A 57,671-nucleotide genomic window follows, 5' to 3' on the forward strand; every position below is an offset into this window, starting at 1 on the left:
TCCGTTGAAGAAAGTTATACGAAGGTATCGGTCAGGAACTTGGCCGGGGAATTCAGTGCACTTGTTGCAGGGCGGCTTCGACACAATCCAGTAACTGTTCGGCCGCGAACGGCTTGGGCAGGCAAGCGATCACCCCGGGCATGCTCGACGTGATGCGCGGCTTCTCGCCCGGGTAGGCGGTGATGAAGATCACCGGGATGTGCAGGCCACGGGTGCGCAATGCCTCGTAGAGCTCCACGCCACACATGCCGGGCATCTGGATATCGGAGATCAGACAGTGGGCTTGTGCCGGACCGTCGGAGTCGAGGAACTCGCGGCCCCCGTCATAGGTGCGCGCCTGGTAGCCGGAGGCGCGTAGAAGGCCTTCCAGGGCGGTGCGAAGGGATTCGTCGTCATCGACAACTGCAATGACGGCCCTATTGCGGATTTCAGTCTGTTGGATCATTTGGGGCACTCGTGGCGGCGCCTGCCGTACTTGCAAGATACGCTGTCGCCCGAGTCGGAGAAGTATACCTAGGTATAAGTGAACAAAACCTAAGTGTAGAAATTCTGACTGGAAGTCTGCTGCTCATGATATTTGCTGCGGAAAGTTCGAGAGGAAAATACGCAAGTATAAGTTCGCGCGCCCGAGGGATGCTTTCATTGACCCCATGAACTAAAGACTCGCCCGCTTTGCCTGAATACGCTGGAAATACATCGCAGACCCCGACTGTTTATTCGGTTGCGACGAGGCGTTGTTCGAATCCGACTTTACCAGGTGGGTGGGAAAAATGAACAGAAACGATCTACGGCATGCCGACATCAATCTGTTGGTTGTCTTCGAAACCATGATGCGTGAACGCAACGTCACCCGGGCGGGCGAACGCCTGTTCTTGTGTCAGGCCACCGTCAGCAGCGCGCTTGGGCGGCTTCGGTCCATGTTCAATGATCCGCTGTTCATCCGCACCGGGCGGGTGATGGAGCCCACGGCCCGAGCGGAGGAAATCCACGCGCGACTGGCGCCTGCGCTCGAAGGTATTGCCCTTGCCCTGAGTTGCAGCCAGGCGTTCGATCCGCGCACCAGCGAAGCATCCTTCCATGTCGGGCTCTCCGACGATGTCGAGTACGCGCTGCTGCCAAGGTTGATGAAGCACCTGCGCATTGAGGCGCCCAACGTCACGCTGGTGGTGCATCGGGTGGATCAGTGGCAGCTGCCGCAGTTGCTGGTCAGCGGTGACATTTCCGTGGGCATCAGTCTGGCCCGGGATCTGCCGGCGAATTCCCGTTGCCGCAGTTTGCGACCCATGCAGTCGATGTTGCTGCGTGCCGACGCAGCGGCCGGACCGGTAACTCTGGACGAATTCTGCGAGCGCCCGCATGTGGTGGTCTCCACGCAGGGCAATGTGAGCGACAATGTCGACCGCATCCTGGCTCGCCATGGTCGCCGGCGCCGTGTGGTTCTGGCGGTCCCCCAATTCAGCGCTTTGCCAGCGTTGCTGGACAGCAGCGACATGCTAGCCATCGTGCCTGACTACGTCGCCCAGGAGATGGTCCGCCTGGAAGGGCTGCGTGCCGATTACGCGCCGCTGCCCCTGTCGAGCCCGGATCTGTCCATGGCCTGGCGTGGCACCAGCCATGCGGACCCGCGCGAGCGCTGGCTGCGCTCCTGCTTCGCACGCTACCTGGCGCAGCAGCCGGAACGCCCGGTGGTGCTGGCCGTGGCCTGAGGATGGGGCTTCAGCCTTCACGGGTAAAGCGGCTGCGGTAGTCGCGCGGCGAAATCGACAGGTGACGCTGGAAGGTGGTGCGCAGCCTTTCCTCGTCGGCGAATCCGCAGGCGCGGGCGATCTGCTCGATGTTGCGCGGCGAGGTCTCCAGCAGACGCTTCGCCGCCTCCAGGCGCAACAGTTCGATGGCCTTGGCGGGCGTGCGCCCGGTGTGCAGCTTGTAGACTCGGGAGAAGTTGCGCAGGCTCATCTTCGCCTGTTCCGCCAGGCGCTCCACGGTCAGCTCCGGGTCGCTCAGGTTCTCGGCCAGCCACACGTGCAAATCGTCGAATACCGAACTGTCCTGCGCTTGCATCTGCAACAGCGTGCTGTATTGCGCCTGTCCACCCGGACGCTTGAGGTATACCACCAGCTCGCGGGCCGCCTGCATGCTGACCTCGCGGCCGCAGTCCGCCTCCACCAAGGCCAGTGCCAGATCGATGCCGGCGGTCACGCCCGCCGAGGTCCACACCGCGCCCTGCTGGATGAAGATCGCGTCGGCGTCCACCTCCAGGGCGGGGAAGCTCTGTCGCAGCGCGTCGCACATGGCCCAATGGGTGGCGGCGCGGCAGCCGTCGAGCAGGCCGGCCTTGGCCAGCAGAAAGGCGCCGCTGCAAACCGAGGCCACGCGGCGTGCGGTGGGCGCTTCGCGATGTAGCCACGCCACCAGCCCGACGTGGCTGTCCAGGGTTTGGCAGATATCGGGAGCACCGGGAACGACGAGGGTATCGATTGCTGCGAGATCGAGCTCGCCAAGCGTACAGGTGTCCACCGCCAGACCCTCGACGGTGCTCACCAGGCCGCCATCGAGACTCGCCGTGCGCAACCGGTAGCCGGGCAACCCGCGCTGGGAGAGCGCCTTGCTGGCCGCCCAGAACACCGTCTGTGCGCCACTGAGATCGAGCAGGCCCATCTTCGGGTAGGCGACGAACACCACCTCGCGCTGGCCCGGCCAGGGCTGGTGGTGTGTCGAGTGGTGCATGGTGGGGGAGTTCGTCATTAAATCCTGCCTGTTCGAACGGTGGCTGAAATAGGGTCCGCACGGGGAGTTTTCAAGCGCGCAAGCTGGCCGTTTTTCAGGGTGTTCTGGCCTAACGGCGGCTCGCGTCGGCGTGCTAGTTTTGTTCGCAGCGCAAACCTTTGCGCCACCGCGCGCGTGCTGACGCCGACTCCCGAAACGCCGGCCAGATTGAGGATGACCGTTTGGCTGGCGCATTGTCGCGGGTGTCATCATGGACTATCTTTTTTGACCTGCACACCGCGCATGATGCGGTCCCGCTAAGGAGGCAAGATGACTTCGTGGTCGTATTCCAACCCGCCGCAAAGCCCGCGGGCTCCCAAGGAGCCGGTGGTCTATGTGGTCGATGACGATGAGTCCATGCGTCTTGCGCTCGATGGGTTGCTGCGCTCGATCGGCCTGCAGGTTCAGACCTTCGAATCCTCCCGGGACTTCCTCACTTTTGCCAAGCGCGACGTGCCCGGTTGCCTGATCCTCGATGTGCGCCTGCGCGGCGAAAGCGGCCTGGCATTCCAGGAACAGATGGAGAAGAGCGGCGTTCGCATTCCCATAGTGTTCATGACGGGCCATGGCGATATCGCAATGACGGTCAAGGCCATGAAGGCCGGCGCGGTGGACTTCCTGGCCAAACCGTTCCGTGATCAGGACATGCTTGACGCCGTCGCCAGTGCCCTGGCGCGTGACAGCGAACGCCTGCTTGCCGAGCAGTCAGGCGCGGCCCTGCGCACCGCCTTCGAGGCGCTGACCCAAAGAGAGCGCGAGGTCATGCGCTTCGTGGTGGCGGGGTTGATGAACAAGCAGATCGCAGCGGAGCTCAACCTGAGCGAAGTGACCGTGAAGGTCCACCGCGGCCAGGTGATGAAGAAGCTGGGCGCGCGTTCGGTTGCCAACCTCGTGCGCATGGCCGAGACGCTGGGCGTCGAACCTTCGCGCCGGGCAACCTGAGCGGGTCGCGCGGCCAATTGCCAAACACGCCGCAGGCCACAATTGCGAGCGGCAGCAGAAACCTCATAGACGGTGCCGTGCCGATGGCGAGCAGACAGCAGATCTTGTGGGACGATGGCGAGCGGGTGTTCTCCCGCGTTCGACGCTTGGGGCAGAGCGATGGCAGTGAGTTGCTGGTGCAGCCGTCCGCTGAACAACCGCTACCCGCGACCCTCGACCGACTGTCTCACGAATACAGCCTCAGGGATGACCTGGATAGCGCCTGGGCCCTGCGGCCACAGGCGCTGACGCGCGAAAGCGGTCAGACGCGCCTGTTGCTCGACGACCCTGGCGGCGAACCGCTGTCGCACCTGTTGCAGGCCCCTCTGGAGGTAGAGCCCTGTCTGCTCCTGGCCATCAGCATCGCCGAGGCGCTGCGCCAGTTGCACCAGCGTGGTCTGGTGCACAAGGATCTCAAGCCCAATCACATCCTGGTCAATTGCCGCGACGGCCAGACACGGCTGACCGGTTTCGGCCTGACTTCCCGGTTGCCACGCGAACGACAGGCGCCCGAGCCGCCGGAGACTATCGCCGGCACCCTGGCGTACATGGCGCCCGAGCAGACCGGACGGATGAATCGCTCCATCGACTCGCGCAGCGATCTCTATGCCTTCGGCATCACCCTCTACCAGATGCTCACCGGCGTCCTGCCGTTCAGCGCCAACGACCCGATGGAGTGGGTGCACTGCCACATCGCGCGCAAGCCTCTGCCACCCTGCGAGCGGGTGTCCGGTGTGCCGGTCATGCTTTCGCAAGTCGTCATGAAACTGTTGGCCAAGACTGCCGAAGAGCGTTACCAGAGTGCCGCCGGGGTCGAACATGACCTTCGCCGGTGCGTGGTCGACTGGCAGCGCGACGGGCGCATCGAAGCCTTTTCGCTGGACGAGCAGGGCACTCCTGACAGGTTGCTGGTTCCCGAGAAACTCTACGGTCGCGAGCGCGAGGTGCAGACCCTGGTCGAGGCCTTCTCGCGCATCGTCAATAGCAGCGCCCCGGAGCTGGTGCTGGTGTCTGGGTACTCCGGAATCGGCAAGTCCTCGGTGGTCAACGAACTGCACAAGATACTGGTGCCGCCACGCGGGCTGTTCGCGTCCGGCAAGTTTGACCAGTACAAGCGCGACATCCCCTACTCGACGCTGGTACAGGCCTTCCAGAGCCTGGTCCGCACGCTGCTGGGCAAGAGCGACGAGGTGCTGGCTGACTGGCGCAGTGCATTGCTGGAGGCGCTGGACCCCAACGCCCGGCTGATGACCGACCTGATTCCGGAACTGAAGCTGATCATCGGCGAACCGGCGCCGGTGCAGGAGCTGGAGCCGCAACAGGCGCAGCGGCGTTTCCTGCTGGTGTTTCGCCGATTCATCGGCGTCTTCGCCCGCGCGGATCACCCCCTGGCGCTGTTCCTCGATGACCTGCAATGGTTGGATGCGGCGACCCTCGACCTGCTCGAAGACCTGCTGACCCATTCGGAACTGCGCCACCTGATGCTGGTGGGCGCGTACCGAGACAACGAGGTGGATGCCAGCCATCCGCTGACCCGCAAGCTCCAGTCCATTCGCCATGCCGGCGTGCGCGTCGATGAGATCAAGTTGGTACCGCTGGCCAGGGCGCACATTGAACAGCTGATCGCCGAGGCGCTGCATTGTCCTCTACCTGGCATCGTGACCCTGGCCCGGCTGGTGCAGGACAAGACCGCCGGCAACCCGTTCTTCGTCATCCAGTTTCTTCAGGCCCTGGCCGAGGAAGCGCTGCTGAGCTACGACCATACGGTGCGCCGGTGGCGCTGGGAGCCGGAGCGTATCCACGCCAAGGGGTACACCGACAACGTCGTCGATCTCATGGTCGGCAAGCTCGCGCGCCTGCCAGCGCAGACCCGGCAGGCGCTTGAGCAACTGGCGTGTCTGGGCAACGTGGCGCAGATCGACACCCTGGCTACTGTGCTGGACCTGACGCCGGTTCGGGTCCATGCGGTGCTGTGGGCGGCGGTGCGCCAGGAGTTGGTCGAGCGACTGGAGGGCGCCTGTGCGTTCGCCCATGATCGCATCCATGAAGCCGCCTATTCGCTGATCGCCGAAACTTCCCGTGCCGAGGCGCACTTGCGGATCGGCCGGATCCTGGCTGCGCAGACGCCAACGGAGCGGCGCGAGGAAGCCATCTTCGAGATTGTCGGCCAGCTCAACCGTGGCGCCGGTCTGATCAACGCGCGCGGTGAGCGAGAGCAGTTGGCCGAGTTCAACCTGCTGGCCGGCCAGCGCGCGAAGGCTTCCACTGCCTATGCCTCAGCGCTGGCTTACCTGAGAGCCGGCGCGGAGTTGCTCGACGAGGATTGCTGGGAGCGCCGCCACGAACTGCGCTTCGCCCTGGAACTCAATCGCGCGGAGTGCGAATTCCTTACCGGTCAACTGGCGCTGGCCGACGAGCGCCTCACCGCGTTGGCGGAGCGCGCCACGACCACGGTGCATCGCGCGGCGGTGGCCTGTCTGCAAATGGACGTCTGCCTGCTGCTCGATCGCAGTGACCGCGCGGTAGGTGTGTGCCTGGCATATTTGCGCCAGGTCGGTATCGGTTGGTCATCCCACCCGGACGACGAGGAGGTGCGCCGCGAGTACGAGCAGATCTGGACTCAGCTGGGCGAACGCAGCATCGAGCAGCTCATCGATCTGCCGCTGATGGAAGACGCAGCCTCGCTGGTCACCCTCGACGCCTTGAGCAAGCTTTTCGCACCGGCATTGCAGACAGACGCCAACCTGGCCTGCCTGACCATATGCAAGGCGGTCAGCCTGAGTATGGAGCGCGGCAATTGCGACGCTTCCTGCGTGCTTTATGCCAACGTCGGGCGGGTGGCCGGTCGGCGCTTCGGCGACTATCAGGCGGGCTACCGATTCGGCCGTCTGGGCTGCGAATTGGTCGACCGGCGTGGCCTCAAACGCTTCGAGGCGAGCACCTACCTGTGTTTCTCGATGTTCGTTGCACGCTGGATGAGACCGGTGCGCGAGTGCCGGGAATTGCTGGATCGCGCCTTCGTCGCGGCCAACAGGGTCGGCGATCTGCCTTATGGCGCCTTTGCCGGTAATGGCCTCATCTCCGACCTCCTGTTCATCGGCGAACCGCTGCAGGAAGTACAGGGCGAAGCCGAGCACGGCCTGGCCTACGCGCAGAAGGTGCACTTCGGTCTGGTCATTGACTTCATCAGCACCCAGCTGGCGTTGATCCGCATGCTGCGGGGACAGACGCCGGTCTTTGGCTGCTTTGACGATGGCCGGTTCGATGAAGCGCGCTTCGAGGCGCACCTGAGCAGCACGTCGGACCTGGCACTGGCAGCGTGCAAGTACTGGGTGCGCAAACTGCAGGCACGTTACCTGGCCGGCGACTACGCGGTGGCGGCAGACTGCGCGGCGCAGGCCAAGGCGCTGATGTGGATCGTTTCGTCATTCTTCGAGGAAGCCGAGTATCACTTCTACGCGGCACTCACGTTGGCAGCCCGTTTTGATCCCGGCTCCACCGGGGAACCGGCTGCGCAACTGCAGGCTCTGGCCGGGCACCATGGCCTGCTGCAAGTCTGGGCGCAGCAGTGCGCGGAAACCTTCGCATGCCGGGTTGCACTGGTGGGCGCCGAAATCGCACGCGTCGAGGGTCGTCTGGTCGAGGCGCAAATGCTCTACGAGCAGTCCATTCAGTTGGCGCAGGATAGCGGCTTCGTCCATCTCGAAGCGCTGGCCAACGAGCTCGCGGCGCGCTTCTACGGTGCGCGAGGCCTCGGCAAGATCGCCCGGCTGTACCTGCAGGATGCTCGCTACGGCTACCTGCGCTGGGGCGCCGACGGCAAGGTCCGGCAGTTGGAGAGGCTCCACCGGCACCTGCGCAACGAAGATGTGGCACCCGGCCCGACCACCACCATCGCCACGGCGGTGGAGCACCTGGACCTGGCCACAGTGCTCAAGGTTTCCCAGGCAGCCTCGGGAGAGATCGTCCTCGAAAAATTGATCGACATGGTCATGCGCACGGCCATCGAGCAGGCCGGCGCGGAGCGTGGCTTGCTGATTCTCGCCGAGGCCGGCGAACTGCGCATCGCGGCGGAAGCCGACACCAGTAATGGCATCACACAGCTGCGCGACGGGCCGGTGAATGCGACCGCGCTGGCGGAGTCGGTGCTCTACCAGGTGCTGCGAACCGGGGAGAACCTGTGCCTGGAGGACGCCTCGGCCGATCCCGCGTTCGCTGCGGACCTCTACATCCACCAGCGCGGGGCGCGGTCGATCCTGTGCCTGCCGCTGATGAATCAGGCCAAGCTCACCGGCGCGCTCTACCTGGAGAACAACCTCACGGCCGGCGCGTTCAGCCCGGCGCGAATCGCCGTTCTGCGGCTGCTGGCGTCGCAGGCGGCAATCTCGCTGGAGAACGCGCGCCTGTACCGCGATGTGGCCGAACGCGAGGCGAAGATCCGCCGACTGGTGGACGCCAATATCATCGGCATCATCGTCTGGAGTGCCGATGGCGAGATCATCGAGGCCAACGATGCCTTCCTGCGTATGGTCGGCTACGAGCGCGACGACCTGGTTTCCGGGCGTGTACGCTGGCACGACATGACCCCGCCGCAGAGGCGCGCGGAAAGCGAAGAGGCCCTCGCCACGGCCGTGCGCACCGGTCGTGCGCAACCCTTCGAGAAGGAATACATCCGCAAGGACGGCAGCCGCCTGCCGGTGATCGTCGGCCTGGCTGCCTTCGAGGCCAGCTTGCAGGAAGGGGTCGCCTTCGTACTCGACCTGACCGAACGCAAGCAGGCCGAGGAGCAGGTCCGCAACGGCGAGCGGCGCTACCGCGAAGTGCAGGCGGAACTGGCCCATGCCAACCGTGTGGCCACCATGGGGCAACTGGCGGCCTCTATCGCCCACGAAGTGAACCAGCCGATCGCCGCCACCGTGACCAATGCCAACGCTGCCTTGCGCTGGCTGGGCGCGCAACCGCCGGAACTGGGTGAGGTGGGCCAGGTGCTGGGGCGCATCATCAAGGATGCCAATCGTGCGGCGGACGTGCTGGGGCGCATCCGCGAGCTGATCCGCAAGACACCGCCGCAGAAGCAGGCGGTGGACGTCAACGCGGCTGTGCGCGAGATGGTCGAGTTCACCCGCGGCGAAGCCGTCAAGCATGGCGCTGTGGTGCGCACACGACTCGCCGACGGCTTGCCGCAGGTGAATGCGGACCGGGTAGAGCTGCAGCAAGTGCTGCTCAACCTGATCATCAATGCATTCGAGGCCATGGGCGGCGTGCCCGATGGGGAGCGTCACCTGCTTATCAGCACCGAACACGAGCCGGACGGTATGCGGGTGACGGTCGGCGACAGCGGGCCAGGGTTCGTCGCGGAGAGTGCTGAGCAGGTCTTCGCGCCGTTCTACACCACCAAGGCCACCGGCCTGGGCATGGGCTTGTCGATCTGCCGCTCGATCATCGATACCCACGGCGGTCGCCTGTGGGCCAACGCGAACCTGCCGCGTGGTGCGCTGGTGCAATTCACGCTGCCGGCATATCTCGCAACGGACATCTGAATTCCAGCACGGCGCTTGACCTTGAGTGCCGATGTCTGTCGCCTGGAGGATATCGACGACCTGTGCCAGTGCATTGGCGAGCGATTCGGCGAAAAGGTCCAGAGCAACAGCCTCCGGACCTTTTAGCCTGCAACTGCACGGCGTTACGACGGCCGACCCATCATCCCTGGATGAACGCCAGCAGATCCGCATTGATAGTTTCGGCATGGGTGGTGCACATGCCATGGGGCAGGCCGGGGTAGGTTTTTAGCGTTCCGTGCTTGAGCAGCTTGATGGTCAGCCGCGCCGAGTCGTCGATGGGGACGATCTGATCGTCTTCACCATGCAGGACCAGGGTTGGCACCTCGATCATCTTCAGATCCTCGGTGAAGTCGGTTTCCGAAAAGGCCTTGATGCAGTCGTATTGCGCCTTGGCGCCGCCATTCATGCCCTGGCGCCACCAGTTGTCGATCACCGCCTCGGATACCTCGGCGCCCGGCCGGTTGAAACCGTAGAAGGGGCCGGCGGCCACGTCCCGGTAGAACTTCGCGCGGCTCGCCGCAAGCGCCTCGCGGAAGCCGTCGAACACTGTCAGTGGCAGGCCGCCCGGGTTCTTTTCCGTACGCAGCATGATAGGCGGTACGGCACCGATCAGCACCGCCTTGGCGACGCGACCACCGCCACCATGGCGCGCGACGTAGCGGGCTGCCTCGCCGCCACCGGTGGAGTGGCCGATGTGCACGGCGCCCTTGAGGTCCAGGTGGGCGGCCAGCTCCGCAAAGTCGGCGGCATAGGTGTCCATTTCATTGCCCACCGCGGACTGGCTGGAGCGCCCATGACCACGCCGGTCATGGGCGATCACGCGATAGCCCTTGCTGAGGAAGAACAGCATCTGGTTATCCCAGTCGTCGCCGGACAGCGGCCAGCCGTGATGGAACACGATGGGTTGGCCGGTGCCCCAGTCCTTGTAGAAAAGACGCGTGCCGTCCTTGAGCGTGAAGTATCCCGAGCTCTGATCCCGACGGCGTGAACCGCCACTCGCCGGCGCTTGGGCTTTGCTCGATTGACCCGCCAGGGCAGGCACGGCCACTGCCAGTGCGGCAGCCGCCACACCGGCGTTCATCAGGGCGCGGCGGGTGGTTCCTTTGGTTTCGTCGGTCATGGTGAATGCTCTCGTCTGGGTACCGCTCTTGCGGCGAATGAGGGGCGGTACGACCGGTCTCGCGAAGTGCGCAAGGCTTTTCGCAATGAGGCCGAAGTACCGGTCCGCAAACCCTATTCCCAGGCAATAGCCCGCACCATCGTCCATGGGTATCGCGCAACCATACTTAGGTTTCACGGATGGCTTGGAAGGTTGCACCATGGGATTGCTGTCGAGACCATCTCCCCAGCTGCGGGGAGCAAGGCAGGGCCCGGAAACCCGCTGGAGCATCTGCTTGTTTCGCTCATTTTTGCGCCCATTGCCGTATCCGATAGCGATAGAAAAAGCTGACTGACACGCCGTCCTTACGCAGGGAGATTCGACCGGCCAGATTGCCATCCTCCCGGAGGATGCGGCCGGCATCGTTGGTGGTCAGCGGCTTGAGTTCTTTGAGGGGGATTTTGGCCATGAAATGGACTCCCCCTCCAATCTCGCAGCTACCTCCACAAAAGGAAGCTGCTTTTCGGTCACTTGCCTATCGGTGTGTTCTTTTCACTACGCAGTTCAACGCTCGGTACGCTGGTAATAGCGCCAGAACAGTAATGCATAGACGATGTCACCCGATGCCGCCACCGGCAATGGCCACGGGATGCTGCCCGCCAGCCAGTGGCCATAAACCACCACAACGAACAGTACTTTCAGGATTACCCCGAGCAGGATATAGGGACGATACTGCAGCGGATCGCGGGCGATCATCCAATAGGCCCAGCCGAATACGATAACCAGGCACGTGGTGAGTTGAATGAAGAGGGTTGAGGTGGGGGTAATTTGCAGCCCCAACAGTGCAGCTACCGGTATCAGGGCTACGAGTAATGGAAGGCCCGCGAGTACGTTGAAACAAGCGGCAGAAATAAAAAGCTTGCGGGTATAACTGTCGGTCATGGGGTTGTTCCTGAGAGGTGGTGACGTCTCGCATCACGCAGAGACATCCTGTAGCTCTTGGGTCTCAGCCAAGCAGCTTGAGTAATGCCGGATAGCTATTGGGGAACAGCCTGCTCATCCAGAACAAGGTGCTCGACTTGTTCCCTGTGATAATGCGTTTGGTTCCCTTGCGCAGCCCCCTGATGATGTCGCCGGCACAATCCTCCGGCGGCGTCAGGAGCATCTTGTCTGCCAGTGCCGTGAACCTTTCTTCTGTTTTGCCGGCGGCTTTACAGCGTCGTCCGGACTTCTCGATATTGGTTCGAATTCCACCAGGGTGCACACACACGGCGCGTACACCGCTATCTTCGAGTTCCGACCATAATGCTTCGGTCAGACCACGTACGGCGAACTTCGACATGTTGTAAGCGCTTTGCATCGGGAAACCCACCAGGCCAAATACGCTGGAAATGTTGACGATGCAGCCTTCTCGCTGGGCCTGCATCATCGGCAGGAACGCTTTGGTACCGTACAACACACCCCACAGGTTGATACCGAGTTGCCACTCGTACTCATCGATGGAGGTGTTGGCAACTGTCCCGATGACTGCGGCGCCTGCGTTATTGATGACGAAGTGCGCCGTGCCAAAATCGCGCTTCACCTCGTCGGCATGAGCCTGGAAGGCGTCCCAGGACGATACGTCCAGGATGTAAGCTTTCGCGTTGCTGGCGTCAGGCAATAGCTTCATGGTTCTGTCGAGACCCACCTGGTTGATGTCTGACAGGGCGACATGTGCACCCGCTTGCACCATCTGGATAGCCAGCTCTCGACCAATGCCTGATCCGGCGCCAGTGATGACGACCACTTTGTTTTGGAACATGTTTTTTATCCTTCTTGTTTTGATTGGTTTCGCCACTGCAGATTTTTCTGGCAAGCACTATTTGCTGAGAATGTGGATCGCGACGGCTGCCTCCTCAATACCCTGCAAGCCGCCACCGTTCTCCTGGATTGCATGGCGTGCGCCATGTACCTGGCGTGCGCCAGCCTCTCCGCGCAGTTGCGTCACCAGTTCGTAGAGCTGGCCAATCCCGGTAGCACCGAGCGGATGACCTTTCGATTCCAGGCCACCTGAGGTATTGACCGGGATGCGCCCACCCAGGGTGAATTCGCCACGTTCAGCCGCAGGGCCGCCCTGACCGAACGGGACCAGGCCCAGGTTTTCGACCTGAATGATTTCACCCATCGCCGAGGCGTCATGGACTTCGGCGACGTGCATGTCTTGTGGCCCCAGGCCCGCCAGGTCATAGGCCAGGTTGGCTGCCAGGTGACCGACATTCAGTTCCGGCTGATCGAACCGGCGATGGCTGAAGCTGCGGATGACACTGGCCGCTACCTTGATGCAGCGGCTCTTGTCGGCACCGATGCGTGCGAGTCCTTCCTCGGTGCACAGGATGGCGGCGGCTGCACCGTCCGACAGTGGTGCGCACATTGGCAGGGTGAGCGGGTAGGTGATCGGAGGGGCGGCAAGGATTTCGTCGATACTGAAGGCTTTGCGAAATTGCGAGTAGGGGTTATGGACCGAGTGAGTGTGGTTTTTTGCCGACACCGCTGCGATCTGCCGCTGCGTGGTGCCGTAGGTTTTCATATGCTGGCGGCACAATGCGGCATAGATGGCCATGAACTTACTGTAAGGCTTGTCCGATTCCGACCCGGCGGGCGGCACCACGCCTTCGCCCATTTTCACCAGCGTCTGATAATTCTCTTCGGCGCGAGATACGTCCCAACCAGCCTCGAACAGCGAGAGGGCTTTGAGTTTATCCGGGATGTTCATCTTTTCCGCACCCAACGCCAGCGCGATACTGGCCGTACCGGCCTTGAGGCTTTGCACGGCCAGATTGAAGGCTGAGCTACCCGAAGCGCAGGCATTCTCGACGTTATAGATAGGAATGCCTTGAATACCGATCTTGCTGAACACGACTTGACCGGGGATCGAGAGCTGGCCTTGCAATGGGCCATTGGTCATGCCGGCATAAAATGCGATATCGAGATCGGCGGCACTGCAGTGGGCGTCCTTCAATGCGCCCTGGAAAGCCTCGCGTGCCAAGTCGTCGAGGCTGCGTTCGGTGTGGCGACCGAAGACGGTCATGGCGATGCCGGCGATATAGATATTGCTCATTGAAAATTCCTTATATTCAGTTGGTCGGTGTCCAGTTCGCACCCCTCTGGTTGTGTCAGATCTTGCGAGCTGCGTTTTCCCAATACGGCTGACGTAGTTCTTTTTTCAGCACCTTGCCCACCGGACTGCGTGGCAGGCTGGTAGTGAAGTCGACAGACTTCGGTGCCATCACGCTGCCCAGCCTGGCTTTGCACAGCTCGATAAGCTCCTGCTCGGTGGTTTCCTGGCCTGGGTTGAGCTCGACCACGGCCTTGACGGCCTCGCCCCATTTCTCATCGGGCACGCCAATCACGGCGCAGTCCTGAACGGCCGGATGTCCCCACAGCACTTGCTCGACCTGGCTGGGATAGACGTTGAATCCGCCGGAAATGATCATGTCTTTTTTGCGATCGGTGAGGTGCAGATAGCCTTCGGCATCGATATGGCCGATGTCGCCGGTATGCAGCCAACCGTCGACGATGGTCTCGGCGGTCTTCTCCGGCTGCTTGTAGTAACCCTTCATGATCAGGTCTCCACGCACACATATTTCACCGGTTTCACCGCGCGACAGGATCTGGTTGGCGTCGCTCATCACTTCGACGCGGACCAGCGGGTTAGGGCGGCCGACCGAGGACAGGCGTTCGTCGTCGGCGAATTGATCACCCACCAGATGCTCGTCAGGACGAAAGTTGGCGATGCTGGCCGGTGCCTCGGTCTGACCATAGCCGCCGGTCATGACCGGGCCGAAAACCGCGATAGCTTTCTTCAGCTTGTCTACCGACATCGGAGCCGCGCCGTACATCAGGTACTTCACCGAAGAGAAGTCCAGCTTCTCGATACCGGGAATTTCCAACAGCCTGTAGATCACCGTTGGCGGCAGAAAGAGCTCGCTGACCTTGTGCTGCGCAATGGCGTTCAACATCAATGCCGGATCGGGTTTGGTAATGACCACTACCGTGCCACCTTGCGCGGTGCAGGGTACGGACAACAGGCCGGCAGTGTGGGTCATCGGTGCAGCGGCCATATTCACCGGCTTTTCACCATTGCGATAAGCACAGGTCAGCATGAAGTGGGCGATGAACGTCTGCACGCTGCGGTGGGTGTTCATCACTCCCTTTGGCGTGCCCGTTGTGCCACCGGTGGGTGAGACCGCCACCACGTCGTCCATGTCATAGGCGACTTCGGGACGGCTCGCCGGCTGGCCGGCACTCCATAGCTCCAACGAAGGTGCATCGACAGCGTCGGCATCGATGCAGATCCAGTGCTTGATCTTCGGCAGCCTGGGCCGCAGCTCGGTGATGATTTGCGCGAAGTCGTTCTGGTAGAACATCACCTCACAATCGAATGCGTCGAGGATGTAGTGATTCTCTTCGCTCGAGTTGCGCGCGTTGACTGGAATCCAGGTCATGTTGGCGCGCCATAGACCCAGCGTGCAGGCCCAAGCGGTGACATCGTTGCCTGACCAGACGGCACCCTTGGTTTCCTTCGGCAAGCCCAGTGCGAGCAGCTTGTTGGCGATGCGACACGAGAGCTCGCCGATTTCGTTGAAGGTGTAAGAGCGCTCGCCCTGGATGTAGGCGACCCCGGCAGGGTTGATGCCCCAGCCGCGATCGTAAAAGTCGATGATGGCCATAAGTGGTTCCTGTGCCGGTAATCAGAGTTTGCTAACGGTGGCACGGGCCAGGCCGCGCTCTTCCAGGAAGCCGAGCAGATAGCGGTGTCCAAAAGCCTTGGAGCCGGAAGCGAAGCCGACCTTGTTGGTGTCGCCGTCGAGCAGCCTGATCGCCGCCGCGGCCTGTAGGGCACCGGTGGAAATATAGGGTGTGACGCCATGGACGGTAGCGCGCACGGCGGACAGGTGACCGCGGCCGATAGCGATGTCGACGCTGCGTTGCAAGGTGGTGCGTTCGCGGGGCGGCATGCTCGGCGTGGTGGCCTCTACCAGGCTCTTCACCACTGCGTCCTGCTGCTCCTTGGACAAGTGCTTGTATTCCGCTTCCCACTTCTGGCTCAGGCCATGCACCATCGGCATCACATTGTTGTCGTAGAAACCGACCGCGGAGGTGCAGGCGCGCACGCGCGAATCATGCTCGAAGTAAATCGGCAGCGAGGTTCCCCCCCAAGGCAGGCAGAAAACCGGCTGCATGAAGTTGGGGTCGACAATGTTGAACGAAGCGGTGGCCGGGTGCTGCACCAGCTTGTTTTCCCACAGGTAGAACTGCTCCCTGTGGAACAATTCGAAAATCGAGGCCGCCGAGCCCAGGCTGACCCCTGCGACATCACGCGGGCCGCGGCACAGGGCGGCGGTTTCCAGTACGTCGATGCCGGGGGTTTCCAGCGCCAGTTCGGCGGCGATCTCGGAGAAGCTGTACATGTAGGACAGCGATGGCGAAACCAGCAGGCCAGCCTGACGATAGAGCTCGCCAAATTGCTCGCGAACCTGACGGACATAGCTTTGCTCGCCAGTGGTATCTATGTGGTGGCAGCCGGCCTTGAGCGCGGCCTCAACGGTGGTCAGACCGAAGTTGACGAAGGGGCCAACGGTGTTACAGACCACCTTGGCCCCCTTGAAGGCGGCGCTCAGCGACTCGACGTTGTGCTCGGCCTCGATGATTTCATAGGTCGCGGACTCCAGGCGTACCACTCGTTGCGCCATCATTTCCTGCGCGCGCTTGGCATCGCGCGCCACAGCGGTGAAGGGGATGTTCTGGTCGATCAGCCAGTCCATGGTCAGCATGCCGGTGTAGCCACTGGCGCCATAGACAACTACGGGATACTTAGCCATTTTTATTGTCTCCAAAGTTTATTGTCAGTCGGGTTTGGGATCAGTACTGGGGCCAGCCGTCTTCGTAGAGCTCCTGGACAAGGAACCCAAGGCGGGTGGTGAGCATCATGTTCTCGCCGTCCTCGATCAGCGCGGCGCGGGCATCGCGGAACAACTTCTCCATGGGGTACTCGCGGGTCAGGCCGTTGCCACCAAACAGCTGCAAGGCATCGCTGACCACGCGCATGGCCTCTTCGGTCACGGTGATCTTGCTGGAAGCCGTGGCACAGGGGTGCCCCTGCGGGGTCAGGCGCGCATAGGCCAGGGAGCGGCGGGCGACAGCCCGGCAAAGCTCGACACGACGCATCATGTCGCCGATGCGGTAGCGGGTAAGCTGGTGGTTGATCAGCAGTTGGCCACCCTGCTTGCGCTCATGGCAGTAAGCCAGGGCCAGTTCGAAGGCGGAACGTGCCACGCCAGTGAACCATTGCGCCATGTGGGCGCCAGCGAACGACCAGGTCGAAGCGACGTTGCCGTAGTACTCGTCCTGCAGGGCCACGGCGAAGCGCTTGGGAATCCGCACGTTGTCGAAATACACCTCGCCCTGCGGCAGCGCGCGTTGGCCGATCTTCTCCAGCGGCTTGCCCTTGCTGACACCGGGCAAGTCCAGGGGCACGATGACGGAGATGCCATAGGGCAAGCCATTGGCATCGTAGAAGCCGTTGCCATAGTCGGCGGTCATGTAGGCCAGAGCCACCTGGGCCACCGCGCCGTTGGACACCCAGGCCGAGCACTGGCCGTTAATGACGATCTCGTGCTCGCCGACCTTGGCGAACAGGTTGCCCTTGTTGCCTAACTGCCCCGGCACCCAGTCGCGCTGCATGTCGAAGGCGCCGGCGTCAGTGCCCTTGTCCGGATGGGTAATCATCCAGCAGCCGATTTTCCCGGCACTCAGATCGATCAGCTCCTGGTTCCCTACGGCTTTGGCCATCTCGTTCGGGAAGGTGCTGACGCCCAGGGAAACCGCCAGGCCGGCATCGCCCCAGCCCATTTCCTCGCTGATCATGGACTCGACGCGTACAGCCGTTTCCGGCGGCAGTTCGGCCAGCAGACCGGAATCCAGGCCCAGCTTGGCGGCTTCGCTGAACAGGCTGTAGTACGGCGAGCCGGGGGCGACCACCTGCTCTGCGGTCATCTTGTCGAGTTCCTGGCCGAGGGGACGCATGAAATCCCTGGCAAAGCGATGCACGCTGTCCTGGATGCCGCGCTCGACCTCGTTCAGGGGCGTTTCAAAGCCGGTTATTGAAATGTCAGGCAGGTTGATCCGGTTGCTCAGTTTCATGATGGGCCTCGTCATATCACTCGGTTTTTCTTATGGCCTGCACTCTGGTTTTCGAGACGCGTCAGGCGTCGGCCGGCAGTTCGCCGGCGGCGATCAGCGTGGCGCGCGTGGCCTCGACGAAAGGCTCTACGGTGTCGACGAACAACTCTTGCAGCGGCGTCCCCTTGAACTCGGGGAGGAAGGTCTTGTTCCAGTGGCCGCACAGCGACATGCCCGCTGGGGTATCGACCATGGCGACGCCGATCGCCAGCAGGGTCTGGATGGCACCGGGACGGGAAGCTGCGTAGGCTGCGCGCCACTGCTCGGGCGTCAACTCGTTACGCTCGATCGGACGACCTACTGCCTGTTCGCGCGCGGCCAACAGCTCGTTCCACGAACACCAGGCCGTGGCCGCGACTGGACAGATCGCATTGCGCGAGGCCGGGTGGGCCAGCACATGCGGGATGATGCGGCCGACATCCGCGCCGGTCGACCAGGCCAGCCTGGCGTCGGGATCGCCCATCACCATCACCGGTTCGAGCATGTAGTACTCGATCCAGGCACCGGCCGGAATGATGGTGTAGTCCATGCCGGCCAGTTCGATCATGCGCCGGATGAACGCCTTCTGCCGGGCCATCAAGCGGTGCGTGGTGTCGGTCTGCCAGAACTGCTCGAACTCGTAGATCGCGCCGTACTCGGATGGCACGAAGCGTTCGACCCCGGCTTCCCTGGCGGCAAAGATCAGCGGCATCTGCGATTCGGTGGCGTAGAGGGGGACGCAGGACACCAGGTAGTCGGTGCCGCGCAGCGCCGGGACCAGCGCTTCGGCAATGGTGACGTCGACCTCCTTGATGGTCACGCCCTGGCGCGCCCATTCGGCGTACTGCTGCTGTTTTTGCGCCTCGCTCTTGCTGATGCCCGATGATGAGTGTTCCACCTGGCCGGAGCGGCGCGCCAGCACATTGATATTGACCAGGCCCTGGCGAATGAACTCATTGACGCAAGCGACGCCAGCGGTCCCGGTGGCGCCGAATACAGTGACGGTCTTCTTGCTCATGCTGTTCTCCTGGCTGTGATCAGTCATGCGGGCGAGCGGTTGTGCCTGCCTCGCATCAAAGCGAGTAGCGGAATATTTGGCCGATTATTGTTCTTCCCGACATCGACAACTCACCTGAAAAGCGGTCATATTTGTCAAAATATGCTCATCCCGAGATGCCCATGAATCCGCAGCAACAGGTCCATGACACACTGGGATTGCCCTTGCTGGGCGGCCTGGTGTGCAGTGAAATCCCCTTGTATGCGGAGCGCTACTTCCTGCATACGACTGATCTATCCGTCCCGCCCGTTGACTTCATGGCCCTGCTGACCCAGTTCGGTGGCTCGCGGGCGGATGAGGGGGCAGGGGGCGAGTTGCGCTCGACATCGATGCCGCGCTTGTCAATGCTGCTGCCTGCAGGTTGTGCCACTCAATGGCACTATTCCGGCAGCATTGATTTCGCGGTTTTTTATCTGCCCGAGCGCACGGATGGCGTGTTTCGACAATTGCGTGAGCTATGTGCTGGCGCGCAGGCGCCATTGCCCGTCAGTGATGGTTTGGTGAGTGCAGCGGCCCGGCAATTGATGGATGAGCTAAGTCTTGGGAAAGGGGCTGATCAGGGGTTCATGGCAAGATTGGCCATGGTCATGCTTGAGCAGGTGTATCGTGCGCTACGGGTTGACGCGAGCAGAGGTATTTATCCGCCGCATATTCATCTGGCGCGCCTGCATACAGTACTGGCCTTCATTCGCGAGCATCTGGGGCAGGAACTCTCGATCAGCACGCTGGCTGGCCAGGCGGGTGTCAGCCCGGCTCATTTCCGACGGCTGTTCCAGCGCGCCATGGGTATGCCGCCCCATCGCTATGTGATGAATCTACGACTGGAACATGCGCGTGATCTGCTCATGCAGACCGATCTACCTATTTTGCATGTGGCACTGGAGTGTGGTTTCAGCTCGCAGAGCCACCTGACTGCCGCGTTCAAGGTTGCGCACGCCAGTACACCGGCCGAATACAGAGCCCTGGCTGGAAGGTAGCGGATGCTTTGGCGTGGCGAGCAGGCCACTGCACCGAACGTACGCAAGCGGCTTGCGTTGGAGTGCACCGGGGTTCAACCCCCCGGACTATTCCATGGTAGTGTTCGATCGTTTGGAACTGTATCCAGCGACCTTCAGACGCTCCTTGGGTAGGCGTCTCTCAACCACCAGGGTCTGAAAGAAATGGATTGCATAGAGCCCCAACTGATCCTCAAAACCACACCGCCGCGTAGTCAGAAATCAGCACGGATGCGAAACCGCCTGGGTATCCATACCCAGGAGCTGACAGACAAAGTGGTGATCGCCGTTCAAGCGCCGGCAGGCTTCGGCAAAACCTTTCTGCTGACCCAATGGCGTCGTGAATGTCTGTCTCACGGCGCCGTGGTGGCCTGGATGACGCTGGATGTACAGGATGATGGTGCGCGTTTTGTCCAGGGGCTGGGCGTTGCCATGGCCATTGGCAGCGGTCGGCCGTCGTTTGCCCGCGCATTCGAACCTATTGCGGGACTGGGGCGTGACGAACAGGAAGGGCTGACGCAGTGGTTGGCGGAAGTGGCCGATCTGGGTAGCGAAACCGTATTGATTCTGGATGAAGTGGATTCCCTGCCCGAGCTGACGATCCGTTACTCCCTGACGTACCTGTTGCACAACGCACCGGCCAACTTGCGCATCATCATGGCCTCTCGCACACGGTTGAATCTGCAGGTGGCGGACCTCGCGGCAAGAGGGCTTTTCACGACGATCATGACAGCGGCTTTACGGCTGAATGTGGAAGAGGCGGTCGCCATCCTCAATGACCGTTTCGGCGCAAGGGTTGATGCCGACGTCTGCGTGCGGCTGCACGAGATAACCGAAGGCTGGCCGCTTGGTCTGCAATTAGCGATTTCGGCGTTGGAGAAGAGCCCGAACCGGAGTGCGGCAGTCGAAGAGTTGTCGACTTGCCTGGGTGATATCCAGCGTTATTTCGTCGACAGTTTGCTGGCACATCTTCGGGAGGAGCAGGTTCGCTTTCTGACCGGCATTGCCTTGTTGGAAATGGTCCAGCCCTTGTTATGCGAGGCGCTGACGGGCAACGCTCGCTCGGGTGAATTGCTGAAGGAGTTGTGTGCCTCGACTCCGATTTTTGTTGAAAGTATCGACAGTGACTGGGTGCGCATCCATCCATTGGCGCGGGAATTTCTGCTCGGCCGCTTTGCCGACTTGCCGTTGGAGGAACGTCAGGGCTATCACCGGCGCGGCGCCGTGTGGCTGGAACAACACGGTTTCCTGGAACAGGCCGCCCGGCAATATCTGTTGGCCGGCATGCCCCAACCGGCCTATACGTTGATCGGCCAATGCCTGTACGAAGTCGCTTTGCAAGGGCAATTCAGCCGGGTGCTGGAGTGGGTCGAGGAGCTTGGCCCCGCTGACGTGTTGGCGCATCCGCGCATCTGCCTGGCGGCGGCCTGGACATTGGCAATGGGAGCGCGTCAGGCAGAAGCGGCGCAATTGATTGCGGCTATTGAACAGCATCTGTCCGCCGACGAGGCGACACGTTGTGAAGCGGCCGCCATCGCCGCCGCCGCCGCCTTCTTTGCGGATCGTCCGGATCAATCGCATCGACTCATCATGCCTTGGGTCGATCGATTGCCTTCATTCTCAGTCACGGTGCAAGCCTTGGTCGCGAACCTGATCGCCCGGCTGACGCTGTTGCAGGGACAACCGGAGAAAGCCCGGCGAATCCTTCAGCGAGCACCGCGTTACGCGGGTAGTCCTGGCCTTGATGCCATACGCGGGTATGGCGAGTGGGTGGTCGGTCTTGCTTATTTATACGAGGGTCGAATGGTGTCGGCGCGCACTGCGTTGCACGACAGCCTGGTGCATGCCGAACGGGACATCGGTCGGCGCAGTCCGGTGGCGGTCATTCTAGCGAGCGCTCTGGCGACGGTGTTGCTGGAACAGGGGGAAGTTCAGGAGACCGCTACGGTGCTGGCGAACAGGCTGGATATCGTTGAGCGATTGGCGTCCCCCGATGCGATTGTGCAGGGTTTCCTCGCCGCCGCTCGACTGGCCTCACTCCAGGGGCAGGGGCATCGCGGGCAGGATCTGCTCGAGGCGTTATTCGCCCTTGGAGAAGAGCGAAATATTCCACGATTCTGCATTGCCTCCCTGGGAGAGCAAATACGCCTGCATGCCTTGCAGGGACGCAGCGATACCTGTCAGGCATTATGGCGACGGCTGGACAGTTTCACGCCGGTTATTGCCCGTGAGCGAGCGGGGTTGCTGGGGCCGGAGCTGGACTTGCTGGCCGGGGTAGCCAACGCTTATGCCTTACTGGCCCAACGTGACTGGGAGGCGATGCTGGCGGTGCTGGACAGGGTTGGCGAAACAGCCGAATACCTGCGTCGTGGGCGAGACATCGTGCAGATCAAGCTGCTCAGGGCACTGGCACTTCGGGCGAACGGACAGGGCGGCACCGACTATTTGCTGGAGGCTGTCAGCCTCGCGCAAGAAAACGGTATGTTACGCGTGGTGCAGGACACCCATCCGGACCTGGCCAAATGGGAGCAGACGCTCCAGCGTGATACCGTCAATTTGCTCGCGGCGACCTCTGCGCCCGCACCTGTTGCGCGACCGGAATCCACCCCATTGAGCGTGTCCCCGAGTCGTCTCTTGACGCCCAAGGAGCGCGAGGTGTTGCAGCTATTGGCTCGCAACCTGTCCAACAAGCAAATCGCCCTGGCGCTGAATGTCGGCGAGGAAACCGTGAAGTGGCACCTGAAAAACCTGTTTGGAAAATTCCAGGCCGGCACCAGACAACATGTAGTCGCGCGTGCCTACATGCTGGGAATTCTCGAGACAGCGGGCTAATGCGAGTCCGCCACCCGAGGTGATCCGCTCGGATCATCCTTCAATCCCCCCCCGTCCCCCCCAAAAAATCGATTTCCAGCCGCCCCCCCAGTCAATGGGGGGGTTCGCTTTTCGACTTCGCAATAGTCTGACCTCACAAAAGCACCAACGTATCGGTGAGTGGGAGCAAGTTTATGTCTGTAAAAGTGCTGATCGCCGGTGCGGCAATGGTGCCGTTTCTACCGCTGGGTGGCTCTGACAGTCATGCGGCGTTGGCGGGGCAAGCCGTTCGTGCGGCGCTGGCCGACGCGCGGATCGACTATGATCTGGTCGACCAGGTGTTTACTTCCTGCGTACACGGAGAAACCGGTATCGCCGAGCAAATGTTGTCGCAGATTGGCTACTCGGGCGTGCCGATTTTCAGCCTCGGCGATGGCTGTGCGTCGGCCAGTAGTGCTTTCCAGTTGGCCCGCAATAGCCTGCTGTGCGGCCAGGCTGAATGTGTCCTGTTGGTGGGTGTCGAGTGCATGCCGGCACGCATTTCCAATCGTGAGTTTTTCGGTTTGAAAGACCTCGCTCGCGATGAATCGGCAACGCTCAGGCAGGCTGAGAACCCCATCGGCTTTATCGAGCGTCGACAACAACCGGCGCTGTTGTTCGCGGCCCAAACCAGCTGGTTATTGACACGCATGGGCATTGCTCAAAGCAGCTTCGATCAAGTGCTTGAGCGCGCACGGGCCCAGGCCGGGCGCAATCCCTACGCCGTATTGAACCGCATGCCGGATCGCGACGACTGGCTCGCGCCTTATCTGTGCCCGTCCGCCTGCGGTGCGGCGGCCATCCTGCTCTGTACCCCGGCCTTTGCCCTGCGCTTCGGCGCTCGGGCGGACGTCACCGTGCTGGCCAGTGTCAGGGGCAGTGACAGCGCCTCAGAGCAGGAAGCGGGTTGCGTGCTGGATGTGCTCGGACAGGCAACCACCCGGCGAGTCGCACAGTTGGCCTATCAGCAGGCGGGCCTCGGTGCGGAAGACATCGACGTGGTTGAACTGCACGACCAAAGCGTCGGCGACTTCATGGTCAATAGCGCCGCGCTGGGCTTTTGCCGGGAGGACGAGATCGATCGATTCGTGCAGCAAGGACACCGCTTGAAAGGACAGATGAATGCGGTGTGCCCATCGGGTGGCTTGCTGGGACGTGGTCACGCCCCGGGTGCCACCGGGTTGGCGCAACTGGTCGAGTTGGTCTGGCAATTGCGCGACATGGCCGACGGCAGGCAAATTGCTGGTGCCCGCACGGCTTTGCAACATAGCACCGCCCTGGGCCGGGCGGTGTCGGTCACCCTTTTGCAGCGCACCTGAGAGGAGGCTCATTACGCCGTGATTCAACCCATGACTTTTCGTAAACCATAGAGCAGGTGGCAAGCTAGATGAACAAAAATAATAAGATCTGCCATGCAAACCTTCGCAAAGGGTTGTTGGCCTCCGCCATTCTCACCGGCCTGGGCATCGCGCCCGTGGGGGCTGTGGAGATCAACACGGGGAATGAAGACTTTGCGGTTCGCTTCGACAACACGCTGAAGTTCAACTATGCCCAGCGCGTGGAAGCCCCCAACAGCAAGTTGGCCAATTCGTGGAACAACAATGACGGGGATCGCAACTTCTCCTCCGGCAGTCCCGTTTCTCAACGACTGGATGTGCTGTCCGAACTGGATGTGGTTTACAAAGAAAAAGTCGGTTTCCGTGTCAGCGCCAACACCTGGTACGACCACGCCTACGACGATATTGGCAGCGACAACGCCTCGACCAATCAGCTCAACAACGGTAAGCCGGACTCTCGTCATCAAAGCGGTTACGCCGATCGGTATTACAACGGTCCTTCTTCGGAAATCCTTGATGCCTTCGTGTTTGGCAGCACTGAAGTCGGCGATGAGTCACTGCTCAGCGGCAAGCTCGGCAGGCACACCGTTTACTGGGGCGAAAGCATTCTCGCCTTTGCCCATGGCAACAGTTTTGGCCAGTCCGGCCTGGATATTTCCAAGTCGCTGGCGGTCCCGGGAACAGAAGCCAAAGAACTGTTCATTCCGCGTAATCAGTTGTCCACCAGCCTCACGGTCAACCCGGAACTGACCCTCGCCGCGCAGTACTTCCTGGACTGGGGCGCCGCGCGGTTGCCGGAGTCGGGCACTTATCTGGGGTTCAACGACGGCATTCAAAATGGCGGGCACAACCTGTCGTTGATCGGCGGCCGAAACCCGCTGTTCGGCACACCTGGCCCACTGGGTGCCAACCAGTTTTTGCGGTTGACCAACGGGCATACGTTTACCCCGGACAACCAGGGTGACTTCGGCCTGATGGCCAAGTGGAGCCCGGAATGGCTGCAGGGTACGCTGGGTTTCTACTACCGCAAAACCTCCGACATTCTGCCCAACCTGGTGTTGCAGCCAACGGCGGTCGGCCCTGCGCAACTGATCTCCGGCAATGCCGGCAGCTACAACCAGTTCTATGTCGACGACATCGATATCTACGGCATCAGCCTGTCGAAAAGCATCGAAGGTGTCAGCGTCGGCCTCGACCTGAACTATCGCCACAACATGCCGCTGGCCAGCGTGCCGGCAACGGTCAATCCGGTAGCCGGTGCTGCCGGTTTGCCTGGCTTCATCAGCAGCTTTGATGGTGACAACGGCGTGGCCCGAGGCAACACCGTGCACGCGGTGCTCAACGGCTTGACCACTTTCGGTGCGACACCGGTCTGGGACAGCTCGACCTTGCTGGTTGAACTCGCCTATAGCCGCTGGCTGGACGTCACCGAGAACAAGCAGCTGTTCAAAGGCGAAGACTGGTATCGCGGTGTCGACAAGGTCACCAAGGACAACTACGTGCTGGGCGTCAACTTCAACCCGACCTGGTATCAGGTATTCCCCGGCATCGATATGTACCTGCCGGCCAGCTACGGCGTCGGCCTTGCGGGCAACTCGTCGGTTCAGCTCGGGGGTAACAAGGACTCCGGCAGTTACTCGGTGGGCGTTGGCATGGACGTGCACAACCAGTACCGGTTTGACCTGAAGTACGTGGACAACTTTGGCCCGTTCGACACCTGCGGCTCAGCCGGTGGTGCAGGTGCACAGGGCGAGGGTGCCGCACCAGGGGCCAACGGCCAATACAACTGCGTACCGGGGCAGACCACTGCATTCGGCGGTGTTCTGCCTCAGCTCAAGGATCGGGGCATGGTCACCTTTACCTTCAAAACGACCATTTGATCGAAGTCTTTGCTTGATAGCAGGAGTCACTCCATGAAATTCGTCAATACGCTTTTGTTCACTGCATTGACCGTTGCCATCGCGGGTGCGGCACACGCAGCCGTGGCCCCCGATGAAGCGGCCAGACTCGGCAACAGCCTGACAGGCGTCGGCGCTGAAAAGGCCGGCAATGCCGACAACACCATTCCGTCCTACACCGGCGGTCTCACCACGGCGCCGGCCAGTTTTCAACCGGGCAGTTCGTTCCGTCCGGACCCTTACGAGGCCGACAAGCCACGCGTCGTCGTCGATGGCAAAAACGTCAGTCAATACACCGACAAACTGACCGCGACCACGCAAGAACTGCTCAAGCGTTACCCGACGTTCCGGGTCGATGTGTTTCCGACCCATCGCAGCGTTGCGCTGCCTCAACGGTTGCTGGATAACACTGCAAAAAATGCCGTCGGCACCAAAACACTCGAAGGCGGGGTAGCACTGGAAAACGCATTGCCGGGCGTTCCGTTCCCGATCCCGAAAGATGGCTATGAGGCCATGTGGAACCACCTGCTGCGTTATCAGGGTTATGCCACCAATATCAAATACGACTCCTGGAACGTCGACAGTTCCGGTCGGGCGATATTGGCCACGACCGGTAATGGCTATCTGGAATACCCGCTCTACGATCCGAAGCGTACGGAGCCGGCGAAAGAAACGGATCTGTTCTTCAAGACCAAACTCTATTACCAGGCCCCGGCCCGTCGCGCAGGCGAAGCCATCCTGGTGCAGGATGCCGTCAACCCCTTGAAAATGGAGCGTCGTGGCTGGCAATACCTGCCAGGTCAGCGCCGCGTGAAACTCGCGCCGGATATCGCCTACGACACGCCAAACCCTGGCTCGGCCGGTGCTTCGACCTATGACGATGCCTGGGTATTCAACGGCGCAATGGACCGTTACGACTTCAAACTCGTCGGCAAGAAGGAAATGATCGTTCCGTACAACACGTACAAGTTGAACTATCACAAGGACGCTGCGGATATCACCACGCCGCATCACGTCAATCCGGACCTGATGCGCTGGGAGTTGCACCGCGTGTGGGTGGTCGAAGCCACGCTGAAACCGGGTAAACGCCACATCTACAGCAAGCGCACCTTCTACCTCGACGAAGACAGCTGGATCGCCCTGGCTTCGGATGAATATGACGCCAGCGGCAAGCTGTACCGCGGATCCTTTGCACACCTGGCATACAGCTATGACGTGCAGGCGCCGAACTCCGATAACCACATGATTTATGACCTGGTCTCTGGCAGCTACAACATCACCGGCATCTACGGCCCGTACGGCGGCGTCAAGTACATCGACCCGCTTTCGAAAGCGCAATGGGCGCCTGAGTCATTGGCCGGCACGGGTATTCGCTGAGCCATAACGCAGGTGTTTTTTTTGTCGTCGACAGTGTGTACCGCACTGTTCGGCGGCTTTTTTTGCCGAGTAGACCTCATGAATACATTTAGATGGATTACGCTCGCCGCGCTGACTGTGGCGTTGGCTGTGCCATTCACCAGGGCCGTAGTCGCCGCCGATTTTGTCGACGTGCTGTCGAGCCCCGCGATTCAGAGTGAAAAGGCGATCAGCGGGATGTTCACCGGGTTGGCCCGTGCAGGTCAGCGCCTGGTCGCCGTGGGCCAACGCGGCCATATTTTCTATTCCGATGATAACGGCGTCCGCTGGCACCAGGCACAAGTGCCAGTGAGTTCCGATCTGGTGGCCGTGCAGTTTCCGAGCCCGACGCAGGGGTGGGCGGTCGGGCACGACGGCATTGTGTTACACAGCGACGACAGGGGTGAAACCTGGACGCGTCAGCTCGATGGCCGTCAGGTGGGGCAGATCATGCTCGAACATTTTCAGAGGCAAGAAGGGCAACAGCCCGATGATGCGTTATTGGCCGAGGCTCAACGGATGGTCGATGAAGGGGCTGACAAACCTTTTCTGGACGTTTGGTTCGCCAATGATAAAACCGGCTATATCGTCGGCGCGTTCAATCTGATTTTCCGCACCGAAGACGGCGGCCGGAGCTGGGTTCCGTTGATGGATCGCACCGACAATCCGGGGGCGCTGAATTTCTACGGGATGCGTGCAATCGGCGATGACCTGTTCATTGTCGGCGAGCAAGGCCTGGTATTGAAACTGGACCCGGCAACGCAACGGTTCATCAACCTCCCGACGCCCTACGGCGGCAGCTATTTTGGCATCACCGGCAAGCCGGGCTCGGTGCTCGTTTATGGCCTGCGGGGCAATGTTTATCGCAGCGTCGATCACGGCCTGAACTGGGACAAGGTTGAACTGGGCCTGTCCTCGAGCATCACTGCGAGCACGATCACCGCCGACGGCCGAATCATCCTGGTCAGCCAGGCCGGGCATGTGCTTGTCAGCACCGACGACGGCGCCAGTTTCACGCTAAAGCCACAAGACCGCCTGGGGCCCGCCGCTGCGGCACAGGCCATCGCATCAGGCACCGTGGTGGTCGCAGGCGCACGGGGCTTGCGCCAGTTGCCCTTCGAATGAGCCCACCCCCACATAATAAAAAGAGACGAGCCACTTCATGGGTAACTACAACCTCGATACGATGCCGGTGATCCGAGAGCTGAAGGGCTTCGATGCACGCTCCGGCAATGTCCTTGAACGCCTGATTTTCAACCATCGCCTGCTGGTGGTGCTGACCTGTCTGATCGTGACGGTAGTGCTGAGCTATTTCGCGGCCACTGGGCTGACGCTCAATGCCAGCTTCGAAAAGATGATTCCGCAGAGTCAGCCGTACATCAAAAACTACCTTGAGAATCGCCAGTCGTTACGCGGGCTGGGCAATACGGTTCGGGTGGTGGTGGAAAACACCGACGGCGACATCTACGACCCGAAATACCTGGAGGTGCTCAAGCAGGTCAATGACACCTTGTTCCTGACTCCGGGCGTAGACCGGGCTTGGATAAAGTCATTGTGGACGCCTGCCGTGCGCTGGACCGAGGTCACGGAAGAGGGCTTCCGTGGCGGCCCGGTCATGCCGGACTCCTACGACGGCTCGGCCAGCGGGGTCGAGCAACTGCGCTTGAACATCACCCGTTCCGGGATCATCGGCAGTCTCGTCGGCAATAATTTCAAATCGAGCATGATTGTGGTGCCGCTGCTGGAGAAGGATCCGGTCACGGGCGCCGCAATCGACTATCACCATTTTTCGCGGATGCTTGAAGAGCAGCTGCGCAACAAGTTTGAGTTTGCCGGCAGCAGCGCGGTACACCTTGCCGGTGAAGAGGGCAAAGGCCCGATCAAGATCCGCGTGATCGGTTTCGCCAAATTGGTGGGCGATCTGATCGATGGCCTGATGCTGATCATGATGTACTTCGGCGCCGCCGCGCTGATTGCCACTGCCATCATCTTTGGCTTTACCCGTTGCGTGCGCAGCACCGCGCTGGTGATTCTGTGCTCGGTGGTTGCGGTGGTCTGGCAACTGGGCCTGATCACCTTGTTCGGTTATGTACTCGACCCGTTTTCGATTCTGGTGCCGTTTCTGGTGTTCGCCATCGGCGTGTCCCACGGTGCGCAGAAAATGAACGGGATCATGCAGGACGTCGGACGCGGCACCCATCAGTTGATCGCCGCGCGTTACACCTTCCGCCGTCTGTTCCTGGCCGGACTGACCGCATTGCTGGCCGATGCCGTGGGTTTTGCGGTACTGATGCTGATCGACATTCCGGTGATCCAGGACCTGGCCGTCACCGCGAGCATTGGTGTGGCGGTCTTGATCTTTACCAACCTGGTGTTGCTGCCAGTGCTGCTGTCTTATTGGGGTGTCAGCCCCAAGGCGGCGGCGCGCAGCTTGCGTCAGGAAAGGCAGGAGCTGAAGGGGGCAGGGCTGGGCAATGTGTGGAGCCTGCTTGACCGCTTTACCGAGCGTCGTTGGGCGACGGTGGCGGTGGTGGTGGCCGGGTTGCTGGCAGTAGGTGGCTTCACGGTCAGCACGCATTTGAAGATTGGTGATCTCGATCCGGGCGCACCCGAGCTGCGCGCAGACTCACGTTACAACCGCGACAACGCCTACATCACTGCCAACTATTCGCTGTCCAGCGACCAGTTTGCGGTCATGGTCAAAACCGCCAGCGAAGGTTGCCTGAAGTACGAAACCCTGGTGGAAGCCGATCGTCTCGGCTGGCTGTTGCAACAGCAACCGGGCGTGCAGACGACCGTGTCGCTGGTCAACGCTGTGCGCCAGATCACGGCGGGTTCCTATGAAGGCAACCCGAAAATGCTGACCGTCGCGCGCAACCAGAACGTGCTGAACTACGGCGCGCAACAGGCCTCGGTGAACAATCCGGAACTGTTCGACAGTGATTGTTCGATGATGCCGGTGATCGCTTATCTCTCCGACCACAAGGCCGAAACCCTCGATCACGTGGTGAAAGTGGCCGACCAGTTCGCCCGCGAACACAGCAATGACGATCGGCAGTTCATGCTCGCCGCCGGTAGCGCCGGGATCGAAGCGGCGACCAATATCGTCGTGCGCGACGCCAATCGCACCATGTTGTTCTACGTGTATGGCGCGGTGATCGTGCTGTGCTTCATCACCTTCCGCAGCTGGCGGGCGGTGGTGGTGGCGGTCGTGCCGTTGATGCTGACGTCGATTCTCTGCGAGGCGTTGATGGTCTGGCTGGGCATGGGCGTGAAGGTCGCGACCTTGCCGGTGATTGCCTTGGGTGTCGGCATCGGCGTCGATTACGCGCTGTACCTGCTCAGCGTTCAGTTGGCTCAGCAGCGTGCCGGTCTGTCGTTGACCGAAGCCTACAAAAACTCCGTGGCGTTCACCGGCAAAGTGGTGGCGCTGGTCGGCATCACCCTGGCGGCGGGCGTGATCACCTGGGCGTGGTCGCCGATCAAGTTCCAGGCCGACATGGGCATCCTGCTGACCTTCATGTTCATCTGGAACATGGTCGGCGCCTTGGTGCTGATCCCGGCACTGTCGCATTTCCTGCTCCGTCGTGCGCCTTGAAGCGTCTGCTCGCATGCTTTATCCGCTCGGCTACCTGTGAGTCCCTGCCGTTTCTGAAACGTCGACATCAAACAAGAATAAAAGGAACACAAAACCATGCTGGGCTTGATGCAAGATCAACCGCTGTTGATTTCATCCGTTCTGGAACATGCGCTGAAGGCGCATCCGCACACTGAAATTGCCTCACGCATGGCAGATGGATCGGTGCATCACTGCACTTACGCCGACATTGGCGAACGCGCTAAACAAGTGGCCAATGCGCTGGTTGCATTGGGCGTGCAACCCGGCGAGCGAATCGGCACCCTGGCCTGGAACGGTTACCGGCACATGGAGCTGTATTTCGGTGTGTCGGGCATGGGCGCGGTACTGCATACGATCAACCCGCGGCTGTTCGCCGAGCAGATCGAATTCATCGCCAACCACGCCGAGGACCAGTACCTGCTTTTCGACCTGTCGTTCGCTGAGCTGGTCGAGCAGATCGCACCGCGCCTGAAGTCAGTCAAAGCGTTCATCGCGCTGTGTGACCGGGAGCAAATGCCGATAATCGATGTGCCTGGTTTGATGTGCTACGAAGACCTGATCGCCGGGCACAGCAATGACTTCATCTGGCCTGAGTTCGATGAACGCACGGCGTCGTCCATGTGCTACACCTCGGGCACCACTGGCAATCCAAAGGGTGTGCTGTATTCGCACCGTTCTTCGATCCTGCACTCGCTGGCGCTGTGTACCTCGGATGGCTTCGGTCTATCGGCGGCGGATTCAGCGTTGTTGGTCGTGCCGATGTTCCACGTCAATGCCTGGGGCATGCCGTATGCCGCCGCAATGTGTGGCGCCAAACTGGTGTTGCCGGGCGCTGCACTTGACGGCGAGAGCCTCTACACGCTGATGCGGGATGAACAGGTGACCCTGGCGCTGGGTGTGCCGACGGTGTGGATGATGCTGCAACAGCATGTCGAGACACAGGCTTTGCAACCGGCGACAGAGCTGTGCCTGAACCGGGTGGTGATCGGCGGAGCCGCCGCGCCGCGCAGCCAGGTCGATACGTTTGAAACCCTTTTCAATGCGCGTGTTTTGCATGCCTGGGGGATGACCGAGATGTCCCCGCTGGGCACCATCTGCAATCCGTTGCCCAAGCACCGTGATGCTCCGCTGGAAGCCGTGCTCGACTTGCAGGCCAAACAAGGGCGGGCATTGTTTGGGGTGTCGATGAAAATTGTCGACGAGCAAGGCGCTGAACTACCGCGGGATGGCAAGGCTAGCGGTCTTCTACTGGTCAAGGGACCGTGGATCGCCAGCCAGTATTACGGCGGCGAGGGAGGGCAGATTCTTGATAGCGAGGGCTGGCTCGATACCGGTGACATCGCAACGATCGACACTGACGGCTACATGCAGATCACCGACCGCGCCAAGGACGTTATCAAGTCGGGTGGCGAGTGGATTTCCTCGATTGATCTGGAAAATGCTGCCGTCAGTCATCCGGCCGTCGCCGAAGCGGCGGTGATCGGCATCCCTCATCCCAAATGGCAGGAACGGCCGTTGTTGGTGGTGGTGCTCAAACCTGGTAGAACCGCGAGCAAAGACGATCTGCTGACGGTGCTGCAAAGCCGCGTGGCGAAGTGGTGGCTGCCGGACGATGTGGCCTTCGTCGAAGCGCTGCCGCATACCGCCACCGGCAAATTGCAAAAGATGAAGCTTCGCGAACAGTTTCGCGACTTCAGATTTCAGAGCTGAAAGGCTATTTATCCAGGGGCACGATCAGCGGGCCGGCGAAGGCCTGCATGATCAACGCCACGGGTTGCTGGTGGCTGACCAGTTGGGCCATGGCGTTCATGTAGGGCGTCAGGTGACGGAAGTATTTCTTGTAGCTCGGGCACAGGTAGTTCAGGCCCGGCTCGCCGTTGGGCGCGTTCATGAAGCGGTTTTTCGGGCATTCGCCATGGCAGGCGAAACGGTAATCGCACTGCTGGCAATACGTTGGCAGTGTCTCTTCCTTGGCGGCGCCAAAGGCTTGTTGCGCAGCAGAGGCGAGTAGCACGGCCGGATCATCGGTCTTCAGGTTGCCCAGCAAATACTCGGGATACATGTAGTGATCGCAGGAGTAGACATTGCCGTCGTGCTCCACGATCGCCGCTTTGCCGCAGCGCGGGCTGAACAGGCACACCGAGGCCGGCAGCTGACACCATGAGGCCAGTGCCCATTCGAAGTTCATGACATGAACCTCCCCGACATCCTGGCGCACCCACTCGTCAAAAATCGTGATGAGAAAATCACCATAGGCCTCGGGGGCAACCGTTTGCTCCGTCACCTTCGCGGGCTCCGGTACCACGTGCAAGCGCAATTCTGGCGGGATAGCGAAATGCAGACCCAGACTGACCTGTGAGGCGCTGGGCTCGCGTTCCACCACGGGGTTGAACTGAATATGACGAACGCCTTCAGACTTGAGGAATCGATAGATTTCCAAGGGATATCTGGCGACATCGCGCGCCACGGTCACCAACACATTGAAGTCGACGCCATGCTGCTTGAGCAGTTCCAGACCGCGCATCACGTCATCGAAACTGGAGTGTCCGCGCTTGTCGGGGCGATAGAGGTCGTGGACGAATCGCGGGCCATCGAGGCTGATCCCCACCATGAAGCGTTCACGGGCGAGGAATGCGCACCAGTCGTCACTGAGTAACGTGCCATTGGTCTGCAACGTGTTGCGAATGACTTTGTTCCCCGCGAACTGGCGTTGATACAGGACCGCGCGTTGGAAAAAATCCAACCCCAGCAACGTCGGTTCGCCGCCTTGCCAGGTAAATTCGACTTCAGGCGTGGACTGGGCCTCGATGTAGCGCTGCACATACAGACGCAGCACCTCGTCGGTCATGCTGAAGCGTTCCCTGGGCGGGTAAAGCTGTTCTTTTTCGAGATAGAAACAGTAACTGCAATCGAGGTTGCAGATCGGCCCGACGGGTTTGGCCATGAGATGCAAGCCCTGGGGCGGGGTTTCGTGGGTAGGCATGGGGGCAGGGTCCGGGAGTCATCAGTCTGCCGCCCGGTTATCCGGGCGGCATTGAGGGTCAAGGCAAATACGTCACGTGTACATCCTTGACCTTGCCATTGAATGCGAAGGGCGCACGCTCGAAATAGTCCAGGGTGACGGGGGAACCGAGGTCTTGAGCGACGTCGAAGGTTTCGCTGGCGGTGAACGTCAGTGACGGAGTGAACGGTGTCACCCCTTTGGCGGCTTCCTGGCCGTCAAGTCGCAGGCTCAGATTGGCCGGCGCTCCGGGCTTGGCTGACGACAGGGTCGTCAGCACTTCGATACTGACTTTGCCGGCGGGTACCCGTTCGGCCGAACGCAGTTTGACTCGAGAGATAGCCAGTGCGTTGTACTCGTAGTTCAGGAAGCCGTCATCCATGTACAGGCTGACCCCGCCACCGATACCGCCCAAGGCATACAACACGCCGGTGGCGTTAGCTGGAACGTCGGCGTCGACGACAACTTTGCTGTTCTGATTGCGCAGGTTGGGGGCCGCAAACTCCGGAAAGCGTTGGACGCGATCACTGAAGTGCCATTCGCGTTGGCTGCTGGAGATTCGTGCAGTCGGATCGAGGAAGGGGTAAAGACCGGCACCAATCGGATAGACATGGTTAGCCTTGGCCTGCACGTCAAACTCCGCCTTCAGCTCCGCAAGCTTTTGCGGATTGCTCGCGGCGACATCCTTGGCCTGGGAGTAGTCGTCTTGCAGGTTGTAGAGCGACCATCGGTCGTTCGCCGGATTCCAGCCCATGAACTGCGCGAAGCCTTGCACCCAGGGTTTGCGCGGGCCAAAAACCGAGGCCATCCAGCCATCCTTGTAGACGCCGCGACTGCCGAAGACTTCGAAGTATTGCGCCGGTTTTTTCGATTTCACCTGAGCGTCGTTGAAGGTGTAGCGCAGGCTGACGCCATCCATTGGGTCCTGAGCGATACCGTTGACCTCTTTGGGGGGCGTGATCGACAGCACGTCGTAGACCGTCGGGGCAATGTCGTTGACATGGTGGAATTGTCCGCGAACCTGGGCGTCGGCCTTGATCTGTTTCGGCCAGGAAACGGCCAGCGGCGTGCGCGTACCGCCGAAGTAGCCGGCGACCAGTTTAGTGCCTACGAATGGCCCTGAACCTGCCCAGGCCCACGCGGCGTTGTACATGCTTTCAAGTTTAGGACCGCCGAGCGCGGACAAGCCGCCATACATCTCGTCGAGGACTTTCAGCTGCTGCTCTTTGGGAACCGGAATCCCGTTTTGGGCCAGCAACTCATTAATCGTGCCCTCCATCCCCTCGGAAGAAGCGCCGTTGTCGCTGAAGACATAAAAGATCAGCGTGTTGTCGCGCTTACCTTCACGCTCCAGTTCGTCGAGGATCTTGCCGGCCTGCGTGTCGGCATGTTCCAGGAAGCCGGCATACACCTCCATCAACCGAGACTGATACTGCTTCTGTTCGGAAGACAAGCTGTCCCAGGCTGGGAGCTCCGCCGGGCGTGGGGTGAGGACGGCGTCCTGCGGGATAAAGCCCAGGGCTTTCTGGCGAGCGAACGTCTGCTCCCGATAGGCGTCCCAGCCACCGTCGAACTTGCCTTTGTATTTATCGGCCCATTGCGCATTCACCTGGTGCGGGCCATGTACGGCACCCGGCGTCCAATACATGAAAAATGGTTTTTCCGGCGCGTAGGTCTGATGGTCTTGCAACCAGTTTACGGCCTGATTGGCGAGATCTTCGCTGAGGTGATATTTCGGATCTCGCGCCGGTTCGATTGGCGTTGTGTCGCGGTACAGGCGCGGTTCGTACTGAGAGGTTTCGCCGGCCAGGAAACCGTAGAAATGTTCAAAGCCGTAGGCCGTCGGCCATGTATCGAAAGGACCGGCCGCTGTGGTGTCCAGGGGGGGCGTGTTATGCCATTTGCCGAACGCGGCGGTGCTGTAGCCGTATTGCTTGAGCACCTCGGCCATGGTCGCCGAGCTTTTGGGGATCTTGCCGGTGTAGCCTTCCCAATCGGTGGCCAGCTCTGCGATGACGCCGTTGCCAACCCGGTGATGGTTGCGTCCGGTGAGCAATGCAGCGCGAGTAGCGGAGCTGATGGCAGCGGTATGAAAAGCGTTGTAGCGCACACCGCTGTCGGCGACTCGGCTCAGGGTCGGCGTATGGACTGCGCCGCCGACGGTGTCGGACTGCGCGAAGCCGGCGTCATCGAGCATGATCACCAGAATATTGGGGGCCTCGGCAGGAAGCTGAGATTGATGCTGACGTTTCTGGTGCTTCGATTCTTGCAGCGTCGGTTTGGCGTCACTGGCCGAAGGCGTCGGCGGGAAGGGCAGTGAGTCTTGTGCGGATGCGACCGAGCTGGCCAACAGTGCGCAGAGTTTCAGGGTGAAACGTCCGGCGGGTTGCAGCTTCTGGGACATGGGTGTCTCCGTTTTTTATTCATTGCAACGGCGCAGCCGCCCGGTCGAACACCGGACGGCTGAGAGATTGGAGGGCTGGTCAGACCGCAAAGCTGGTGATGTCTTTGGGCTCGATATCGTTGGCCTTGCAGAACGCCAGGTAACGATCCACGCTGGATTTCCAGTTCTCGACGGCCACGATGTTGTTGTTATCGTCGTAATACAGCAGGTCGCCCTGGGTGATGTTCAAGGTGATCAGTTCATCGCCATATTCAGTCAGCACGATCGGCGTATGGCTGGAACCTGCGGTTTCGAACACCACGCCGCCCGGTTTTGAGATCCAGTCGTGCTCCAGGTATTTCCAGCCACCCTTGATGGTGTAAACGATGACCGTGCCGGAGTGATGGTGCTTGGGCAGAGAAGACCCGGCCGGGGCCTTGAGCAGGGTGATGGTTTCCCCGCGAACCGGGTCGCACTTGATGTATTTGATGAAGATTTCATCGCTGTAAGGTGCGAACGGAACCCACGGCAGGTCCTCGTCGTTGATGGAGGAGGTGTCGATGTTTTCATAAAACATGCTTGTTGTTCTCTGTTGGACGGTGGAAGGATTTACACGGTGCGGCAAGCGCATCGTGAACAGGCCGTGCTCACACCGCCCCCCTCTTGAGGAGGGGGATCCATCCAATGGCGTTGAATCGCGGCATGCGCAGTGCTGTGCAAATAACGCCAAAACAACAATATCTACGGTTTGTGGCCACCGTCGGCCATTGGGTGATCAAAGCGGACGTCAGGGTCTCTGCGAAACCCTGACGCCCCGGTTCAGCGGCGGCACGCCAGCGCCGTCCGCTGCAACCGGTCGTCAGGTGCTCAATTGATTTTGACGATCGCCGGCGGACTCCACGTGCCTTTGCCAGGCGGCAGGACGGAAGGGTTTTCCGTCTTCGGCCAATACAGGCGCATCACCATGTAGATCAGATCATTCGGTGCGGGCAGCCAGTTGCTTTCCTTGTCTGCGCCGGGTGAGTCCTTCTGGACGTAGAGCGTCAGCGAGCCGTCCGCATTTTTCTTCATGTCAGGTAGCATCGGCGAGTTGATGAGGTAGCGATTGATCGGATTCTTGATCAGCAGTTGGCTCTTGCCGTCGTACATCGTCACCGACCAGAAAGCATTGACCGGCGGGAGCTGTCCAGCGGGAAAGGTGAGGGTGTAGTTGTGTTTGCTGCCGTCAAGCGGCGTACCATCGGACAGGATCTTGGCCATCGGATACGTGGCCTCTTCGGCGTCGTTGGCGTAGATGCCCGCTTGTGCGATGGCGGCACGCTTTAGCCAATCACCCTTGTAGAATGCGGCATTACCGCCGGAACTCACGATGTTCCAGCCATTGACCTGCGTGCCGAGATGATTGACTGCATCCTGGACCTTCGCATGCCCAGCCTGCATGCCCTCAACCATTGCGGCCTTTTGCTCGGCGGACAGATCCTGGAAGTTGAAGTCCTTGCCGGCGCCAATGCCCAGACGGGCCAGCTTCGCGCGGATCGCCACTTCTTCCGGTGTGGCCGGGGCAAACTGCAACGCAAAGCCCAGATACTTGAAGAAGTCGGTCTTGGCCAGGGCCTTGTCGAACTTCGGAAAGTCGATCGCCGGCGCGGCAGGCGGCGCGGGCTGCTTGAGATAAGCCGATAACGGCTGGGCCGCATAACCGGACTGGATCTTTTCTACGTTTGGCATGTCCGCCGGATTGTAGAGCTGGGTGCGAAAGATCGCGAAGAGGAGTTGTGTATTGGAATGAAACACCTTCTTGATGCCAGGCGGGGTCACGCCTTTCCAGTCTGGGCCGACCAGCAGGTAATCGCCGGCTTCGCTGCCGGTGGTACGGCTGCCGATATAACCGAAGTTGTTGGTGTTGTTATCGACTAGCTGCACCGAGTAGTACCGCGGTTTCTCCACCGTCGGTACCGATAGCACGATCGGCTCGCTACGCAGGTCCATGAACATCATGGAATACGGTGTGTCGCTGTTCGGCGAGACGATGGCCGTGTCCTTGTAGCTAAAGACATTGTGCATGCTGTGAATTTGGTTGAACGGTGCCTTGTACTGACCGGAGCTCTTGTCCACGGCATAGTCGTACATGATCGCGTAGTTCATCACGATGGGCAGACCGTAGATGTAGCCTTCCTCGGCGATGGCTTTCGTCTCCGTGGGCGTGATGTCCGCGGCCTGGACGAGCGTAGATCCAAGGGACGCGAGCAATAACATCGCACAGCCAAATGTTCTCGGTAGTGTGGTTGTCATGAACCTGAAACTCCATTTTTCGTGTTAGACGGGGGTGTCGGTCAGCTAACTGCTAATCAGGCGATATTCCCCAAAGGCAGGAACCCCTGACGATCCTGATGCATCTCTGTGCCCATCAAGGAGGCAACTTCTCGAATCTCACCGAATCGCAGGCAATCAATCATTCGAGCGCTAAACGCACATCTCACGGATCGTTTCACTTGGGAAAGAGTAGTGTATACGCCACCCGAAAGCCCCAACCGTGTGCACCATCTTCAGGACTGTCCGCCCAGTATCGCGGTCCCACCTGAAGGCTCATGGGTTGCTTGCCGACTTTGAACAATTGCGTCACGAACAGGTTAATCGGCACATTCCACTCCCTGGCTTCCCAGTCGTAAGTGGATTCTGTATTAATGCCAAAACTGGTGTACGACGCTGTGGTATAGACCAGAAAGGGTTGCAGATACGTCTGATTGACCTTCTCCTTGTCATTGGCCGGGTTGTTGTCCAGCGACCAGATGTGGTTCGCCAGAATACCGGTCGTCCAACCGTTGGCCTGCTTCAACGCCACCGCTGTCGGCCCAATCCCCCATTGTTCGCTACTCAGTAGCTCATCACTACCGGTCGGTAACAGCAGCGCGGGGCCTGCGCCCCAGATCCAGCCGTCCTCGGTGGGCCTTTTGGGAGAGAAAAAGAAGCTTTGCGTGGTGTCGCCCACGCCGCTTTTATCGGCGATGCCCCTCGGTGCCAGTCCATGCTGATCAATGACCGGGAGGATCGTGCGAGAGATCAGATTCCAATCGTCATTGAGTGAGAAGGGTAAAACCGGCTGGATATTGGTGACGCTCTGGATTCCATTGCCGGAGGGCCCCATTTTCTGATTCCAGTTGTATTGGATGGGCAAGCTGTACAGTGCCGCGACTGGATTCAATGACTGTTTAGCCAGTTCCGCCTGATCGTCAGCCTGACTGGAAACGGATATACCGAAAGCCGAAAGTGCGAGCAAAAGCCGTTCAATGCGTTTGTACATGTTGAAATCCTTGAATGCGGATCGCCACGGGCTCCTCGACTATCAAGGGGAGCCCGCTAACGATCGGCAGAAACTGCTTGAGTACCCGCAGTGACGATTACTTGAGTAACGTCTGCATGTCGCCGGTCATTCCCTTGATGGCCGCTTTGAAGTCATTCGCGGTGATTTTCTGGCTGGCGTTCTTCAGGTTCTCGCCAAACACTTTACGCACGGCTTTTGCGACCGGTGCGCCAGTCTTGGCGTCGATCAAGTCCGCCTCGATATACAGCTCGGTATTCTGGTCGCGATGCCCGGTGGCGGCCTGAGTTGCACCTATGACTGCCGCGACCGGCACCACTTCGTACCATTTCATGCCTTCGTTGGTGGCTGTCACGCCCGTGATTGCCGCCTGCAGGATCAGCGCTCGCTCGCCTTTGCGAACATCTCTGGAGTCTGGAACGACCAGGTAATTCTGGGACAATGCCTGCTTGGTGCTTTCAGTGGTGTAGGCCTGCAATTCCTGTAATGTTTTCAGGTCCACACGTTCATCCGGCTTGGGCGCCGGATACAGTTCCAAACGCTCGAAGACCACCGTGGAATAATCCGCAGGCTTGAACCCAGGCGCCACCCAGCGCAGCACTTCCACGCCACTTGGCGAGGTGGTTTCCTGCAGGCCGCCATAACTCTTCAGAAAGCCGGAGTACTGTTGTTGCTCGGTAACTTTCGATACGCAGCCGGTCAATAACAAACTGCTCAGTGCGGCACCCGTTATCCATTTGTGCGAGAAGTTCATGTAACGGTACTCCTTGAGGGATGTGTTCCTGAATGTCTGTTATTCAAGGCCAGACCCTGTGGCCTCAGCCTTTTCGGGATCTCTGCCTGAGCAATCGAACGACTGCTTGCCAACTGCAAGCAGCCGCAAATTCGCGTTACTTCGACGCCATCACTGCCGGCGGCTGCCAGCTGCCGCTGCCGGCGGGAAGAATCGAAGGCGCCGTGGTCTTCGGCCAATAGAGGCGCATCACCAGATAGGCCGTGTCGTCAGGCGCCGGCAACCAGTTGGCCTCCTTGGCCTTGCCCGGCGAATCCTTCTGGATGTACAGCGTCAGTGAGCCATCTGCGTTCTTCTTCATCGTCGAGAGCATCGGCGAATTGATCAGGTAGCGGTTGATCGGGTTCTTGATCAGCAGCTGGCTCTTGCCGTCGTACATGGTCACCGACCAGAAGGAGTTGACTGGCGGCAGTTTGCCGGCGGGGAAGGTGAGCGTGTAGTTGTGCTTGCCGGTGTTCAACGTCTGGCCGTTGCCATCGGTACGCGTAATGGGGTACATCGCCTCGGCGGCATCATTACCGTACAGACCAGCCTTCGAGGCGCCAGCCCGCATCAACCAGTCGCCTTTGTAGAACGCCTGGTCGCCGAAGAACGCGCCGACGCTCCAGCCGTTGATATTCTTCATTCCGCTCGAGAGGAACTTGTCGACCTTCTCGTCGCCGGCCTTCATCCCGAGCAGGACCACGGCCTTGTGCTCGAGCGAGAGGTCCTTGAATTCGAAGCTGCGACCGGGGCCTACGCCGATGCTGGCCAGCTTCGCCCGGATCGCCTTGTCCTCAGCCGATGGCGGCACATACTCCAACGCGGCCGACAGGTACTCGAAGAAGTTGGCCTTGATGCCCTCCGTGGTGGCCGGCACGAAAGCAATCTTCGGCGCAGCGGGCGGCGCGGGTTGATGGAGGAAAGCGGACAGTGGCTGGACCTTGTAACCCGCCTGCAGCTTCTCGACATTCGGCATGTCGGCTGGATTGAACAACTGGGTGCGGATCAACGTCAGTGCGAAAGGGGTCGTGGAGCTGAACACCTTGTCGATGCCAGGAGGGGTCGCACCCTTCCAGTCGGGGCCTGCAATCAGATAGCTCCCGGGTGCGCTGGCGGTTGCCCGGCTGCCGACGTAGCCGTAGTTATAGGTGTTGCCGTCGATCAGTTGCACCGAGTAGTAGCGCTTTTTGGAGACGGTCGGCACGGTGATCACGAGCGGTTCGGCGCGCAGGTCGGCCCAGAGTATCGAGTACGGGGTGTCGCTGTTTGGCGTAATGACGGCCGTGTCGGCGGGAGTAGAAACCCGATGCTCGTTGTGCATTTGGTTGAAAGGGGCCTTGAACTGGCTGGACCTGGAGTCCACCGCGAATTCGTTCATCACGGCGTAGTTCATGACCAGCGGCAAGCCGTAGATAAAGCCTTCCTCGGCGATCGCCTTGGTTTGCTCCAGCGTCGGCGCGGAAACGCCCTTGGCCACATCCGCCTTGTCTGCCTGTGTAATCGGATCGAGCTTGCTCGTACAACCGGCGAAAAGCGTTGAACCGACGACGACCGCCGCAGCCATTGTCCAGCCCTTGTTTGACATCCTGTTCATTTTCACCTCGTTGGTTTTTTGCAAGCTGGCGTCGTGAGTGTTCATGTCCACGGTCAAGTCATCTGAAGACCTGAAACCCTCGTCGATTTTTCAATAGTGCCAAGTCATGTTGGCGGTCAGGGCTTGAATCCAGGCGTTGTCGAACTCGCCTGATACACGATTGCCAGACAGCGTTTTCTGCTGATCGACTGACATGTCCCCCATCCACACGGTGACCCAACTGAAATTCACGTCTGTCTCTTTATTCAGCGAATAAGTAAAGCCTGTGGCGAAGCGCCAGGCGGCGCCCATGGGCACGGTGAGCGTCCGATCACCATCGGACACAGCGGACGTGTCATAGGCGATACCGAAATCCCAGACCCAGTCCTGGTTCATCTGGTATTGAGCACCAAGCGCCAATTGATACGTGTCCTTGTAATGCGCATCGATTGAGGCGGCCCTTGAACCGCTTCTGGAAGTGTCTACGTCAATGCCGATGTCGCGGAATTGCGACCAATCCTGCCAATTGACTGTGGCCAGCATAGACCACTGCGTATCCAGTTGCTGGTACAGGCTGAGGGTCGCTGTTTGCGGTACTTTCAGGTCGATTTTGGTGTTGAGGCTGTTGAGGCGGCTCACCGACGGAGCACTGCTCTGCACATCCAGGCGATCCTCGAAGTCGAGGTCAACCTGACTGGTGTAAGCCAGGCCAATCCGGGTGCCGGGCCTTGGGGCATAAATCACGCCTGCGTTGGCGCCGTAACCCCATGTGCTGTCCCGGTATTTGTATTGGCCGTCACCCCGTTGTGTCAGTCCGAGCGGCTTCTGATCGATGGCGGCTTCGCTCTTCAGCGTCCCGTACATGGCTTTCAGTCCGACGCCGACGGACCATTGATCGTTGAAGCGATAGGCGACACTGGGTACCAGTGACAGTCCCGCAATGCTTGCGTTCTGCACGAAATAACGGCCGGACCAGTCGTTGTCGTAGTTTTCAGCGAGGCCGAAATCGCCATAGGAGCCGAAGCCGACGGACCACCGATCATCCAGTTGATGGCTGATGAAGAAACTGCCACCCGGTATGGGATTGAGCGCGTTACCACTGCCGGTGCCCGGTGTATTGGTTTCACTGTCTTTATCGAACGATAAGTCACCAAAAAGAACCTGAGCGCCAGCGGAGATCTGTGTTCCGCTGAGGTAGCTCAAGCCAGCGGGGTTGCTGGCGATGGTCGAAGGGCCTTGTGCCCGGGCCGCTGCACCGGCATTGGCCAGTCCGACGTTGTCGGTGGCGATTTCGTACAACATCAGGCCACCGGCAACACTGCGGCCACTGGTCAAGAGTGTCAGCGCACTAAGAACAGTAATCGACAACACACTTCTATTTAACGGCATGAAATCCCTCTCTACCAGATCACTCAATCGATATCGCTTGGATCGCCCCAAGGCCAGGGCATCGTCTTTTACTCGTGTGGCCTTCTTGAGTGTCTGCGCGGAACTCCACCCGCAGGTGCAACTAATCGCCAGCCCCATGAACAGCACAAAAACCGAAGATCAGCTTTGCAACCAACCTGTTGTTGCGTTCACTTTACGGCAATCATCAGAAAGGCACCTTGCATTTTCGGACAGTGCGCGCGGTACCGCGGGGGTATGGAAATTGTTGAGTCAACCCACGATGGAGGCTACTCCAGTCCATCTCTCCAATGCTGTGGTGACGTATTTGTCCACGTTTTGAATGCACGGGAGAAGGCGTTTGGATCCTGGTATTGAAGGGTCTGAGAGATTGTGGATATCGGCAAATCCGTATCTTTCAAGAGCTGCCGCGCGAAATTGCTTCTGGAATCGGTGATCAGTTCTTTAAGGTGAGAACCTTCCGCATCCAGCCGGCGTCGCAGCGTTCTTTCATTCAATGAGAATTGACTGGCGATGTGCTTGGAGTTTGCCTGGCCTTTCAATAATAGAGCGTATGCCTGGCTCTTTATTTGTTCTGACATCGTCAAAGGTGACGTGGCGGTCGCAATAGCCAGTTTAAGCAGATGGTGTAAGCGTGGATTCGCCGTGCATTGAATTTGCCGGAGTTGCTGATTATTGATTACAAGTCCGGAGATACTTGCATTGAACTGAATGTCACAGCGAAATTTTCTGACGTACGGGGTGATATCGGATGGCTTGCGATATGAAAACTGCACACGAACGGGCGTCCAGTTAGCACCTAACAATGTCCGCAACATTTGCAGGCCCACCATGACGGCAGTGTCAACAAGTAATGATTGATTGGGCAGGTCGTGGCGATAAATGACATATCCCAACAAACTGTGTTGGCCCGCCAAGGGAAGCAGGAGTGGGGTCGCGCCACGATCATAGAGGTTTGCATGTCCGACCAGGTCGTTTAATGCATCGCCTGGTGTATTCGCCAGACGCATAAGCTGGCCCACCGGACCCAAATCATCCAGTGCACAACGCTCGCCTATCAGTAAGCCAATATGGGGGCAATCGGTGTGTTCGAATGCAGCTTTGAATAGGTGAGCAGCGTCCATATAGGTGAGGTGCCGTTCTTCATTGACGAATTGCTCTAAACTCAGGCCTGCTTTCTGGAATACTCTCTGCGAGGAACCACCTATAAAATCAACTACTTGCGGGAGGCTGCGAAATGGACTCGTGCTGATTTCTCCTGGGCCACTCATTTTTAAAGACGATTGTTTTTTTGGCATATTGGTTCGCAATCATTCCTGATATTGAAATTGGACGAGCGACGAGCGGGTTCAGACCATTGCTTTCCGTAAAAATGGTCATTGTAAAATACGCCACTCCAATGCAGTCGCAAGACTCTCTGACCTTTAGATAGTATCTCAAAGCCATCATCTCGAATACGTTATAAAACGTGCAAGAAGGTCTTGCTCTCCGTCATCGGCGGTAATGAGCCCTTGAAAACAGTTAGTTGCAGGAAAGGGTCGATTACAAGCGTTCCCGGGTATGCCTTGGACGCTGCGGCGTGACCGGGTATAGGTCTCCATGCACCATCGCGGCGCATACTTCAGCTTGCTGCAATCACTAGCGTCATCGCCCACTGTTCCTTCCGAAACCGACCTGTGCATGTCGGTAACAAGCAAGTTGCCGTTTTCGGCCATTCCCTCCCAAAAACGCTACCTTATTGCTCACTGCCAATGAGTAGAGCGGTTGACCACATCTCCTTCGCTTTTAACCTTTCCCCTGGCGACCATCGAGATAGAGACATCGGAGTGTCGTTTTTTGAACGCATGGAAGGATCCATTGAAGTCAGGTGTGAGTTTTGCAAGTAAATACAGATAGCTCGCCGAACGAGCAATAAAAAGAGCCTGCGCCTGAGGCCGTTTACCCGCTTTGTGTGAGGAGATACCGCGATGACGACGTTCAACTCCGGGGCCCAACCCCAGAACCGTGCGCCTCAATCCATCGGCTTTCTGCTGCTGGACAATTTCACGCTGATTTCCCTGGCGTCCGCAGTGGAACCCCTGCGCATGGCGAATCAGTTATCCGGCCGCGAGCTGTATCGCTGGACCACGCTCACCGTCGATGGCGGTCAAGTCTGGGCCAGTGACGGTCTGCAGATCACACCTGACGCCGCCATGCACAAAGCGCCGCCGCTCGACATTGTGATTGTCTGTGGCGGGATCGGCATTCAACGCACGGTGACCCGCGCACACGTGTCGTGGCTGCAGAGCCAGGCACGTCAGTCCAAACGCCTGGGCGCGGTGTGCACCGGCAGTTGGGCGCTGGCCGGTGCCGGCCTGCTCGACGGGTTCGATTGCAGTGTGCACTGGGAGTGCCTGGCGGCGATGCAGGAAGCCTTTCCTCGGGTGACCATGAGCACCCGGCTGTTCACCCTCGACCGGAACCGCTTCACCAGCTCCGGCGGCACTGCGCCACTGGACATGATGCTGCACCTGATCAGCCGTGATCATGGGCGTGAATTGTCGGCGGCCATCTCGGAAATGTTCGTCTACGAGCGCATTCGCAACGAACAGGATCACCAACGCGTGCCACTCAAGCACATGCTCGGCACCAACCAGCCGAAGTTGCAGGAAATCGTCGCGCTGATGGATGCCAACCTCGAAGAGCCGATTGACCTCGACGAACTGGCGGTGTACGTCGCCGTTTCGCGACGTCAGCTGGAGCGGCTGTTCCAGAAGTACCTGCACTGCTCGCCGTCGCGTTACTACCTCAAGCTGCGCCTGATCCGCGCGCGGCAATTGCTCAAGCAAACGCCGATGTCGATCATCGAAGTGGCGTCGGTCTGTGGTTTCGTGTCCACGCCGCACTTCTCCAAGTGCTACCGCGAGTACTACGGTATTCCGCCGCGTGACGAGCGCGTAGGGTCCAACACCACACAACAAGTCGCGATGACGCCGCTGCCACAAGCCCTGGTGCTGTCGCCGTTGTCCGGACCGTTGTCGGCGCTGAGCCAGGCGCGCAATGAGTCGACTTTCGCTAGCGTAAGGCTTTAAACCGAGAAGCCATTAAAAGATCGCAGCCTACGGCAGCTCCTACGGGTTGAAACACGTTCCCTTGTAGGAGCTGCCGTAGGCTGCGATCTTTTGATTTTCTGTCAGCCGTGGTCGGTTGATAGAGTGATGTCGCTCTGGTTTGAGTTATCGAATATCAGCTTCGAAATCTAAGCGTCGTTGACGGTGCTTCGCCAAAACGTTTTTTATATTCCTGGGCAAACCGACCCAAGTGGGCAAAGCCCCATTTGAAGGCGATATCGGTTACCGACGCATCATGACTCTGATTGCTCAATTCAAGATGCACCTGCTCCAATCGCAGGTTGCGCAGATAGGCCATGGGCGTGGTATCGCAAAAATCGCGGAAGCCGGCAAACAGTGTGCGAACACTGACCCCGGCGTGTTCGGCCAACTGCTCTATGCTCAGCGGTTCATTGGCATGAGCCCGCATATACTCCTCGGTCCTTTTGACGAAATAGGGCAGCGTTTTTGGTTTGCTGGCGCACTCCAGTTGTTCTCGCAGGTTGTTGGGTTGACCATAGACCAATGCATTGATCAGGACGGATTCGAACTGCTTGAGCACAAGGGCGTGGTGGAGTGGGTGTTCGCCCAATGTAATCGCGTCAGCCAGCATGGTGATCAGTTGGAGGAAGTAATTTCCACCCGGGGTGGTCAGGTCGAGTTCGGGATGAAACTCCAGAGGTCTGTCCATCACGTGACCGAGGTGCTGGGCACAATGGTATTCAATTTCGCTGCGTTCGATTCGAAGTACCAGTTGGGGGGCGTTGGCGTCCCAGCACATCGATAACGGCAGAGTGGGTGAAATCAACGAGGCTTTGTGGGGCGTGGAGATAAAATCATGGTCGCCGCACATGATGCGCGCCTGGCCACTGATGGGGATCTGGATCAGAAAGAAACTTCCCAGGCGACCCGGGTCGATATTGACCCTTGCTCCATACTCCAGCCTGTTCAAGGACAGGTGTCCGCGATTGACATGGTGCATTCGTGCACTGATGCCGTCGGATTCTTCTACGCAACGCAGATCATGATGTGTGAAGACGCTGCTGACGCCTCGGCGAATGGCTTCCAGATCATTGAAAAGAAACAGCTGGTTTTGCGGGGTGAACAGCGAAGCTCTGTCAAAGAGACTGCCGCTGCTCTGCAGGATGGCACTCAGGCTCATGGTCGCCTCACTTGCATGCACGGTTTCAAGGCATTGCGCACAGTCGTGTTACCGAGGTTTTGCAGGATAAGGATAGTCACTGCATTAACCGGATAACCTGTGGACATGTCCGTTTCTTTTTGTGCCCTCATCGGGGCTATCTACCTGCTGAAGCAATGGGCATGCCATGCGGCGTTCCCTTTGCTCAGGCTATCGCTGAGCATGATTCATTCGATCCTAGAATCCTCCCGCGAACCTTAGGCGTCCAACATTCTTTTCGTTGGCTGTTTCGTGTTTTTTGAGGAGTGGTCAATCAGCGTTTGTGAGTCAGTTGCGCAGTCTATTGCCTCGCCGATTCTCGGTGCAGAGCTGAAAAGCCCGGCAGGCCGAACCAGAAATCTTTCTGCATGCCGTGGACAGGTTCAGCACCCAGCGGATAGTCCCTCTGGAGGCAGATGTTCAATATCGTACCAACGCTTCTGAATTAACCGAGTGGGAGCGCCGTCCAGATCATTTCGGGCGGTACCCGCCACAATTCTGATAAGGCGAAGTGCGATGAACATGCCCTTTTCATCTTCGCAGGCAAAGGAACTTCCTGCCAACCAATGGTATGACTGGGATTGGATGGCTGGCGCAGAGGTTCCCGTGGGGAGCCATCTCATCACCTCCCGAAATGGTTATTACCATCATGGGATTTACCTGGGAGCGTCTCAAGTCGTTCACTACTCCGGACTTTGTTCCGGCTTGCACGCGGGTCCTGTCGAAGTCATTGAGTTGCAGCGGTTTTCCTCGGGAAATCCGGTCTGGGTCCGTACGGCCCAACAGGTCAGATTTCAACGAGAAGAAGTGGTCCGGCGAGCCCTGTCTCGCATGGGAGAAAATCAATACCGACTGCTGACCAACAACTGCGAACATTTCTGCAATTGGTGCCTTTATGGCGAGAGTCGCAGTGACCAGGTGCGCAATTTTGCGGTTCATCCTTTCGCAGCGCTGCGACTGCTTCTGCTAGCTCTGCCAGGACTGTTTCAACGCGCCGCCATCGTTTGATACTTCGCTTTTACCTTTCAGATCAATGATCACACTAAGCAGCGTGTTCATCCGACTCATGTATGAATCGTCCTTCCTGCGCTTTTTTTCGTCGAGCCTGTCGAGGGAGAAGGGCGGCTCTTTGTAACCGGTGTCGCTCTGATTATCTTCAGGCCATTCACACAGCTTTATTTCATTTTGCCCATCGGGTTCTGTCCCTCTTGTTAACTTCCTGCATGTCACGGACAGGCGCCGCATTCAGCGGATAGTCGGCACCACTGAAGGTGCCCAATATCATCTCCAACGATCCTGAACCCTTGGAGATTCGATATGAAAGGCCAGTATGTCAGCGTGCCGGTTCTGTCCGGCGGTCACTTCCAGGCTTATCTGGCGACCTCTGTCGATGGTCGCGGACCGGGCGTGGTGCTCTGTCAGGAAATCTTCGGCGTCAACCAGGCTATGCGTGAAGTCGCTGACCTGTTGGCCGAGGAAGGTTACACCGTGTTGGTTCCGGACCTGTACTGGCGCCAGGAGCCCGGTGTCGAATTAGGTTACACCGAGGCAGACTTTGGTCGCGCTTATGAGCTCTACCAGGGTTTTGACGAGGCACTGGGTATTGATGATATCCGCGCCAGTCTGAATGCCCTGCAAAGCATGCCCCAATGTAAGCCGGGTGACCTGGGTGTTGTGGGCTACTGCCTGGGCGGCAAGCTGGCTTACCTGGCGGCCTGTCGCTTGCCTGAAGTGGCCTGTGCTGTCGGTTACTACGGCGTGGGTATTGAAAACGCCTTGGCGGAAGCTGAAGGTCTGCAGGGTCGCCTGGTGCTCCATATGGCTGAACAGGATCAGTTCTGTCCTGCCCAGGCTCGGTCCGCGATCCAGGAGGCACTGCACGACAGGCCTGGTGTTGAACTCTACGTTTATCCGGGGGTTGATCACGCCTTCGCTCGCCCCAACGGCCATCACTATCACAAACCGTCTGCACTGTTGGCTCACGAACGGACGGTTGCTGCATTGCGTCGGGTTCTGGGCCCTGACTACAACCTTTCAGATCTATGGGATGAGCACGTGCGCCACGAGTTCGATACCCGGGACGTACCTGCAACCATGGCCACCATGGTCGCTGAACCTTACGTCAATCACATCCCGACCATGACCGGCGGCGTGGGTGCGAAAGAGTTGAGTCGCTTCTACCAGCATCACTTCGTCCATGGCAATCCCAAGGACATGGCGCTGACCCCCCTGTCTCGCACGGTCGGTGCGTCGCAGATCGTCGATGAATTCATCATGAGTTTTACCCATGACTCCGAGATCGACTGGATGCTGCCTGGGGTGGCACCCACCGGGCGTTACGTCGAGATCCCGATGCTTGGCGTAGTCAAGTTCCGCGGGCCGAAGCTCTATCACGAACACATCTACTGGGATCAGGCCAGCGTGCTGGTTCAGATCGGCCTGCTTGACCCGACCGGGTTGCCGGTGGCCGGTGTGGTGACCGCCCGGAAATTGCTCGATGAATCGCTGCCTTCCAATACGCTCATGCCGAGTTGGGCCTCCAGCGCCGACAAGCCGGTTTAAGGGGATAACCATGTCTCATCTACAGAACAAGGTTGCCGTGATCAGTGGTGGCGCGACCCTGATTGGCTCCGCCGTCGCTCGGGCGTTGATGGACGCAGGGGCTAGCGTTGCGCTGTTCGATATCGATCGTGAAGCGGGTCTCAAGGCCGCCGCCGAACTCGGTGAACGAGCCGTTTTTTTTCATCTCGATGTAACGGATGACGAACTCATTGCGCATGCAGTCGAAGAAGTTCGAGCACGTTTTGGTGGGGTCGACCTGCTGATCAATCTGGCCTGCACTTACAGCGACCAGGGTTTTGCGTCCAGCCGCAAGGATTGGCTGCAAGCGCTTGATGTGAACCTGGTTTCAGCAGTGGCATTGACTCAAGCAGTGCATCAGGACCTAAAAGCCCGATGCGGTGCGATTGTCAATTTCACTTCCATCTCGGCCAAGTGTGCCCAGACCGGGCGTTGGCTTTATCCAGTCTCCAAGGCCGCGATGGTGCAGCTGACTCGCTGTATGGCTATGGACCTTGCCGCCGACGGTATCCGCGTTAATTCGGTATCGCCTGGCTGGACCTGGTCACGAGTGATCGCCGAAGCCAGCGGCGGTAACCGTGAAAAGGCTGATGCGGTCGCCGCTTCCTATCACCTGTTAGGGCGCCTGGGAGAACCCTCCGAAGTAGCCAATGTGGTGGCGTTTCTATGTTCACCCGTGGCCAGCTTTGTAACGGGCGCGGATTATGCCGTCGATGGAGGCTACTCGGTCATGGGACCGGAACAGAATATGCCAGCGATACCACGGCTTGCCGAGTAACACAGAACACTAACAAGAAACCCTGTTCGGCGACTGCCGAATGCTGCACCTGTAACCGTCGATAACCAGGAGAATAACAATGCGTCGAATCGCCATCGTCGGAGCCGGTCAAGCCGGCCTGCAACTCGCTCTAGGCCTGCTCGCCAAGGGCTACCATGTGACCCTGGCCACTAACCGTAATGGCGAGGACATTCGCAACGGTAAGGTGATGTCCAGTCAGTGCATGTTCAACGCTGCTCTGCAAAGTGAGCGTGATTTGGGCCTCAACTTTTGGGAAGACCAGTGCCCGGCCGTAGAAGGTATTGGTCTGGCAGTGCCTGACCCAGAGAAGCCGAATGAGCCACTGTTCAGCTGGAGTACCCGGCTGGATCGCTACGCCCAATCGGTCGATCAGCGTCTGAAAATGCCAGTCTGGATGGACGAGGTCGCGAAGCGCGGCGGCGAGGTGATTATCCAGGATGTCGGTGTGGCCGAGTTGGAGCTTTTGTCGACCAGCCACGACCTGGTACTGCTGGCGGCGGGTAAGGGCGAAATAGTCAATCTGTTTGAAAAAGATGCCGAGCGGACTCAGTTTCAGCAACCGCAAAGGGCATTGTCATTGACCTATGTGAAGGGCATGACACCGATGTCGCCGTTTTCCCGGGTCAGCTTCAACCTGATTCCCGGTGTAGGTGAGTACTTTGTGTTTCCTTGCCTGACGACCACCGGACCTTGCGAAATCATGGTCTTCGAAGGCATTCCGGGCGGGCCGATGGATTGCTGGCAGGGGATTATCTCCGCCGAGCAACATCTCGAGAAAAGCCTGGAGCTGGTCAATCGCTACGTCCCTTGGGAGGCCGAACGTTGCCGCTCCGTGGAAATGACCGATGACAAGGGCTTCTTGTCCGGCAGATTCACGCCGATGGTGCGCAAACCGGTGTTGACGCTGCCGTCAGGTCGCAAGGTCTTTGGCATGGCCGATGCTCTGGTCGTCAACGACCCGATTACCGGCCAGGGTTCGAACAATGCCGCCAAGTGCAGCAAGGTTTACCTCGACGCGATTGTCGCGCGTGGCGCGCAAGACTTTGGTCCTGACTGGATGCACGACACGTTCGAGCAGTACTGGAGCTATGCCCGGCATGTGGTCAAGTGGACCAACACCATGCTGACGCCACCGCCTCAGCACTTGCTCGAACTGCTCGGTACCGCGAGCCGGTCGCAACCGCTGGCATCGGCTATCGCCAACGGCTTCGATGATCCACGCACCTTTGCACCTTGGTGGTTCGACGCCCAGTCTTGCCAGGCCTTTATTCAGAAAAAGACTCGTCAGGCCGCTTGAGCCGCCATCGAGACAGGAGTTCATCATGAATGCACTTACCGCAGAATCCATCGAGCATGATCTGGTCAACGCACAGGATTGCGATCCGCGCGAACTGCGCAATCTCCTCGGGCAATTTGCCACGGGTGTTACCGTCATCACTACGCGCACAACCGATGGGCGCAATGTTGGCATGACCGCTAATTCTTTTTCATCGGTCTCACTCGATCCGCCGCTGGTGCTTTGGAGTATTGCTCGCAACGCTCCGAGTCTGGCGGACTACCTGTCGTGCGGCCATTTTGCGATCAACGTCCTGGGCGCTGATCAACATGACATTTCCGGACGTTTTGCACGGCCTGCGCCAGACAAGTTTTCGGGTGTGGCCTTCAAGGCTGGAGAGGCTGGTGTGCCGCTTCTCGATGGCGTGATTGCCACGCTGGTCTGCCGCAATGTCACTCAGTATGAAGGGGGTGACCATCTGATCTTCCTTGGACAAATCGAACACTATCGCCATGGCGGAGGGGACCCACTGGTGTTTCACGGTGGGCAGTACCGAGTGGCTGCGCAGCATCCTGGTTTGAGCCGATAAGGCAGACGACGTTGCACTTCGCCGTTCTTTCCGAGCGGCGAAGCATGCCTATTGTTATGACACGTATCTTGCTGCAGGAATGATGGTTCCGAAGCATTGCAGAGTGACCATGATTCCGTCCGTGGCCAGCTCTTTGGATGCGGCCTGGGTCAACACACGCACAGCCATTTTGGATGCGGTGTGGATATCCACCAAAGACGAATTCTCATGGCCGGCACTGGACGATATATTGATGATCGTGCCTTTTTGGCGTCGCTGACGAAATTTATCCGCCGCGACCTGAATTCCCCACAATGTGCTTTGAATACTGTGATTGATCAGTCGTTGGGCTTCTTCATAGCCAATATCAGCCTCTGCGTCCTCTCTCTCAAAGCCGGGGTTATTGACCATGATGTCGAAGTTGCCAAATATTTTTTCAGCATGATCGACTGCGTCACGAAGTTGTTCTCGTCCGGTGATATCGATCAAAAAAACTGACACACGACGACCTGTTGCGGTGATCTCATCGGCTGTATCGTTCAGCGACGCTGCGTCTTTATCGACCAACACTATATCGGCCCCTTCCTTGGCCAGGCGAAGGGCGATACCCCGCCCGGTGTTCTGTCCAGCACCCGTTACAAGTGCAATTTTTCTTTTGCTATTCATATGAAGTTGTTAACGCTCTCTGATGTTCGCTGAAGAACTCTATAATCGCTTATCCAAGTGAAGCCGAAGCCCGCCTTACAAGCAGCTGGGGATTTTAAATGCAGGAGAGAAATCCGTCGCCAGAAACAAATAATCGATTGGTTTTATGTGCGTGTATCGGACAGTCCCTGCAGTTGGCGGATAGTCAGAAAGCAGGGCGGTGATCATGATCTGATCAGCCGCACAATGAAAAAAATGGTGGCTTTAAAACACAAATGCCTGCTGAACATCCTATGGGTATTTAGATTTGTTGAAGCGTAGCTGGTGTGCCGAGAGGCAACGTACATATTGCTGCGTTCAACCACTCTGCCTTTAGCCTTGCTGCAAGTGGAGAGCGTCATGAAAATAAAAATAAAACTGCTATCGGTATGCGTGCTGGGATCTGGTCTCTTGGGTATCGCCCCGGTGTATGCGTATGACCTGCCGGTAGTCAATCTTGGATTTACCAGTTTTCTCGATGGCGCTCCGCCAGCGGGAGCGGGGTGGTATTTCCAGGAGTACTTCCAGAACTACAGTGCTAATCGTTTTCGAGATAAAAATGGCAAGGCGCTGGGTTTGCCCAAGCAAGAACTGGATTATCAGGTTGCAGTGACACAAATAAGCTATTTTTCCGATCTTCGTGTTGGCAACGCGACGCTGGGCATGAATGCTTTGCTGCCGTTTGTAACCAGAATGGAGGTCGATGACGGACTGAATAATGCGGCGCTAAAGGCTCAAAGTGGCGTGGGTGATCTGCTATTGGGGCCGATGATCCAGTTTGATCCGATCATGGGGCCGGATGGGCCGCGTTTCGCGCACCGTATTGAATTGCAGGTCAATGTTCCGACCGGTAAATACGACAATAAACATGACATCAACCCCGGCGCCAACGCCTGGTCGTTTGATCCCTATTGGGCGGCCACTTATTGGTTTACCCCAAAGTGGACGGCGTCGGTTCGAGCTCACTATCTTTATAACGGCAAGAATGATGATCCGGGCCCGGGCTTTGGTGGCGCCGATGATATTCAAGCTGGCCAGGCCCTACATGCAAACTTTGCTACCGAGTATGCGGTAACGCCGCAGCTGCGCCTGGGTATCAATGGCTATTGGCTAAAGCAAATCACCGATACCAAAGTCGATGGTCATGAGGTTTCCGGTCGCCGTGAAAAGGTATGGGCCATTGGTCCGGGAGCAATGTATAGCTTCTCCAAGGACGATCATGTGTTTTTTAACGCGTACTTCGAACAGGACGTCGAGAACCGTCCAGAGGGGAGTCGTGTGCAAGTGCGCTATGTTCATCACTTTTAAGACCGCCGCAGTCATCGTGCCATAGCACTCAACTACTGTTGCTCTCGGCCTGCCCTTATCGGCAGGCTTTTTTCTTTTGGGACCTTTCAGTCATGTCCGCACCCCGTACTTCCTCTGACAATGCTGTCCTGATATGCCGTACCGACCTACAGGGGCGCATTACCCACGGTAGCGAAGCTTTTATCAAACTTAGCGGGTATACGAGTCAGGAGTTGTTGCATCAATCAAGCAGTCTTCTTAAACATCCTGATATGCCCGCACACATTTTCAGTAGCCTGTGGAGTGCGCTGCAACAACGAAAGCCGTGGATGGGGCTGTTGAAGAATCGGCGCAAGGATGGCACAACCTATTGGTTGAACGTTTACATAAAACCGGTGTTCGGCGCTGATGGGATTGAGGCCTACGGGGCAGTCTATAGCTCACCATCGCAAGTGCAGACAGAGCGCGCGGAAAAGCTCTATTCACGGTTGAGTTCTGGTGGGGCAATTCTTCAGTGGGGTTCTCGTCTTGATCGAATGGTGGCGTCTGCATTACCGAGCTTGCCGCTGGGTCTATTGTTTTCGGCAGGCCTTTGGCAGCTGGATTCTTTTTGGGCCCAGAGTGCTGTGGTCGTGGCTGGATTTGCCGTTATGGCGGGCCTTCAGGATTGGCGACAGAACCGTGCCGTCATGCAGATTTTCGTTGCCCATCCCAAAGCGTTTGCCGACTCGTTGACCGCCGATATCTACAGTAATGCGCGAGGTGCTGCCGCGTTAATGGAAATGGCCTTGGTTGCAGAAGAAAGCCGCCTGCAAAGCGCGTTGTCGCGAATCGGCACGACTGGAGGCTTCGTTGAGCAGCAGGTAGTCGGGCTTGCCCAATTGATCCAGGCCGAGACTCAGCGTCTCGAACGTCAGCGTGATGAAACCGACTTGTCAGTAACTGCCCTCAGCGAACTGGCAGCCACTATCCAGGAGGTCGCCAGTAATGTTCAGGCAACGAATCTGGCCACCCAAGAAGCTGTCAGGCTCGCCAGCCATGGCGAGCAATTGTCCGGCAAGAGCCTTGACGCAATGCAGCAACTCAGTACATCCGTCGGGAATATTGCAGTGGCAGTCCAACAGTTGGCCAGCTCCACCGAGGCCATCGGCGCAATCACCAACATCATCAGTTCGATTGCTGGACAAACTAATTTGCTGGCTTTGAATGCTGCCATTGAAGCTGCTCGCGCCGGCGAAGCGGGCAGGGGGTTCAGTGTTGTTGCTGACGAGGTACGGCAACTGGCAACACGTACTCAAGAAGCAACCCAGCAAATTCAACCGCTCTTGCTGCAACTGCGTGATGCTACCGAACGTACCGTCCAACTGACCGACGAGGGTCGAGAATTCGCGCGACACAGCACTCGTGAGGTGATGTCGGTGCAAGGAAATCTGGCTGGAGTGAATTCCTCGTTGACTCAAATATCGGGCATGAGCATGCAGATCGCCTCTGCCATGGAGCAGCAATCGCAAGTGGTAGAGAGCTTGTCACAGCAGGTTCTACAAGTGGCCGAGCTATCGAAACAGAGCGTCGATAAGGCTTTGGACGGTCAAAGAATTGGTGAGGACTTGAAGTCTCAGGCCGAGGCTCTGAAAAACCTGGCGGAGCGTTTCGATCGTTGAATCTTTAGCGAATGGGAGTTGAACGAGGCCAGTCAGTTGATAAAAAGCGAGGGGAGTATCTGGTCGATCCCAGATACTCCCCATGGTTCTTAATGTTTTGAATTGCTCTCGATGAACTTCTCGTAAAACATCTGGAATTTTTCGATTCGCTGCTCGATGAACCAGGTCTTGACCGCTTCCACCATTGGCGGAGGGCCGCACAGGTAAATATCGAATGGATCAGCCTCAAACGCATTTCGGTCAAAGTGATCAGGAATCCATCCGGTTTTCCCTTTCCACTGCTCTGATGGCCTCGACACGATGAGGTGGTAGTCGAAATCCACGATACGTTCGCGATAGTCCGCCAGTCGTTGGGTTTCGCACAGGTCATTGTCCTGAGTGACACCATAGAACAGCTGGATCGGGTGTCCGCAGCCACCCTTTTCCGCGATGTTATCCAGCATCCCGAGGAAGGCCGACAGGCCGGTTCCTCCTGCGACCAGCACCAGAGGCTTGGTCACCTGGCGTAGATAAAAGCTACCCAAAGGGGCTTCGAACTCGATGATTTGACCGGGTTGGCAATGCTCACGGATGAAGTTGCTCATCACGCCATCCGGCAGGAGGCGGATGAGAAATTGAAGCTGGTTAGTGGGATTGGGTCGGTTGGCAAAAGAATAGGAGCGCCACTCACTGGTTCCAGGCACATGCAGTCGTGCGTATTGCCCCGGAAGAAATTCCAATTGCTGCAGGCTGGAGCATGCGTCGAGATGAAGGATCGCGGTCGTGGCTGAAACCTGCTCCACACGGGTAATCACCGCTTGCAACAGTTGAGTTGCCCCAGCGTTGCACAAGCTCGAATCGAAATCGAAATAGAACGACGCATCCGATTGCACTCGAGTCTGGCAAGAGAGCATCTTGCGTTGTGCCAGATCGTGTTCGGACAAGGCCTCGTCATCGACATAATCTTGAGTGTATTGACCTGATTCGCAGCGCCCCTGACAGGTGCCGCAGACACCTTCGCGACAGTCCAGCGGGATGTTCACGCCATTGCGCAGCGCAGCGTCGAGCAACAACTCGTTTGGCTTGACCTCGAAGAACGAGGTCTTGCCATCGGCGAAGCTGAAAGCGACTTTATGGTTCATGACAGCGTGCTCCGCAGGTCACAGGTGATAGAAATCAAGCACTGAGTTGATGGTGTCATTGAGTAACACGATGTGTTTGCGAGTGATCTTCCAGCTGTCTGCGACCGCTTTAAGGTGGTAGGTCACATGGCCGTAGAACTGCTCGGACAACCCCTGTCGGGTGTACAGGGTGACCCAGGCTGCCTTGACCTCGAGCAAACCGTTATCGAT

The 57,671-nt window shown here is 58.9% G+C and carries 43 protein-coding genes (1 of these 43 running past the window's edge); 19 read left to right on the forward strand and 24 right to left on the reverse strand.

Features of this window, described 5'->3' with window-relative positions:
- Positions 1-52: 52 nt before the first annotated feature.
- The gene (locus KW849_RS09190; RefSeq protein ID WP_218429080.1) at positions 53-445 is read right to left on the reverse strand and encodes a response regulator transcription factor; all 393 of its coding nucleotides are present in this window, start codon (positions 443-445) and stop codon (positions 53-55) included.
- A gap of 325 nt (positions 446-770) precedes the next feature.
- Between KW849_RS09190 and KW849_RS09195 the strand changes: the two genes are divergently transcribed.
- Complete coding sequence (locus tag KW849_RS09195) at positions 771-1,706, forward strand: LysR substrate-binding domain-containing protein (protein WP_218429081.1); 936 nt, start codon at positions 771-773, stop codon at positions 1,704-1,706.
- Positions 1,707-1,716: 10 nt separating this feature from the next.
- On the opposite strand, the gene KW849_RS09200 is transcribed toward KW849_RS09195, so the two are convergent.
- Entirely contained in the window at positions 1,717-2,745 is a 1,029-nt protein-coding gene (locus tag KW849_RS09200) for a GlxA family transcriptional regulator (RefSeq protein WP_371319124.1), read from the reverse strand.
- Positions 2,746-3,036: 291 nt separating this feature from the next.
- Between KW849_RS09200 and KW849_RS09205 the strand changes: the two genes are divergently transcribed.
- Both KW849_RS09205 and KW849_RS09210 read left to right on the forward strand, forming a co-directional pair.
- Complete coding sequence (locus KW849_RS09205; protein WP_218429082.1) at positions 3,037-3,708, forward strand: response regulator transcription factor; 672 nt, start codon at positions 3,037-3,039, stop codon at positions 3,706-3,708.
- Between the two features lie 83 nt (positions 3,709-3,791).
- Positions 3,792-9,287, forward strand: a complete 5,496-nt coding sequence (locus KW849_RS09210) for an ATP-binding sensor histidine kinase (protein ID WP_218429083.1) — start codon at positions 3,792-3,794, stop codon at positions 9,285-9,287.
- A gap of 160 nt (positions 9,288-9,447) precedes the next feature.
- On the opposite strand, the gene KW849_RS09215 is transcribed toward KW849_RS09210, so the two are convergent.
- The 9 genes from KW849_RS09215 to KW849_RS09255 form a co-directional block, all read right to left on the reverse strand.
- Positions 9,448-10,428 (reverse strand): alpha/beta fold hydrolase, encoded by a 981-nt coding sequence (locus KW849_RS09215; RefSeq protein WP_218429084.1) that lies wholly within the window; start codon positions 10,426-10,428, stop codon positions 9,448-9,450.
- A 283-nt stretch (positions 10,429-10,711) separates the two neighbouring features.
- Complete coding sequence (locus KW849_RS09220; RefSeq protein ID WP_218429158.1) at positions 10,712-10,876, reverse strand: hypothetical protein; 165 nt, start codon at positions 10,874-10,876, stop codon at positions 10,712-10,714.
- Positions 10,877-10,971: 95 nt separating this feature from the next.
- Positions 10,972-11,349, reverse strand: coding sequence for a hypothetical protein (locus tag KW849_RS09225; protein ID WP_218429085.1), 378 nt, complete (start codon positions 11,347-11,349; stop codon positions 10,972-10,974).
- A 64-nt stretch (positions 11,350-11,413) separates the two neighbouring features.
- Entirely contained in the window at positions 11,414-12,208 is a 795-nt protein-coding gene (locus KW849_RS09230) for an SDR family oxidoreductase (protein WP_218429086.1), read from the reverse strand.
- A 57-nt stretch (positions 12,209-12,265) separates the two neighbouring features.
- On the reverse strand, positions 12,266-13,504 hold the full coding sequence (locus KW849_RS09235; RefSeq protein ID WP_218429087.1) for a thiolase family protein: 1,239 nt from the start codon (positions 13,502-13,504) through the stop codon (positions 12,266-12,268).
- 55 nt (positions 13,505-13,559) lie between these two features.
- On the reverse strand, positions 13,560-15,116 hold the full coding sequence (locus KW849_RS09240; RefSeq protein WP_218429088.1) for a class I adenylate-forming enzyme family protein: 1,557 nt from the start codon (positions 15,114-15,116) through the stop codon (positions 13,560-13,562).
- A 21-nt stretch (positions 15,117-15,137) separates the two neighbouring features.
- Positions 15,138-16,268, reverse strand: coding sequence for a trans-acting enoyl reductase family protein (locus KW849_RS09245; protein ID WP_218429089.1), 1,131 nt, complete (start codon positions 16,266-16,268; stop codon positions 15,138-15,140).
- 40 nt (positions 16,269-16,308) lie between these two features.
- The gene (locus tag KW849_RS09250) at positions 16,309-17,589 is read right to left on the reverse strand and encodes an acyl-CoA dehydrogenase family protein (protein WP_256357134.1); all 1,281 of its coding nucleotides are present in this window, start codon (positions 17,587-17,589) and stop codon (positions 16,309-16,311) included.
- Between the two features lie 61 nt (positions 17,590-17,650).
- Positions 17,651-18,625 carry an NmrA family NAD(P)-binding protein gene (locus KW849_RS09255; RefSeq protein WP_218429090.1) on the reverse strand — a complete coding sequence of 325 codons (975 nt, stop codon included), beginning with the start codon at positions 18,623-18,625 and terminating at the stop codon, positions 17,651-17,653.
- 161 nt (positions 18,626-18,786) lie between these two features.
- Here KW849_RS09255 and KW849_RS09260 point away from each other — a divergent pair, with 161 nt between their 5' ends.
- The 8 genes from KW849_RS09260 to KW849_RS09295 all read left to right on the forward strand — a co-directional run bounded on the left by KW849_RS09260 (position 18,787) and on the right by KW849_RS09295 (position 32,468).
- Positions 18,787-19,641, forward strand: coding sequence for a helix-turn-helix domain-containing protein (locus KW849_RS09260; RefSeq protein ID WP_218429091.1), 855 nt, complete (start codon positions 18,787-18,789; stop codon positions 19,639-19,641).
- Positions 19,642-19,890: 249 nt separating this feature from the next.
- Positions 19,891-22,491, forward strand: coding sequence for a LuxR C-terminal-related transcriptional regulator (locus tag KW849_RS09265; RefSeq protein ID WP_256357135.1), 2,601 nt, complete (start codon positions 19,891-19,893; stop codon positions 22,489-22,491).
- Between the two features lie 173 nt (positions 22,492-22,664).
- Positions 22,665-23,828, forward strand: a complete 1,164-nt coding sequence (locus KW849_RS09270) for an acetyl-CoA acetyltransferase (protein WP_218429093.1) — start codon at positions 22,665-22,667, stop codon at positions 23,826-23,828.
- Between the two features lie 68 nt (positions 23,829-23,896).
- Positions 23,897-25,726: a DUF1302 domain-containing protein gene (locus KW849_RS09275; protein WP_218429094.1), complete on the forward strand. Its 1,830-nt coding sequence runs from the start codon at positions 23,897-23,899 to the stop codon at positions 25,724-25,726.
- 33 nt (positions 25,727-25,759) lie between these two features.
- Positions 25,760-27,121 carry a DUF1329 domain-containing protein gene (locus tag KW849_RS09280; RefSeq protein ID WP_218429095.1) on the forward strand — a complete coding sequence of 454 codons (1,362 nt, stop codon included), beginning with the start codon at positions 25,760-25,762 and terminating at the stop codon, positions 27,119-27,121.
- Positions 27,122-27,199: 78 nt separating this feature from the next.
- Positions 27,200-28,264 carry a YCF48-related protein gene (locus tag KW849_RS09285; RefSeq protein ID WP_218429096.1) on the forward strand — a complete coding sequence of 355 codons (1,065 nt, stop codon included), beginning with the start codon at positions 27,200-27,202 and terminating at the stop codon, positions 28,262-28,264.
- A gap of 37 nt (positions 28,265-28,301) precedes the next feature.
- Positions 28,302-30,737: an RND family transporter gene (locus tag KW849_RS09290; protein WP_218429097.1), complete on the forward strand. Its 2,436-nt coding sequence runs from the start codon at positions 28,302-28,304 to the stop codon at positions 30,735-30,737.
- A gap of 96 nt (positions 30,738-30,833) precedes the next feature.
- Positions 30,834-32,468, forward strand: a complete 1,635-nt coding sequence (locus tag KW849_RS09295; RefSeq protein WP_218429098.1) for a 3-(methylthio)propionyl-CoA ligase — start codon at positions 30,834-30,836, stop codon at positions 32,466-32,468.
- A gap of 4 nt (positions 32,469-32,472) precedes the next feature.
- On the opposite strand, the gene KW849_RS09300 is transcribed toward KW849_RS09295, so the two are convergent.
- From KW849_RS09300 to KW849_RS09340, 9 genes are all read right to left on the reverse strand, one after another.
- Entirely contained in the window at positions 32,473-33,741 is a 1,269-nt protein-coding gene (locus tag KW849_RS09300) for an anaerobic sulfatase maturase (protein WP_218429099.1), read from the reverse strand.
- 58 nt (positions 33,742-33,799) lie between these two features.
- Complete coding sequence (locus tag KW849_RS09305; protein ID WP_218429100.1) at positions 33,800-36,163, reverse strand: arylsulfatase; 2,364 nt, start codon at positions 36,161-36,163, stop codon at positions 33,800-33,802.
- A gap of 79 nt (positions 36,164-36,242) precedes the next feature.
- Positions 36,243-36,719: a 2,4'-dihydroxyacetophenone dioxygenase family protein gene (locus tag KW849_RS09310; protein ID WP_218429101.1), complete on the reverse strand. Its 477-nt coding sequence runs from the start codon at positions 36,717-36,719 to the stop codon at positions 36,243-36,245.
- Positions 36,720-37,009: 290 nt separating this feature from the next.
- Positions 37,010-38,398, reverse strand: coding sequence for a DUF1254 domain-containing protein (locus tag KW849_RS09315; RefSeq protein ID WP_256357136.1), 1,389 nt, complete (start codon positions 38,396-38,398; stop codon positions 37,010-37,012).
- Between the two features lie 232 nt (positions 38,399-38,630).
- Positions 38,631-39,443 carry a transporter gene (locus tag KW849_RS09320; RefSeq protein WP_218429103.1) on the reverse strand — a complete coding sequence of 271 codons (813 nt, stop codon included), beginning with the start codon at positions 39,441-39,443 and terminating at the stop codon, positions 38,631-38,633.
- Positions 39,444-39,540: 97 nt separating this feature from the next.
- Positions 39,541-40,215 carry a DUF3313 domain-containing protein gene (locus KW849_RS09325; protein ID WP_218429104.1) on the reverse strand — a complete coding sequence of 225 codons (675 nt, stop codon included), beginning with the start codon at positions 40,213-40,215 and terminating at the stop codon, positions 39,541-39,543.
- A gap of 136 nt (positions 40,216-40,351) precedes the next feature.
- On the reverse strand, positions 40,352-41,830 hold the full coding sequence (locus tag KW849_RS09330) for a DUF1254 domain-containing protein (RefSeq protein WP_218429105.1): 1,479 nt from the start codon (positions 41,828-41,830) through the stop codon (positions 40,352-40,354).
- Between the two features lie 90 nt (positions 41,831-41,920).
- Positions 41,921-43,198, reverse strand: a complete 1,278-nt coding sequence (locus KW849_RS09335; RefSeq protein WP_218429106.1) for an OmpP1/FadL family transporter — start codon at positions 43,196-43,198, stop codon at positions 41,921-41,923.
- A 287-nt stretch (positions 43,199-43,485) separates the two neighbouring features.
- Positions 43,486-44,514 carry an AraC family transcriptional regulator gene (locus tag KW849_RS09340; RefSeq protein ID WP_218429107.1) on the reverse strand — a complete coding sequence of 343 codons (1,029 nt, stop codon included), beginning with the start codon at positions 44,512-44,514 and terminating at the stop codon, positions 43,486-43,488.
- A 669-nt stretch (positions 44,515-45,183) separates the two neighbouring features.
- On the opposite strand from KW849_RS09340, the gene KW849_RS09345 reads away from it, so the two are divergent.
- Positions 45,184-46,287 (forward strand): GlxA family transcriptional regulator, encoded by a 1,104-nt coding sequence (locus KW849_RS09345; RefSeq protein ID WP_218429108.1) that lies wholly within the window; start codon positions 45,184-45,186, stop codon positions 46,285-46,287.
- A 154-nt stretch (positions 46,288-46,441) separates the two neighbouring features.
- Here the strand turns inward: KW849_RS09345 and KW849_RS09350 are convergent, their stop codons facing one another.
- Positions 46,442-47,467 (reverse strand): AraC family transcriptional regulator, encoded by a 1,026-nt coding sequence (locus tag KW849_RS09350; protein ID WP_218429109.1) that lies wholly within the window; start codon positions 47,465-47,467, stop codon positions 46,442-46,444.
- A 534-nt stretch (positions 47,468-48,001) separates the two neighbouring features.
- On the opposite strand from KW849_RS09350, the gene KW849_RS09355 reads away from it, so the two are divergent.
- The 5 genes from KW849_RS09355 to KW849_RS09375 all read left to right on the forward strand — a co-directional run bounded on the left by KW849_RS09355 (position 48,002) and on the right by KW849_RS09375 (position 52,729).
- Positions 48,002-48,493 (forward strand): lecithin retinol acyltransferase family protein, encoded by a 492-nt coding sequence (locus tag KW849_RS09355; protein ID WP_218429110.1) that lies wholly within the window; start codon positions 48,002-48,004, stop codon positions 48,491-48,493.
- Between the two features lie 309 nt (positions 48,494-48,802).
- Positions 48,803-50,047: a dienelactone hydrolase family protein gene (locus KW849_RS09360; RefSeq protein WP_218429111.1), complete on the forward strand. Its 1,245-nt coding sequence runs from the start codon at positions 48,803-48,805 to the stop codon at positions 50,045-50,047.
- A 10-nt stretch (positions 50,048-50,057) separates the two neighbouring features.
- Positions 50,058-50,843, forward strand: coding sequence for an SDR family oxidoreductase (locus KW849_RS09365; protein WP_218429112.1), 786 nt, complete (start codon positions 50,058-50,060; stop codon positions 50,841-50,843).
- Positions 50,844-50,922: 79 nt separating this feature from the next.
- A complete protein-coding gene (locus tag KW849_RS09370; RefSeq protein WP_218429113.1) occupies positions 50,923-52,161 on the forward strand; it encodes a styrene monooxygenase/indole monooxygenase family protein in 1,239 nt (412 codons plus the stop codon).
- A 25-nt stretch (positions 52,162-52,186) separates the two neighbouring features.
- A complete protein-coding gene (locus KW849_RS09375) occupies positions 52,187-52,729 on the forward strand; it encodes a flavin reductase family protein (RefSeq protein WP_218429114.1) in 543 nt (180 codons plus the stop codon).
- 54 nt (positions 52,730-52,783) lie between these two features.
- Here KW849_RS09375 and KW849_RS09380 read toward each other — a convergent pair whose 3' ends face one another.
- On the reverse strand, positions 52,784-53,374 hold the full coding sequence (locus tag KW849_RS09380; protein WP_218429115.1) for an SDR family NAD(P)-dependent oxidoreductase: 591 nt from the start codon (positions 53,372-53,374) through the stop codon (positions 52,784-52,786).
- Positions 53,375-53,752: 378 nt separating this feature from the next.
- Here KW849_RS09380 and KW849_RS09385 point away from each other — a divergent pair, with 378 nt between their 5' ends.
- Together KW849_RS09385 and KW849_RS09390 are read left to right on the forward strand one after the other, a co-directional pair.
- Positions 53,753-54,700: a transporter gene (locus KW849_RS09385; protein WP_256357137.1), complete on the forward strand. Its 948-nt coding sequence runs from the start codon at positions 53,753-53,755 to the stop codon at positions 54,698-54,700.
- A gap of 92 nt (positions 54,701-54,792) precedes the next feature.
- Complete coding sequence (locus KW849_RS09390; protein ID WP_218429116.1) at positions 54,793-56,340, forward strand: methyl-accepting chemotaxis protein; 1,548 nt, start codon at positions 54,793-54,795, stop codon at positions 56,338-56,340.
- A gap of 89 nt (positions 56,341-56,429) precedes the next feature.
- Here KW849_RS09390 and antC read toward each other — a convergent pair whose 3' ends face one another.
- Together antC and antB are read right to left on the reverse strand one after the other, a co-directional pair.
- The gene (gene antC, locus KW849_RS09395; RefSeq protein ID WP_218429117.1) at positions 56,430-57,461 is read right to left on the reverse strand and encodes an anthranilate 1,2-dioxygenase electron transfer component AntC; all 1,032 of its coding nucleotides are present in this window, start codon (positions 57,459-57,461) and stop codon (positions 56,430-56,432) included.
- A gap of 18 nt (positions 57,462-57,479) precedes the next feature.
- A protein-coding gene (antB, locus tag KW849_RS09400) for an anthranilate 1,2-dioxygenase small subunit (RefSeq protein ID WP_218429118.1) crosses the window boundary here: on the reverse strand, positions 57,480-57,671 show its 3' portion. The gene runs 297 nt beyond the window's last position; only the last 192 of its 489 coding nucleotides appear in the window; its start codon lies beyond the right edge, outside the window — the gene reads right to left on this strand; its stop codon occupies positions 57,480-57,482.

The sequence above is a fragment of the Pseudomonas sp. PDM26 genome, from assembly GCF_019219185.1.
GTDB lineage: Bacteria > Pseudomonadota > Gammaproteobacteria > Pseudomonadales > Pseudomonadaceae > Aquipseudomonas.

Bases quoted from the DNA above. Each gene is read 5' to 3' on its own strand.
- KW849_RS09190 (WP_218429080.1), bottom strand. From the start codon at position 445: ATGATCCAACAGACTGAAATCCGCAATAGGGCCGTCATTGCAGTTGTC.
- KW849_RS09195 (WP_218429081.1), top strand. From the start codon at position 771: ATGAACAGAAACGATCTACGGCATGCCGACATCAATCTGTTGGTTGTC.
- KW849_RS09200 (WP_371319124.1), bottom strand. From the start codon at position 2,745: ATGACGAACTCCCCCACCATGCACCACTCGACACACCACCAGCCCTGG.
- KW849_RS09205 (WP_218429082.1), top strand. From the start codon at position 3,037: ATGACTTCGTGGTCGTATTCCAACCCGCCGCAAAGCCCGCGGGCTCCC.
- KW849_RS09210 (WP_218429083.1), top strand. From the start codon at position 3,792: ATGGCGAGCAGACAGCAGATCTTGTGGGACGATGGCGAGCGGGTGTTC.
- KW849_RS09215 (WP_218429084.1), bottom strand. From the start codon at position 10,428: ATGACCGACGAAACCAAAGGAACCACCCGCCGCGCCCTGATGAACGCC.
- KW849_RS09220 (WP_218429158.1), bottom strand. From the start codon at position 10,876: ATGGCCAAAATCCCCCTCAAAGAACTCAAGCCGCTGACCACCAACGAT.
- KW849_RS09225 (WP_218429085.1), bottom strand. From the start codon at position 11,349: ATGACCGACAGTTATACCCGCAAGCTTTTTATTTCTGCCGCTTGTTTC.
- KW849_RS09230 (WP_218429086.1), bottom strand. From the start codon at position 12,208: ATGTTCCAAAACAAAGTGGTCGTCATCACTGGCGCCGGATCAGGCATT.
- KW849_RS09235 (WP_218429087.1), bottom strand. From the start codon at position 13,504: ATGAGCAATATCTATATCGCCGGCATCGCCATGACCGTCTTCGGTCGC.
- KW849_RS09240 (WP_218429088.1), bottom strand. From the start codon at position 15,116: ATGGCCATCATCGACTTTTACGATCGCGGCTGGGGCATCAACCCTGCC.
- KW849_RS09245 (WP_218429089.1), bottom strand. From the start codon at position 16,268: ATGGCTAAGTATCCCGTAGTTGTCTATGGCGCCAGTGGCTACACCGGC.
- KW849_RS09250 (WP_256357134.1), bottom strand. From the start codon at position 17,589: ATGAAACTGAGCAACCGGATCAACCTGCCTGACATTTCAATAACCGGC.
- KW849_RS09255 (WP_218429090.1), bottom strand. From the start codon at position 18,625: ATGAGCAAGAAGACCGTCACTGTATTCGGCGCCACCGGGACCGCTGGC.
- KW849_RS09260 (WP_218429091.1), top strand. From the start codon at position 18,787: ATGAATCCGCAGCAACAGGTCCATGACACACTGGGATTGCCCTTGCTG.
- KW849_RS09265 (WP_256357135.1), top strand. From the start codon at position 19,891: ATGCGAAACCGCCTGGGTATCCATACCCAGGAGCTGACAGACAAAGTG.
- KW849_RS09270 (WP_218429093.1), top strand. From the start codon at position 22,665: ATGTCTGTAAAAGTGCTGATCGCCGGTGCGGCAATGGTGCCGTTTCTA.
- KW849_RS09275 (WP_218429094.1), top strand. From the start codon at position 23,897: ATGAACAAAAATAATAAGATCTGCCATGCAAACCTTCGCAAAGGGTTG.
- KW849_RS09280 (WP_218429095.1), top strand. From the start codon at position 25,760: ATGAAATTCGTCAATACGCTTTTGTTCACTGCATTGACCGTTGCCATC.
- KW849_RS09285 (WP_218429096.1), top strand. From the start codon at position 27,200: ATGAATACATTTAGATGGATTACGCTCGCCGCGCTGACTGTGGCGTTG.
- KW849_RS09290 (WP_218429097.1), top strand. From the start codon at position 28,302: ATGGGTAACTACAACCTCGATACGATGCCGGTGATCCGAGAGCTGAAG.
- KW849_RS09295 (WP_218429098.1), top strand. From the start codon at position 30,834: ATGCTGGGCTTGATGCAAGATCAACCGCTGTTGATTTCATCCGTTCTG.
- KW849_RS09300 (WP_218429099.1), bottom strand. From the start codon at position 33,741: ATGCCTACCCACGAAACCCCGCCCCAGGGCTTGCATCTCATGGCCAAA.
- KW849_RS09305 (WP_218429100.1), bottom strand. From the start codon at position 36,163: ATGTCCCAGAAGCTGCAACCCGCCGGACGTTTCACCCTGAAACTCTGC.
- KW849_RS09310 (WP_218429101.1), bottom strand. From the start codon at position 36,719: ATGTTTTATGAAAACATCGACACCTCCTCCATCAACGACGAGGACCTG.
- KW849_RS09315 (WP_256357136.1), bottom strand. From the start codon at position 38,398: ATGTTATTGCTCGCGTCCCTTGGATCTACGCTCGTCCAGGCCGCGGAC.
- KW849_RS09320 (WP_218429103.1), bottom strand. From the start codon at position 39,443: ATGTACAAACGCATTGAACGGCTTTTGCTCGCACTTTCGGCTTTCGGT.
- KW849_RS09325 (WP_218429104.1), bottom strand. From the start codon at position 40,215: ATGAACTTCTCGCACAAATGGATAACGGGTGCCGCACTGAGCAGTTTG.
- KW849_RS09330 (WP_218429105.1), bottom strand. From the start codon at position 41,830: ATGAACAGGATGTCAAACAAGGGCTGGACAATGGCTGCGGCGGTCGTC.
- KW849_RS09335 (WP_218429106.1), bottom strand. From the start codon at position 43,198: ATGCCGTTAAATAGAAGTGTGTTGTCGATTACTGTTCTTAGTGCGCTG.
- KW849_RS09340 (WP_218429107.1), bottom strand. From the start codon at position 44,514: ATGCCAAAAAAACAATCGTCTTTAAAAATGAGTGGCCCAGGAGAAATC.
- KW849_RS09345 (WP_218429108.1), top strand. From the start codon at position 45,184: ATGACGACGTTCAACTCCGGGGCCCAACCCCAGAACCGTGCGCCTCAA.
- KW849_RS09350 (WP_218429109.1), bottom strand. From the start codon at position 47,467: ATGAGCCTGAGTGCCATCCTGCAGAGCAGCGGCAGTCTCTTTGACAGA.
- KW849_RS09355 (WP_218429110.1), top strand. From the start codon at position 48,002: ATGAACATGCCCTTTTCATCTTCGCAGGCAAAGGAACTTCCTGCCAAC.
- KW849_RS09360 (WP_218429111.1), top strand. From the start codon at position 48,803: ATGAAAGGCCAGTATGTCAGCGTGCCGGTTCTGTCCGGCGGTCACTTC.
- KW849_RS09365 (WP_218429112.1), top strand. From the start codon at position 50,058: ATGTCTCATCTACAGAACAAGGTTGCCGTGATCAGTGGTGGCGCGACC.
- KW849_RS09370 (WP_218429113.1), top strand. From the start codon at position 50,923: ATGCGTCGAATCGCCATCGTCGGAGCCGGTCAAGCCGGCCTGCAACTC.
- KW849_RS09375 (WP_218429114.1), top strand. From the start codon at position 52,187: ATGAATGCACTTACCGCAGAATCCATCGAGCATGATCTGGTCAACGCA.
- KW849_RS09380 (WP_218429115.1), bottom strand. From the start codon at position 53,374: ATGAATAGCAAAAGAAAAATTGCACTTGTAACGGGTGCTGGACAGAAC.
- KW849_RS09385 (WP_256357137.1), top strand. From the start codon at position 53,753: ATGAAAATAAAAATAAAACTGCTATCGGTATGCGTGCTGGGATCTGGT.
- KW849_RS09390 (WP_218429116.1), top strand. From the start codon at position 54,793: ATGTCCGCACCCCGTACTTCCTCTGACAATGCTGTCCTGATATGCCGT.
- antC (WP_218429117.1), bottom strand. From the start codon at position 57,461: ATGAACCATAAAGTCGCTTTCAGCTTCGCCGATGGCAAGACCTCGTTC.